The following is a 56,258-nucleotide window of genomic DNA, read 5'->3' as shown; positions in this document are numbered from 1 at the left end:
GCACACGTTGGTGACGGTGCCCGCGATCAGCAAGGTATCCACGCCCAAGCCTCGCAGCAAAGGCTCCAGCTCGGATGAGCCGGGTGCCATCGCGCTGTAGAAACGCTTGACCACGCGCAGGTCCGTGTCGTGCGCATGCAGGCCCGGGTGCAGCAGAAAGCCCGGCGAGTCACGGCGCAGGGTTTCCAGCCGGCGGGCGCTGCGTTCGGGCGTCAACATCACGCCATGATGATGCGACCAGAAGGCGTCGGCGTTGTCGGAGGCTGTTTGCACCCAGACCACGGTGCCGCCTGCCGCGCGCACGGCATCGCACAGGCGGTTCACCGGCGCGATGATCTCGCGGGCGGGGGCGCATTCGCCCTGGTAGCCGGGCAGTGTGAAGTATTGCTGCATGTCCACCACGACAACCGCCGTGCGGCTGGCCGGCAGCTCGTCATAAGGATGCAGGCAACCCTGCCGGGCCACGACGCGATCCTTCACCCATTGCGGAAATTCCATGATTCTTCCTTATCCGTAGCGCCGCGCCACGGCGGCTTCAACGCGGTAGATGATCAGGTACATCACGCTGGAGATCAGTGCCAGCATGGCGATGGCGGTCATGACGATGTTCAGCTTGAATACCTGGCTGCCGTTCATGATCAGAAAGCCAAGACCCGAATCCGCCGACTGGAACTCACCCACGATGACGCCCACCAGCGCCAGGCCGATGTTCATTTTCACGGCCGCGATCAGCGTGGGCACGCTACCGGGCAGCACGACCTTGGTCAGCACTTGCCAGCGGTTGGCGCCGAAGGTGTGGGCCAGCTTCACCTTGTTCATGTCGATGCCGCGAAAGCCCGCGTACACCACCATGATCGTGACGAACACCGCAATGGCGACGGCCATGCCGTACACGGCGTAATCCGAGCCCAGCCACAGGTAGAAGATCGGCACGAAGGCGATCTTGGGCATGGCGTTGGCCACCACCAGGAAAGGGTCCAGCACCTTGTACAGAAAGTCAGACCACCAGAGCGCGGCAGCCACCACGATGCCGATCGCCATGCTGAGCGTGAAGCCGACCAGTGTCGCCGACAGCGTGGTCATGATGTGCTTGCCCAGGTGGCCGTTGTTCCAGAGTTCGATGAACGTGGGCCACAGCGCGCTGGGGTAGCTGGTCAGCAGCGGGTTCAGGATGTGCATGCGCGGCAGGATCTCCCACGCGCACAGGAAAACCACCATCAGCAGCGCTTGCGTCAGGCGGATGTTGCGTTTGCGGGCGCGGTCGCGGCGCAGGTAGTCCAGGTATTTTTCACTGGGTGCGCGCACGGCGCGCAGGGGAATGGTGTTGGCAATGGGCGCGTTCATGGGTCAACCCTCCACGTGGACGTCCAGCTCGTCCCACAGCTGTTTGAAATAGGCGTTGAATTCCGGTCGCGAGCGCGCCTGGAAGGGCGTCGGGCGGGCGCCGTCGCCATAGTGGATGCGATATTGGCTTTTCAGCCGGCCGGGCCGGCGCGACAACACAATCACGCGATCCGTCATGGCGATGGCCTCGCCGATGTCATGCGTGACCAGCACCACGGTCTTTCCCTCGCGGCGCAGAATGTCCACCACTTCGTCCGAGATCGCCAGCCGGGTTTGGGAATCCAGCGCTGAAAAGGGCTCGTCCAGCAGGATCACGTCGGGTTCCGTCACCAGCGTGCGGGCCAGCGCGGCGCGCTGCCGCATGCCGCCCGACAACTGGCGCGGCGTGTGCGTCAGAAACGCGCCCAGCCCGCATTTTTCCAGCAGATGCACGGCGCGCGCTTCGCTGCGCGCATCGCGCCGGCCCTGGATTTCGGCGCCCAGCATCACGTTGTCCAGGATGGTGCGCCATTCAAACAGATAGTCCTGCTGCAACATGTAGCCGATGCGCGGATTGGGCTTGGTCACGCTCAGGCCGTCGATCATCACGGCGCCCGAGGTCGGCGGGATCAGGCCCGCGATCAGCGACAGCAGGGTGCTCTTGCCACAGCCGCTTTGCCCGATCAGGCTGACGAATTCGCCCGGCGCCAGCGTGAACGACACGTTCGACAGCGCTTCCGTCTCGCCTTCGGTGGTGAAGTACGACAGGCAAACATCGCGTAGTTCGATCTTCGCCGTGTCGGCGGCCGGCTTCAGGTTATGGATGGCGGCTCCCATCAGCGCACCTGCTTGGCAAAGTCGGCCACCACCACGTCCTCGTACTTCACGCGGGCGCTGTCCTTCATGACGGCGCTGGCGATCAGCATGTCTTGCAGTGTGGTCATGGCTTCGGACGTGACTAGAGGCGACGTCTTCCAGATCTGGTATTGCTTGTAGCGGTCGATCGCTTCCGTCACCGCGCCCTGATCCATGCCCGGGAAGAAGGTCATGATCTGCGGAGCCAGCGTCGTGGCGGGCGTGTCCTTCACGTACTTCTCGGCGCGCGCGACCACGTTGGTCCAGGCCTGGATGACCTTGGGGTTGTCGCGGATGTATTTGTCGGTGGCGGTGAAGACGGTGTAGTCCACCTGACCGACTTCATGGCCAACGGAGGCCACGATATAACCTTTGCCGTTGCGCACCAGTTCGCCCGCCTCGGGCTCCAGGAAGATGCCGTATTCGCCCTGGCCGGCCATCCACGCCCCGGCGCGTGCCGGGATGCCGATGTTGTTCAGCAGTTTCACGTCTTTCTGTGGGTCGACGCCGTGCTTGCGCAGCGCGGCCTCCAGGAACACGATCGGATTCGAGCCCGGCCGGAAGCCGATGACTTCCTTGCCCTTGAGCATCGACCAGTCGAATTTATCGATGGGCTTGCGGGCCAGGAGAAAAAAGCCGTCGGTCGCGGTCAGCCCGGCGAAGATTTTCGGTTTGACCGGCGATTCGCTGTTCTGCACATAGATGGACGCCTCGGGGCCGATCAGCACGATGTCGGCGCTGCCCGACAGCAGCGCGGTCATGCCTTTGTCCGTGCCCTGGGATGTCTTCATGGACACGTCCAACCCGGCGTCCTTGAAATAGCCCTGCGACAAGGCCACGTACTTGGGCACGTAGAGGATGGAGCGCACCACTTCTTCGTAGCGGACCTTCACGGGGGGATTCAGGGCTTCGGCCTGAACGGCCAACGGGGCAAGCAGCGCAAGCAGCGCCGCGCCCGCCAGGCGGGGCAGTGGCAACGATTTCACGGGACTTTCTCCTGCGTCTTGTATGACACGCCGAAACCCGGCGCGATACGGCCAATGGGATGGAATCGACAACAACAACAGGGAAGCCCGAACGCGAGTTGCCCGGGCCGGCAAGGCATGGATCGAATACTATATTCAATACAAACAGGCGACAAGCATTTTGGGATTGGCGTTTTTCTCTATGGACGAGCGCCAGCCAGCCCTGGAAAATTCAAGGCTGGAATACCACTTGGTATACAGAATGGGAGTAAAGCGTGGTGGGGCGGTTTGATCGGTTTGCGCGTTGCGGCAGTGCCGGGCGCGTGACGATCTGGACTCGCCACACCTCCCTACGGATGGCGACGAGGCTTCGCAGGATGGGTGAAGCGCACTAGATCGGGGTTTTGAACGCTGATTTCCAACGCGCGCAACCCATCATCCATTCACGCTTAGGCCAATACGTCGTTCAAGAACGCCGATATGTCGCGGACTTCTTCGGCGCAGACCGAATGCGGCATCGGGTATGTGTGCCAGCGCACGTCGTAGCCCAGCCGTTTCAGTTCAGCCAGCGATGCCTCGGCGCGCGTCAGCGACACGACCGGGTCGTACTGGCCGTGGCCCATGAAGATCGGCGTGCTGTTGTTGGCGCTGTTGCGTTCGGCTTCGGCGGTATCCACAAGCGGCAGATAACCCGACAACGCCATCATGCCCGCCAGCTTTTCCGGCAGGCGCAGACCCGTATGCAGGGTCATGGCGCTGCCTTGCGAGAACCCGGCCAGCACGATGTTCGACGTCGGGATGCCACGGGCATTTTCACGCGCGATCAGCTTGTGGATGGCGGCTTCCGACGCGCGGATGCCCTTGGCGTCTTCCACGCGCACCAGGTCCATCACCAGGATGTCGTACCAGGAACGCATCGCCATGCCGTTGTTGATCGTCACGCGCTGCACCGGCGCGTTCGGGAACACGAAACGCACGCCCAGACCCGCGGGCAAGTCCAGTTCCGGCACGATGGGGGCGAAGTCATTGCCGTCGGCACCCAAGCCGTGCAGCCAGATCACGGCGTGCGTGGGGTTGGGGGCGGTTTCGATTTCGATGCAATCGAGCAGGTCGGTCGGAGCGTTCATGGACGGCAGGCAGAGGGAATCAAGGAAAGGGGATCAGAGCGTCAGGGTCTTCAAGGCCTGGAACAGCGCACGGTAGTGCTTCTTCTGCGGTTCCTGGCCTTGCAGCAGCGCGGCGTTGCCCAGCCGTTCCTTGCGGGCGGCCCGGATCAGCGTGCGCACTTGTTGCGCATCGGCCTGCGGATTGTTCGCCAGCAGCTTGGTCAGCGCTTCGTCATCGTCCAGCAGGCGGTCGCGCAGCGTTTCCAGCCGGTGCATGGCGGCGGTTTCCTCGCGCGAGCCGTTTTCCCAGACATCAAGCTGGGCGCGGATCTCTTCGGCGGGGGCGTCGCGCATCAGCTTGCCCACGAAATGGACCTGGCGACGGCGGCCTTCGCGGCCAGTCGTGCGCTGCGCCGTGCGGATAGCCTCATAGAGGCGCTCGGCAAGCGGCAATTGCTTGAGGCGGTCGGGGGACAGTTCGATCAGCTCTTTGCCCAGGTCCAGCAAGGCGTGCATTTCACGCTTGATCTGGGACTTGCTGGGACGGTCGTAGCCGTTTTCATCGTAACCGTCGTCGACGGATTCTTCTTCAGTATGGGAATTCATGGAAAACTGCGCAATGACAGACTTGGCTATGATAACCGTCTCTGCAAATTGGACAGCAATGGTTAAATCCTCCTCATCCTTGCCGCTGGCGGCGAATCACGCGCGTTTTTCCGAACTCGTCGAACAAACCCTCGCCTATGCGCGCCAGATCGGCGCCTCGGACGCCGCGGCGGAAGTCTCGGAAAGCCTGGGCCTGTCGGTCTCAGTCCGAAAGAACGACATTGAAACCGTTGAGCAGACACGCGACCGCTCGCTGGACCTGACGGTCTACGCCGGCCAGAGCCGTGGCTCCGCCTCGACCTCCGACTTCTCGGAAGCGGCCCTGCGCCAGACGGTCGAAGCCGCCTGGCACATTGCCCGCCATACCGCCGCCGATCCGGCCGCGGGCCTGCCAGATGCCGATCAGCTGGCCACCGAATTCCCGGACCTGGACCTGCACCGCGCCTGGAGCGTGTCCACCGAGGAAGCGGCCGAACTCGCGCTGCGCGCCGAACGCGCCGCCCGCGATGTCGATCCTCGCATCACCAACACCGACGGCGCCACCGTGGGCACCTACGAAGGCCAGTTCGTGATGGGCAACACCCGGGGCTTCCTGGGCGGCTACCCGTATTCGCGTCACAGCCTGTCGGTCGCGCCCATCGCGGGCCGTGGTAACGGCATGCAGCGCGACTACTGGTACACGTCCGAGCGCGATCCGGCCAACCTGGCCTCGCCCGAAGCCATCGGCCGTTATGCCGCCGAGCGCACGCTGTCGCGCCTGTCGGCCCGCCGCATCCGCACCGGCAAGTTTCCCGTCCTGTTTGAAGCGCCGCTGGCGCTGGGGCTGGTCGGCGCACTGACCCAGGCCGTCAACGGCGGCGCGCTCTACCGCAAGGCCAGCTTCCTGGTCGATTCGCTGGGCAAGCCCATCTTCCAGAAGCACATCAACCTGACCGAAGATCCGCACATCCCCGGCGCCATGGGCAGCTCGCCTTTTGACGACGAAGGCGTGCGTACCCGCAGCCGCAACGTGGTGTCGGCCGGCGTGCTGGAAGGCTATTTCCTGTCGACCTACACGGCTCGCAAGCTGGGCATGGTCACCACCGGCAACGCCGGCGGGTCGCACAACCTGGTGTTCAGCTCCACGCTGACCAAGCGCGGCGATGACTTTGAAGCCATGCTCAAAAAGATGGGCACCGGCTTCCTGGTCACGGAATTGATCGGCCAAGGCGTCAATTACGTCACCGGCGACTATTCGCGCGGCGCATTCGGCTATTGGGTGGAAAACGGCAAGATCCAGCATGCCGTGCAAGAAATCACGATTGCCGGCAACCTGGCCGACATGTTCCAGCAGATTGTCGCCGTGGGCGCGGACACCATTTCGCGCGGCACCAAGACCACGGGTTCGATCCTGATCGAACAAATGGCCATCGCCGGGACTTGATTCCCCATCTGGCGCGGCGGCCCGGTGCGGCCGCCGCGCCGGCATGCTCCGCATCGGGCATGGCTTTCCCGCCCGCCTTCCGTCTTTGCATTCCCTTACCGGCTCGGGAATTCCTCTAGCGGTTCCGACCGCCGTCAACGTGTAATATCCGGCGGGTATTGCTCGAAGTCCCAGAGGTTGCTGTAGAGGAGCAAAGAGATGCAACGACGTTCATTCTTGAAGCACGCCGGACTCGGCGCCGTCGCAACGGGGGCCGCCGTCAGCACGCCCGCGTTCGCGCAGGACATGCCGTCACTGAGCTGGCGCCTGTCCTCCGCGTTTCCCGCCGTCCTGGATCTGCGCATTGGCGCGGGTGAGCATTTCTGCAAATTCGTCTCGGAAGCCACGGGTGGCAAGTTCAACATCCGGCATTACCCCGACGGCGAAATCGTGCCCGCATCCGACCTGCTGGAAGCCGTCTCCACCAATAAGGTGGAATGTGGCCATGCCTCGTCCCGCCTGTTGTTCGCCAAGAATCCCGCATTCTGCTTTGACGCCGCCGTGCCCTTCGGGTTGAACGCGCGCCAGATGAACGCCTGGATGAGTGAAGGCGATGGCCTGCGCCTGACCCGCGAGCTCTTCAAGCCCGAAAAGATCATCAATTTCCCGCTGGGCAATACCGGCGCCCAGATGGGCGGCTGGTACGCGAAAGAAATCAAGCGGCTGACGGATCTGAAAGACCTGAAGATGCGCGTGGACGGACTGGCCGCCGATGTCCTGACGCGCATGGCCGTCTTGCCGCAGCCGGCAGACCCCGCCAAGCCGCTGGCCGAGTCCTTCGAGAAAGACGGGCTGCAAGCGGTGGCAGGCGCAGGCGCCTATGACGACGAAAAACTGGGCCTGAATAAGGTAGCTAAGTATTACTACGCACCCGGCTGGTGGGCGGGCGGCGAACAACTGTCCCTATATATTAATGACGAGGCCTGGAACAAGCTGCCCAAGCACTATCAGGCGGTGGTTCAGGCCGCATCGCTGGCCGCGCACGTCTCGTTGACCGCCCGTTACGACGCCCGCAACCCGGCCGCGCTGGCCCAATTGACGGCAAGCGGCGCGCAAGTTCGCACATTTCCGCGCGCCATCATGGATGTGGCGTTCGAGATGACGCAACAGGTCTACAAGGACTTGGGCGCCAAAGACCCGAAGTTCAAAGCCATACACGACAGTTACATGGGCTTTCGCGACAGCGAGATGCCGTGGTTTCGTTTGACCGAAAGCGCCTACGGCCAGTACCTGGGCGTGGCGCTGTCGGGCAGGTAGAAGGGAGGTCCGCCGCAGGCCGAATGGCATTCGGTGGAGAGTAGGGTTTTTGCTAGTAATACCGCGTTTTTTACAAAAAAATGGGCGGTTTTCGGGCTTTCCTCGAACCACATTCGAGTTTCGGCCTGATACAAAGGAGTAATATCCCGGGTCTTGACGCGCAAACATGGCGCCTTTAGGCGGCATAAGACGTCAATCCGGCGGGATTACACCAGCCCGGATTACCAATATTCCGAGACAGACTTTAGGGTGGTATCAACCATGCAATCCAAGACCAAGAAGCTGCTGGCCGCGCTGATCGCCGCCGGTATCGTCCCGGCTGCGCACGCGGCTGACATCAAGCTGGGTGTGGCGGAAGCCCTGTCCGGCGGCGCCGCTCAGTACGGCGTGTCGATCCGCAATGGTTTCCAGCTTGCCGCTGATGAAATCAACGCCGCGGGCGGTATCAACGGCAACAAGCTCGTGCTGGTGGTCGAGGACGAACAAGGCAAGAAAGAAGAAGCCATCAACGTCTTCAAGAAACTGATCTTCAAGGACAACGTCCTGATGGTCTTCGGCCCGACGCTGTCGAACTCGGCCCAAGCCGCTGACCCGATCGCCCAGGCTGCCAAGACGGTTGCCTTCGGCACGTCCAACACCGCCGACGGCATCACCTCCATTGGCAACTACGTGTTCCGCAACTCGGTCACCGAAGCCGACGTGCTGCCGGCCACCATCTCCACCGTGAAGGCCAAGACCGGCCTGAAGAACGTGGCGGTGCTCTACGGCAACGACGACGTCTTCACCAAGAGCGGCTACGACAACTTCAAGAAGGCCCTGGAAGACCAGAAGATCCCGGTCACCACGACCGAAACGTTCGCCAAGGGCGACGTGGACTTCAAGGCCCAGCTGACCAAGATCAAGGGCACCAACCCCGACGCCATCGTGCTGTCCGCACTGCTGGCCGAAGGCGCTCCGATCATGGTCCAGGCTCGCCAACTGGGCCTGAACGTGCCCGTCATCGGCGGCAACGGCATGAACTCGGTCAAGATTTTCGACCTGGCCCCTGGCGGCGCATCGAACAATCTGTGGATCGGCAGCCCGTGGTCGATCGAGAACAAGGCCCCCGAGAACGTCAAGTTCATTGACGCCTACAAGGCCAAGTTCAATGGTTCGCCCGACCAGTTCGCCGCCCAGTCGTATGACGCCATGTACATCGTGGCCCAGGCGCTGAAGAACACCAAGCTGACCGGCGAACTGCCCAAGGACCGCGCTGCCCTGCGCGATGCCTTGCCCTCCGTGACCTGGAAGGGCGCCACCGGCGCGTTCAAGTTCCGTCAAGCCAACGACCGCGCCGGCAAGCCTGCCGGCTACGACGCCGACCAGGCGCCGATCGTCAGCGTGACCAAGGACGGCAAGTACGTCATCGAGAAGTAAGCAGTACGCATCCCCACGCGGGGGGATGCGCCTTGCGGACAGCGTTGCTGTCCGCAAGGCGCTTTTTATCGTAGGGCCATCCCAAGACAAAAATGGCCTCCCTCGGGAGAGCTAGACCACGCAGCGGGCGCGTGGAGGCCCTCATAGATTTGGAAAGTCCCATCATGTTCGAACAACAATTCGTCAATGCCTTGTCGCTGGGCTGTGTGTATGCACTGTTCGCGCTGGGCTTCACGCTGATCTTCGGCGTGCTCGGGGTGATCAACCTGGCGCATGGCGCTGTCTTCATGGTTGGCGCCTACGCGGCACTGTTCGTCGTCCAGCAATTCGGCCTGCCCCTTTGGGGTGCGCTGATGGTCGCGTTCTTCGTGGCCGGCTTCACCGGGGTCATCATCGACTATCTGGTGCTCAAGCCGCTGCGCAAGCGCAACGCGCCGCACTTGATCCCCATGATCGCCACGATTGGCGTGGGCATCATCCTGAATAACGGTGCCCAAAGCATTTTCGGCGCCAGCAACCTGCGCTTCCCGCACGGCACCGTGCCCGAGGAAGTGATCGAGGTCGCGGGCCTGCACCTGACCGTCATCGAGTTGGGCATCATCTTCCTGTCGTTCGCGCTGATGGCCGTGCTGATGTACGTCATGCGCCGCACGCAGTTTGGCCGCGCGCTGCGCGCCATCGCCGAATCGCCCAAGGCCGCCTGGCTGCTGGGCATCAACGTCGAGAAGCTGTTTGTCACCACCTCGTTTGCCGCTGCTGCCCTGGGTGGCGTGGCCGGCGTGTTGATCGGTCTGTATTCCAATGCGCTGTTCCCCCTGATGGGCCAACCGATGCTGCACAAGGGCATCGCGGTCATCATCCTGGGCGGCATGGGCGACATCCGCGGCGCCATGCTGGGCGGCCTGTTCCTGGGTTTCGCCGAGGTGCTGTCGGTGGCCTACATCGGCTCCACCATGCGCGATGCGGTGGCTTTCGGCCTGCTGTTCCTGATCCTGCTGGTGCGCCCGCAAGGTCTGTTCGGCAAAGTGGTTCAACGCAAGGCTTAAAGAATGAGCGGATTCGAAAATTTCTGGGCCATCTACGGCAACCTGGTGCTGACGCTGGGCACCAATGCGTTGCTGGCCCTCTCCATCTGGCTGACCCTGGCCTGCGGCATGCTGGCCATGGCCAATGCCGCCTTCATGGGCATCGGGGCGTACGCCGCCGCGCTGCTCACCATGAATTACGACGCCCCGTTCACGGTCGCCCTGGCCGGCGGCATGGCGGCGCCCGCGTTGGTGGCGGCGCTGATCGGTTTGCCAACCTTACGATTGTCAGGGGTCTATCTGGCCATGGCGACGCTGGGCTTTGGCGAAGTCGTCCGCGTGACCATCCTGAACACGGAGTCCTTGACGGGCGGCGCGCTGGGCCTGAACGGCATTCCGCAGTTGACGCAGTGGTGGCACGTGGTGTTGGCGGTCGTCATCGTCCTGTTCGTGCTGTGGCGCGTCCGTGCCTCCAAGATCGGCCGTTCGTTCGACGCCATTCGTGGCGACGAAACCGCGGCTGGCCTGATGGGCATCGACGTGCGCGCCAACAAGATGCTGGCTTTCGTGGCCGGCGCGATGATCGCGGGTCTGGCCGGCGCGCTCAACGCGCACCTGACCTTCTTCATCGGTCCCAATGAATACGGTTTCGATCGTGGCGTTGAAATTCTGACCATGGCTATCCTGGGCGGCATTGGCGGTTTGGCCGGTCCCGTGCTGGGCAGCTTCATCATTACCGTGCTGCCCGAATTGCTGCGCGGTTTTGCGGATTTGCGCCTGATCGCCAATGGAGTGATTCTGGTGGTGATTGTGTTGTTCCTGCCGCAAGGCATCTGGGATCCGGCGCGCTTCAAGCGCTGGATGCGCAAGGGCCAAGGCGGCCAGGGAGGCAAGCGCCATGCTTGAGCTTTCTTCCGTCTCCAAGAGCTTCGGCGGCCTGCATGTGCTGCATGACGTCAGCCTGTCCGTGCCCGAAGGCGCGATCTTCGGCTTGATCGGGCCCAACGGCGCCGGCAAGACGACGGTGTTCAACCTGATCACCGGCCTGTTGCCGCCCAGCGGCGGCAGCATCACGTTCAACGGCCAAAGCGTTTTGGCCAAGAAGCCGCACAGCATCACGCGCATGGGCATCGCCCGCACGTTCCAGAACATTCGTCTCTTCAAAGAGATGACGTTGCTGGAAAACGTGGTGGTGGGCGCCTATCGCCACATGAACTATGGCTTCCCCAGCCTGTTGCTGGGCCTGCCGGGTTACCGCGAGCACGAAAAGCGTGCCCGTGAGCGCGCGCACGAGCTGCTGACGTGGATGCGCCTGGACCACAAGGCCAACGACCTGGCCGACAACCTGTCCTACGGTGAGCAGCGTCGCCTGGAGCTGGCGCGCGCGCTGGCCACCGAGCCCAAGCTGCTGTTGCTGGACGAGCCCGTGGCGGGCATGAACACCGGTGAACGCGCCGAACTCATGCGCGAGATCCTGGCCATTCGCGACCGCGGCTACACCATCCTGATGATCGAACACGACATGCGTTTCGTCATGGGTTTGTGCGAACGCATCGCGGTGCTGAACTTCGGCAAGATCATCGCCTGCGGCGGCCCCGACGAGATCCGCAACAACGAGCAAGTCATCGAAGCCTATCTGGGCCGAGAGGACGACGAAGAAGACACCGAACAAGCGGAGGCCGCCAAATGAGCGCGATGCTGGAAGTCCGCGGACTCGAGGTCAATTACGGCCACATCGAAGCTGTGCGCGGCATCGATCTGGACCTGAACGCCAACGAAATCACCGCCCTGGTCGGCGCCAATGGCGCCGGCAAATCGACCACGCTGCTGGCGCTGTCGGGCCTGTTGCCCAAGGCGCGCGGCCGCATCCTGTTTGAAGGCGAGGACATCACCAACCTGGCCCCGCACCAATTGGTCGCGCGCGGCATCGTGCAGGTGCCGGAAGGCCGGGCCATTCTTACCACCATGACGGTGCTTGAGAACCTGGAGTTGGGCGCCTACCGCAGGGGCCTGAAGAATGTGGATTCCGATCTGGAATACGTGTTCAACCTGTTTCCGCGCCTGAAAGAACGGATCACGGGCATCGCGGGCAACCTGTCGGGCGGCGAACAGCAAATGTTGGCCATCGGCCGCGCCCTGATGGCCAAGCCACGCCTCTTGCTGCTGGATGAGCCGTCGATGGGCCTGGCCCCGATTGTCGTGCAGGAAATTTTCCGTTCCCTGCGCGCCATCAATGCCGACGGCCTGACCCTGTTCCTGGTCGAGCAGAACGTGCGCCAGGCGCTGAAGATTGCGCAAAGCGGTTACGTGCTGGAAAACGGCGCCATGGCGCTGACGGGTACCGGCCGCGAGCTGCTGGGCCACCCGCGGGTGCTGGAAGCCTATCTGGGCGCCTGACCCACGGGGGCGGGGGGATTTGTCCCCAAATCGCATGTGTGCCGGCTGCGCCCAAGGGCGCGGCCGGATGCCTCCTGATTTCTCTGCGCTTGCCCATTTTTTGAGCAACCGTGTTAGAATTTCAGGCTTTCCCTCATTTTGACCATTGCACGGGCGGGTAATAACGCTTAGGCGGGAATCAATAAGGGCATGAATCCAAACGAATTTCAGGCGGCCGTCGTTGACCCTCGGGTTTATGAAGCAGGGTTTTTGAAGCAGGCTTTTTGAATCGTTGGAATTTTGTCTAGTTGGGGAAAGAACACTGGTTAGATGTTCTAGCCAGAAGAAATTTTATTCTTAGGAACCATCATGAAGACCTTTGTGGCCAAGCCGCATGAAGTCCAACGTGACTGGTTTGTGATCGACGCCAAGGGCAAAGTCCTCGGTCGTGTGGCCAGCGAAGTCGCACGTCGTCTGCGTGGCAAGCACAAACCTGAATTCACGCCGCACGTTGATACTGGCGATTACATCGTCATCATCAACGCTTCCGATATCGTCGTTACCGGTACCAAGGCGAAGGACAAGAAGTACTTCCGCCACACCACGTACCCGGGCGGTATCCGCGAAACGAACTTCGAGAAAATGCAAGAGCGTTTTCCCGGTCGTGCCATTCAGAAGGCCGTCAAGGGCATGCTGCCCAAGGGTCCTCTGGGCTACGCCATGATCAAGAAGCTGAAGGTCTATGCTGGTGCCGAGCACCCGCACACCGCCCAACAGCCTAAGACGCTGGATCTCTAAGGAAACGCCATGATCGGTAACTGGAATTACGGAACCGGCCGTCGCAAAACTTCGGTGGCTCGCGTTTTCATCAAGAAGGGCACGGGTAAGATCGTTGTCAACGGCAAGCCCGTCGACGATTTCTTCGCCCGCGAAACTGGCCGCATGATTGTGCGCCAACCGCTGGAATTGACCGGCCACCTGGAATCGTTCGACATCAAAGTCAACGTCCACGGCGGCGGTGAAACCGGCCAAGCCGGCGCAATCCGTCACGGCATCACTCGTGCCCTGATCGATTACGACGCAACGCTGAAGCCGTCGCTGTCGCAAGCTGGCTTTGTGACTCGCGATGCTCGCGAAGTTGAACGTAAGAAGGTCGGCTTCCGCAAGGCACGCCGCCGGAAGCAGTTCAGCAAGCGCTAAAGTCCTGCAAAAAACCCGCTTCGGCGGGTTTTTTGTTTTTGGGCGGCAAGGCTGAGGCCTTATCCGCATCACGTGGAACTCCGCGTATTCCGTCCGGTCGGAAACTGGGTGCGTGCGCCAATTTTGGCACGCTGCCGCAAGACCCGTTTTCCGAGCGATACAATCTGTTTTCGTTCTACGAAGAGCACATCATCATGGCCCAAGCATCGAACACCCGTATCAAGGTTGGTATCGTCGGCGGCACCGGTTATACCGGCGTCGAGCTGCTGCGCTTGTTGTCGCAGCATCCCAGTGTGGAATTGACCGCCATCACGTCCCGCAAGGAAGACGGGCTGCCGGTCGCTGATATGTATCCGAACCTGCGCGGCCGCGTGGACCTGGCTTTCTCCGCGCCGGAAAAAGCCTCGCTGACGGATTGCGACGTGGTGTTCTTCGCGACGCCCCACGGCGTGGCGATGGCGCAAGCGCAGGAATTGATCGCCGCGGGCACCCGCGTCATCGACCTGGCCGCTGATTTCCGCTTGCAGGACATCCCCACCTTCGAGCGCTGGTACAAGATCCCCCACACCTGCCCGGACATCCTGGCTGAATCCCAGTATGGCCTGGTGGAGCTGAACCGCGAAGCCATCTCCAAGGCCCGCGTCATCGGCAACCCCGGCTGCTACCCCACCACCGTGCTGTTGGGCCTGGCCCCGCTGCTGGAAGGCGGTAAGGCCCTGGTCGATGCCCAAACCCTGATCGCCGACTGCAAGTCAGGGGTGTCTGGCGCTGGACGCAAGGCGGAAGTGGGTTCGCTGTTCTCGGAAGCTTCCGACAATTTCAAGGCTTACGGCGTGGCTGGCCATCGCCATCACCCGGAAATCGTTGCCCAACTGGAAAAGATCTCCGGCGGCAAGGTCGGCCTGACCTTCGTGCCGCACCTGGTGCCGATGATCCGTGGCATGTTCTCCACGATCTACGCCCGCATCCTGCCTGAGGCTCGTGACACGGACTTCCAGGCCCTGTTCGAGCAGCGCTATGCCGACGAACCCTTCGTGGACGTCATGCCGGCTGGCAGCCTGCCCGAAACTCGTTCGGTTCGCGCGTCGAATAATCTGCGCATCGCGCTGAGCCGCCCGGGCAATGGCGACCAACTGATCGTTCTGGTCGTTCAGGACAACCTGGTCAAGGGTGCGGCCGGTCAAGCCGTCCAGAACATGAACCTGATGTTTGGCGTGCCGGAATCGACGGGGCTGGATCAGGTCGCGATTCTGCCTTGATGCCTTGATGGGCTGGCGGCTATCGGCCGCCGCCTTTCTGCATTCCATGCCAGTTGATTCCTCCGCTACATCGCAGCCCCGCCCCGCAGGCGGGCTGCTGCGCCTGCTTGCCGGCCTGTTGGTCGGCGTGCTGCTGGGCGGTTCGCTGGGCTATTTTTATGCCCAGCGGCAAGCCCGCCCGCAGGACGTCGTCGTGATCAGCACGGCGCAGGCCGAGGCGCAGCAAGAAGCCGTGCGCCAGCAAGCCACGCAGCTGCGCTACACGCAAGGCCAGTTGGATACCGCTGATGGCGAGCTCGTCATCGAGCGCGCCGCCCGCGAGGAACTTGAAACCCAGCTGCGCGCCGCGCAGGCCGATGTCGGCCGGGTGCGGGACCAGTTGGCGTTCTACGAACAGTTGCTGCCGCCCGGGCCGGAAGGGTCGGTCGATATTCGTGGCGTACAGATTGACCGCGAAGGCGGCGGGTTGCGCTACAAGGTGCTGCTGATGCGCAGCGGGCGCAATGGCGGATCGCCCTTTGCGGGTGCGCTGCGGTTCCAGGCCACGGGCATCCTGAAGGGCGAGACCGTGACCGTGGACCTGGCGCCCATGCAGGTCAAGGCCGAAACGGGGCCGGTGACGGCGACGGGCGAGACCACCACGGCCGCGTCGTTGGCCCTGCAATTCGACCAATATCAGCGTAGCCAGGGCATCCTGGCCGTGCCCGAGGGATTCGTCCCCGAAAGCGTCACCGTCAGTGTATTGGAAGGGGATACCGTCCGCGCTTCCCGCAGTATCAAACTGGAACTTTGAGTCTAGTCAAGCCCTGCGCTATAGTGATGCTATGCGAGCGCCGTTGCCGCTCACCGAAATATGGCCGATCCGGCCAGGAGTGAACCATGAATGCAGTAACCGAAACCGTCGACCTTCAGGCTGCCCCGCCTGTGCCCTTGGTATTTACTGACTCGGCTGCCGCCAAAGTGAAGGACTTGTTGGCCGAAGAAGGCAACCCCGAGCTGAAGCTGCGCGTGTTCGTCCAGGGTGGCGGCTGTTCGGGCTTCCAGTACGGCTTCACGTTCGACGAAGTCGTGAACGAAGACGACACCGTGCTGGATAAGGCTGGCGTTCAACTGCTGGTTGATCCGATGAGCTTCCAATACCTGGTCGGTGCTGAAATCGACTACAAGGAAGACCTGGAAGGCGCGCAATTCGTCATCCGCAATCCCAACGCCAGCACCACCTGCGGCTGCGGTTCCTCGTTCTCGGTGTAATCGTTCAAGCACCCAGGCAGGAAACAAAAGCCCTTCGGCATGCCGAAGGGCTTTTTGCATTGGGACACGCATTGCCGCACCCGTGTCAGGCCGGATACAGCGCGCCTAGGATCCGGGCGCCGCGGGCGCCCGTGACGGCCGGCAGGCCGGCCGGCGTGCGCTCCACAAAGGCTTGCGCCAGCCAGGCAAAGGCCAACGCCTCGACTTGCTGCGCGGGTACGCCCAGCGCGTCGGTTGGTTGCACCGGGCGTTGCAGGCAATACGCCAGTTCTCGCGTCAGGCCGGCGTTGTAGGCGCCGCCACCGCATACGAAGACCTCTTGCGTGCCTGGCGCCGCCGCGTCGATGGCATTGGCGACCGTTCTGGCAGTCAGCCGTTGCAGCGTCGCCTGCACGTCTTCTGGCGCCAGCTTGGGGCCGTCAAACGAGGCTAGCCGGTCGTCTAGCCATTGCAGGTTGAACAGATCACGCCCGGTGGATTTGGGAGGCGGCAACGCAAACCAGGGTTCACTGGCGATCAGTTGCTCCAGCAGGGGCGCCACCACTTGACCCGTGGCGGCCCAGCGGCCATCGGCATCATAGGGCTGTCCCAGATGGCGTTGGCACCAGGCGTCCAGGAAGACGTTGGCCGGCCCCGTGTCGAAACCGCGCGCCGGTTGGTCGGGTGCCAGCAAGGTGATATTGGCGATGCCGCCCAGGTTGAGCACGGCGCGGCCGTGCGACGTACCGAAGATCGCGGCATGGAAAGGAGGCACCAGCGGGGCGCCTTGGCCGCCAGCGGCCACGTCACGGCTGCGGAAATCCGCCACGACATCGATGCCGCTGAGTTCCGCCAGCAGGGCCGGGGCATTGAGCTGCACGGTATAGCCGCTGTCCGGCCGATGGCGGACGGTTTGGCCATGTGCGCCAATGGCGGTCACGTCGCTGGCCGGGACGCTGGCGTCCTGGAGCAGGGCGGCCACGGCTTGGGCATACAGCCGGGCCAGCGCATTCGCGGCCAGCGCGCCGCGCGCCAGCTCATCGTCGCCAGACAGGTTCAACGCCAGCAGTTCGCGGCGCAGGTTCTCGGGCATGGGCAGGCTGGCGCTGGCAAGCACGTGCGGCGCCTGGCCAGCTTGCAAGCGGACGAGCACCCCATCAACGCCGTCGACGCTGGTGCCGGACATCAAGCCGATATACAGCGCTGGCTTGCCCTGCGGGTCGGATGTGGAGGAATTCACAGGCGCCTCTAAAAGAAGAAAGGCGGCCGGCAGAGTCTGCGCGGGCCGCCTTCTTGGGACGTTTTTTTCAAGCGGGCCGGCTAGCGGCTGGCCACGTTGGTCAGGGCGTCAGGCAGGGTCTGCTGGAACTCGGTCAGCAGTTGAATCTGCTGCTTGTACGGCGCCACGGCCTGGTTGAACGCGCGGACTTCCGCGGGTTCCAGGGCACGGGCGACCGGCAGGTCCACCGACAGCGGGTCGATCGGCTGATTATCCACGCGGAATTCGTAGTGCAGGTGCGGGCCGGTGGCCCAGCCAGTGGCGCCGACATAACCCAGCAACTGGCCTTGCGAGATCTTCGAACCCTTGGTGATGCCTTCGGCGATGCGGCTCTGATGAGCATACAGCGTCGAATACTTGCCGTGGTGCTTCACGATGACCACGTTGCCGTAGCCGTTCTGCCAGCCCGAGAACTCGACCGTGCCATCCGCGGTGGAGTGGATCGGCGTGCCCGACGGCGCGGCGTAGTCCACGCCCTTGTGGCCGGTCCAGGTCTTGTGGATGGGGTGCATCCGCATGCCGAACGTCGAGCTGATGCGGCTGAACTTCAAGGCGGTGCGCAGGAACGCGCCGCGCAGGCTGGTGCCGTCGAAGTCGTAGTACGAACCGCTCTTTTCGTCGGGGCTGAACCAGACGGCGCTATAGGTCTTGCCGCCGTTGATGAACTCCAGGGCCAGCACGCGGCCCGCGCCGGCGTAGCGGCCGTCGTGCGAACGCACTTCGTAGACCACGCGGAACTGATCGCCCTGGCGCAAATCGCGCAGGAAGTCGATCTTGGCGCTCAGGATGTCGGCCATCTGCATGGTGACCGAATCCGGAATGCCGGCGGAATCCGTGGCGCCGAACAGCGACGACTTGATCGTGCCCACGGCAACGCGGGTTTGGCGATCGGTGCTTTCGGTGACTTCCTCGGCCTTGTAGCTATCGCCGGACGGGGCAACGTGCAGCATGCGCGTCACGACCTGACCGTCGGCTTCGTTGCCGGGGGTGTGGATGTAACGCAGCCAGATCAGGTTGCCCTGGTCGTCCGTCGCGGCTTGCACGGAGCGGCCCGGATACAGCTTGTAGATGCTGCGGGCGCTGGCTTCGTGCGTCAGGAAGGTTTGCAGGTTGGGGGCGTCCAGCTCCAGGCGCTGCAATACGGCAGCCAGCGTATCCCCGGCACGGATGCGGGTTTCGCTGATGTACGGCGCGGCGCTGGGGCTGCTGACTTCGACTTGCTCGGCGGTCAGCGGCAGAACGCTCTGGATGATGCGGGACGGGGGGAGTTCGGTGCGGTCGGGTTGCTGCACCATGCCCAAGGCGGCGGCGCCGGCAAACAGACCGATAGCGGTGACGAGAAGAGTGCGACGGAAAAGACCCGAGCGATGGGGCTTGGGTTCTACAGGCGCAAACAGGGCAGCAACTTTGCGCTTGATGCTACTCGCCAGTTCGTGGAGGCCACGATTCATCGTGAAGATACCCTCTCAGGTGGCATGAGCTCGCAGGGTGCGTGACACGAACGGCCCCCGCGCGCCACGGAATCCGGGGCAGGGGCTGGCGCGGGGCGCATCTTGTGAACAACAGGTGGTAAGCCGAACCGCAACTGCGTATATGACAGTTGCGTATGATTGGGCGGTATCCTAGCTGATTCGGCTAGAATTTTCGATAGTTTTCGTCACTTTTTACACCTTTTTGTCGGCTGAAGCCGCGTTGGTCCCCCTGCCATGTCACCCTCTGAAGCCCCTATCACTCCCGAAGTTGAAGCCGATCTGCGTATAGCCAAACGCGGCTGCGATGAGCTGTTGGTCGAATCCGAGTTTGCCCGCAAGCTGGCCAAGAGCCGCGCCACTGGCGTGCCTCTGCGCATCAAGCTGGGGCTCGATCCCACCGCGCCAGACATCCACCTGGGCCACACCGTGGTCCTGAACAAGATGCGCCAGTTGCAGGATCTGGGCCATAACGTCATCTTTCTGATTGGCGATTTCACCTCGACCATCGGGGACCCCAGCGGCCGCAACAGCACCCGTCCGCCGCTGACCCGCGAGCAGATCGAGTCCAACGCCAAGACCTACTATGCGCAGGCCAGCCTGGTGCTGGATCCGGCTCGCACCGAGATCCGTTACAACTCCGAGTGGTGCGATCCGCTGGGCGCGCGCGGCATGATTCAGCTGGCGTCGCGTTACACGGTGGCCCGCATGATGGAGCGCGAGGACTTCACCAAGCGTTTCAAGGGCGGCATCCCGATTTCGGTGCACGAATTCCTGTATCCGCTGATGCAGGGCTATGACTCGGTGGCGCTGAAGTCCGATCTGGAGCTGGGGGGCACCGATCAGAAGTTCAACCTGCTGGTCGGGCGCGAGCTGCAAAAGGAATATGGCCAGGAGCCCCAGTGCATCTTGACGATGCCGCTGCTGGTGGGCACGGACGGCGTAGAGAAAATGTCCAAGTCCAAGGGCAACTACATCGGTATTTCGGAGTCGCCTGATTCGATGTTCGGCAAGCTGATGTCGATTTCCGACACGCTGATGTGGCGTTACTTTGAATTGCTGTCGTTCCGTTCGCTGGAAGACATCGCCGCCCTCAAGCAAGAGATCGATGGCGGCCGCAACCCGCGGGATGCGAAAGTCATGCTGGCTCAGGAAATCATCACGCGCTTCCACTCCGCCCGCGCGGCCGAGGACGCGCTGGCCTCCTTCGAGGCACGCTTCCGCGATGGCGCCATTCCGGAAGACATGCCCGAGGTGAACATCGGTGGTGCGCCGGTGGGCATTCTGAAGTTGCTGCGCGAAGCGGGCCTGGTCGCCTCGGGTTCGGAAGCGCAGCGCAATGTGGAGCAGGGTGGCGTGCGCGTGAACGGCGATCGGGTTGAAGATAAATCGTTGCAATTGCCCGCGGGGACTTACGTCGTTCAGGTGGGCAAGCGCAAGTTTGCGCGTGTTAACTTGAACCCATAATTGCGAAGTTTTGATACGCTGAGGGTACAGGCAGGGGCGGGATGTCTTTGCGGCACTTCAAGGAGCACGACATGAAACTTTCGAGTTTGTCTTTTTCCGATCACGAGTCGATTCCCGAACGCTACGCTTTCGGCAAGATCGATGCGCAATCGCACGTCGCGCTGGCAGACAACTACAACCCGCAGTTTTCGTGGGACGATGTGCCGCCGGGAACTCAGTCGTTTGCGTTGATCTGCCACGATCCGGACGTGCCCTCGCGGCCCGACGACGTCAACCAGGAAGGCCGCGAAGTTCCGGCCGATCTCCCCCGCGTGGATTTCTTCCATTGGGTGCTGGTGGATTTGGCGGCCGACATGCGCGACATCGATGAAGGCGCCTTTTCCAACGGCATCACGCCGCGCGGCAAAGGCGGCCCCTTGGCGCCGATGGATGCACGCCAGGGCATCAACTCGTATTCCTCGTGGTTCGCCAACGACCATGACATGAGCGGCGATTACTTCGGCTATGACGGCCCATGCCCGCCCTGGAACGATTCGATCGTGCACCGCTACGTGTTCACGCTCTACGCGCTGGATGTGCACAGCCTGAACTTGAACGGTTCCTTCACCGGCGAGGACGCGCTGCGCGCCATGCAGAAGCATGTGCTGGCCCAGGCCTCGGTAACGGGCACCTACACCCTGAATCCGAAGCTGGCACCCAAGCAGATCGGGGCCACCGAGACTTGAAGCCTCCGCCAGGATGCAAAAAGGCCGCGATTGCGGCCTTTTCTTACTTTCCCGGTTTGCCGTCCATCAGGTGGTCGAGCGTTTCAGGCGCAGTAGCGCCAATCCGAACGCGACGAAGATCGAGCCGACCAGGCGATTCAGCCAGACCACGATGCGCGGTTGGCGCAGCAGGCGGCGGGCGCGGTGGGCCAGGGTGCCGTAGGTCAGCAGAGACACCATCGACATGGCCATGAAGATGCCGGTCAGCGCGAAGAACTGCGGCAGCAGCGACTCGTGCGCGTTCAGGAATTGCGGGAACAGCGCGGTGAAGAACAGGATGGGCTTGGGGTTCATGGCGGCCACAAAGGTGGCTTCCAGGTACAACTGACCGCCTCGCCGCGTAACGCCGGTGGACGCTGTTTCGGGTGGCGCGATGTGGGCGCGTCCCAGCAGATGGCGCAAGCCCATGTAGATCAGATAGGCGGCGCCCGCCACTTTCAACACCATGAACAGCATCGCCGATGATTGCAGGACCATGCCCAGGCCCAGCATGGCGGCTGCCGAAAGCAGGAACAGGCCCGTCATGTTGCCCAGCGTGGACGGCAGTACGGCGCGGACGCCGCCGGCTGCGCCATTGCGGATGGCGAGCATGGTGGCGGGGCCGGGAATGACAACGCTGGTGGCAGCTACTAGCGAGTAGGTTATGAGAGTGGCACTTTGCATGAAAGTTTCTCAAGTCGGGTTGAGAGCGGTTTCCGTGCACGGCGCGTTAGCGTGGTTTTCGTGCCCGTCGTCGGTATTTTGCCCAGCTTCGGCGCATTTTGGCGGCAATTGAAGCCGCCCGACGGGGTAAACTATTCAGCATTCTTCGGGTTTACCCACCCGACACCGCTTTCTCTTCTCATACCGCCTCAGGAATCCCCCGTCATGTTTGACCGCAACCTCACCTTGTCCAAGGCTGACCCGGACGTTTGGGCCGCCATCCAGAAGGAAGACGTTCGCCAAGAGCAGCACATTGAGCTGATCGCTTCGGAGAACTACGCCAGCCCCGCCGTCATGGAAGCGCAGGGCACGCAGCTCACGAACAAATATGCCGAAGGCTATCCGGGCAAGCGTTACTACGGTGGTTGCGAATACGTCGACGTGGTTGAGCAACTGGCCATCGACCGCCTGAAGGAAATCTTCGGTGCTGAAGCCGCCAACGTGCAGCCCAATTCGGGTTCGCAGGCCAACCAGGGCGTGTACATGGCCGTGCTGAAGCCGGGCGACACCGTGCTGGGCATGAGCCTGGCCGAAGGCGGCCACCTGACGCACGGCGCGTCGGTCAACGCATCGGGCAAGCTGTACAACTTCATCTCGTACGGCCTGGATCAAAACGAAGTCCTGAACTACGACCAAGTTGAACAGCTGGCCCGCGAACACAAGCCCAAGCTGATCGTCGCAGGCGCTTCGGCCTACGCCCTGCACATCGACTTCGAGCGCATGGCTCGCATCGCCCGTGAAAACGGCGCGCTGTTCATGGTCGACATCGCCCACTACGCAGGCCTCGTCGCCGGCGGCGCCTACCCCAATCCGGTCCCGCACGCCGACTTCGTCACGTCGACGACGCACAAGTCGCTGCGCGGCCCGCGCGGTGGCGTGATCATGATGAAGGCCGAACATGAGAAGATCATCAACTCGGCGATCTTCCCCGGCATCCAGGGTGGTCCGCTGATGCACGTCATCGCCGGCAAGGCCGTGGCGTTCAAGGAAGCACTGGAACCGCAGTTCAAGGACTACGCGCAACAAGTGGTCAAGAACGCCAAGGTGCTGGCGGACACGCTGGTCAAGCGCGGTCTGCGCATTGTTTCCGGCCGCACTGAAAGCCACGTCATGCTGGTGGACCTGCGTTCCAAGGGCATCACGGGCAAGGAAGCGGAAGCCGTGCTGGGCCAAGCCCACATCACGGTCAACAAGAACGCCATCCCGAATGATCCGGAAAAGCCTTTCGTGACCAGCGGCATCCGCCTGGGCACGCCGGCCATGACCACGCGCGGTTTCACGGAAGCCGACGCCGAGCTGACCGCCAACCTGATCGCCGACGTGTTGGACAATCCGCGTGACGAAGCCAACATCGCCGCCGTGCGCGCTCGCGTCAACGAACTGACGTCGCGCCTGCCGGTCTACGGCAAGAAGTAAGCAGCATTCCTCAAAGGCCCTGAGGCTATCCGCCGCAGGGGCCAGACCAAAGGGACGGCCCCGCAAGGCGCCGTCCCTTTGCTTTCCAGGGCGCAGGCGCTATCCTCAACCGGGCTCGTCCAGGTTATTGGGGACGAATTAGTCATGTTGGCGCCTCCCCTGGGGCGCGTCGTTACAATATGCTCAATTATTGCTATCCGTGCCTTTAGGGAACACACATGCGGTGTCCATTTTGCGGCCATGCCGAAACACAGGTCGTCGACAGCCGGGTCTCGGAAGAGGGCGACGCGATTCGTCGCCGCCGTCGCTGCCTATCCTGTGACAAGCGCTTCACCACCTATGAGCGGGTGGAACTTGCCCTGCCTTCCGTCGTCAAGCGCAACGGCAGCCGTAGCGAGTACGATCCCGCCAAATTGCGCGCCAGCCTGAGCCTGGCGCTGCGCAAGCGTCCTGTCAGCACCGAGGATGTGGATGCGGCCGTGGCGCGCATCGAAGAGAAACTGCTGGCAAGCGGGCTGCGCGAAGTGCCCACCGAACACATCGGTGAACTGGTGATGACCGAACTGCGCAAGCTCGACAAGGTGGCCTATGTGCGCTTTGCATCGGTCTACAAGAGCTTCGAGGACATCGGCGAATTCGTCGAAGCGATCCGTGAGATGCAGGGTCCGTTGCTGCCGGGCAAGCTACGCAAGGAATGACGTCTTGCGTTTGGCAGGAAGGATGACGGCGCTTCGGCGCCGTTATTGCATGGGCGCCAAGCGCGCCACGCTTGGCGTCTGTGGTTCAAATTTGCGCCATACGCGGCGCATGTGCTGCGCTGAGCCAAACCCCGATTTTTCCGCCACGCGCTCCAGATCCAACCGGGTTTCACGCAGCAAGTCGCGCGCCAGCGCGACACGTATCTGATACAGGTAGTCCATTGGCGTGCAACCCGCATGCTCGCGGAACAGGCGCGTCAGGTGGCGGGCGCTGGTATGCGCCTGGTCCGCCAGAGACTGCGCGGACCAGGGCGCGGCAGGGTTGCGAATGACGGCATCCTGGACGCGATGCACGCCAGGATGCAAGTGGCTGCGATGCTCCAGCCACGGTGACAGCGCGGAATCCGTGCCGGCTCGACGCTGGTAGACCACCATGTCGCGCGCCACCTCGCTGGCGACGCGCGGCCCGCAGTGGCGCGACACCATGTGCAACGCCAGGTCGATGCCCGCCGTGATGCCGGCGCTGCTGACCAGGTTGCCGTCTTCGACAAAGATCCGATTGTCGTGCACGCGGGCGGTCGGATCGATGCCCGACAGTTGCGCCAGGCATGAATGATGCGTGGTGCAGTCGCGCTGCCGGGTCAGGCCCGCCGACGCGGCGAACAGCGCACCCGCGCAGACGGTCATCAGTGTGAAGCCGTCCACGGGGTGGCGTGCCGCCAGCCATTGGATGATGGCGTGGGCGTCTGGGCCTTCCAGGCGGGTGGGCTGGCCCACCACGCCGGAAATGATGACGAGCGCGTGGTCGGGCAAGCCGGTCGGCAGCGGCTGGATGTTGGCCAGGTGTAGCCCCGCCAGACCACTTTCCACGGCTTCCGACGGGCCGCAAAAATGCAGCGCGAAGGTGTCGGGGCACAGCTTGTTGGCCACGCGGAAGGCCTCTGCCGGACCCGCCAGATCCAGCAGGACGATGCCTCGCGACAAGACGAAGTACACCGGAATCATGGCGTTTTCCAGATCGGTGTCAGTCCGCCAGCGCGTCGGCGGCGCGCGAAATGCGGGCAAAACGTCCGTGCAGCACCAGCTCGGTGCGATCCCGGATCTCGGCCGGCGTGTAGTGCTTGCCCGAAGGGCTTTGCATGGCGAAGGTCAGCGTGGCGTCGGTCGGGAAGACCACCTTGAAGCCTGCGTCGCTGGCATGGCGTGACGTGGTTTCGCAGCACTGTTCGGTGCGGATGCCGCTGACGATGACGCCTTCGATGCCGTTTTCCCACAGCCAATCGTGCAGCGACAGGCCGTCCGCGTTCTCGGCATACAGCGAGGAATGGACGGTTTTGTGAAAGACGGCATGGGGGGAAACGCGCAATTCCTTTAGCGTCTTCACGTGACCGGAGGCCAGCGAGAACGGATTGGCGGGGTCGGTGGACTTGCTGGTGTGGAACACCTGAAGCACGGGGATTCCCTGGGCGGCCGCCGAATCGATCAGCCCCTGGATGTGCTCCAGAAACGCCGGATATTCAGTTTCATCCCAAAACGGACGGTGCCGGAAAGACTCTTGCACGTCGATGACGATCAGCGCTTTTTTCATGTTCCAGGCTCCAGGCCAAGGATTTAAAGGGGTACGGCGTCATTCTGGAGCGAAATCAGGCCGTGCGCGAGATCGTCAAAAGACGTCGAGCAGCCCAAAACGGACATGCTGCAAGCATACCCCTCCTGGCGCTGGCGGGTTGTGCCCAGCGGGGTGCCGTCGGACATACAATTCCTGCCATGACGACCGTAAGCCTCCCCGACGATATCTTCTGGATGCGACGCGCCCTGGCGCTGGCAGAGCGCGTGCTGTATTCCACCGCACCGAACCCTCGGGTCGGATGCGTCATCGTGCGCGATGGACAGGTGCTGGGCGAGGGTGCGACCCAGCCGCCGGGCGGCCCGCATGCTGAAATCTGCGCGTTGCGCGATGCCCAGGCTCGCCAGGCGGCGGTGGCAGGCGCCACGATGTACGTCACGCTGGAGCCATGCAGCCATTTTGGCCGTACGCCACCCTGCGTGGATGCCGTGCTGGCGGCAAGGCCCGCGCGGGTGGTTGTAGCCATTGGCGATCCGAATCCCTTGGTCAACGGGCAGGGCCTGGCGCGCTTGCGCGAGGCCGGCATCGCGGTCACGACTGGCGTGTGCGCCGAAGAAGCGCTGGCGATCAACGCGGGTTTTATTTCCCGCATGAGCCGGGGCCTGCCTTGGGTGTGGATGAAGATGGCCGCCTCGCTGGATGGCCGCAGCGCGCTGCATAACGGCATGTCGCAATGGATCACCGGCGCCGAGGCCCGCGCCGATGGGCACCACTGGCGCGCGCGCAGCTGCGTGGTGCTGACCGGCATGGGCACCGTCTTGAAAGACGATCCGCAGCTGAATGTGCGCGGTGTGGATACGCCGCGCCAACCCCGCAAGGCGGTGGTTGATGGCCGCTTGAGCATTCCCGAGGATGCCCGCCTGTTCGATGGCGGCGAAGTGATTATCTTCACCGCCCGTGACGATGCCGCGAAGGCCGCGCGTCTGGCCGACCAGAACGCGCGCGTGGTGGTCCTGCCGGGCCCTGTGCCGGATCGCGTCGATTTGCAGGCCATGATGCGCTGGTTCGCTCAGGAACAATTCAACGAAGTTCACGTGGAAGCGGGGGCCGGCCTGTCCGGCGCGTTGGTCTCCGCGGGGTGTGTGGACGAGCTGCTGCTGTATGTGGCGCCGGTACTGCTGGGCGATGCGGCGGGGATGGTGCGCCTGCCGATGCTGGAGCATCTGGATGCTGCCCAGCGGTACGAATTCATCGATACCGCGCTGCTGGGCGCGGATGTGCGCTTGCGCGCCCGGGTGGCCCAGACGTGGCGCGAACTGATGCAGCGCGTGGCCTTGAGTGCGCCGAATTGAATCTGCCTGTCTGTTGCACGGTGCGGGCTGCAAGCGACGCAACATGACGCAGCGTGGGAGCGTATGCGCGTTCGGAACATGCCGCGCGCGGTGAGATGCGAGCTTTCCTTCATTCAAGACAACGCGCGTTTTGTTCGCGACACGGGTCGTCGCAGAGAGTATCCGCGTCAAGGAAAGGGGTACTAGCACTCGGCCTGATCGGCTGCTAATTCGTGGGCTGAAACCGCGCGAAACTCCTGTTTTAAGGGGTTTTCGGCGTTGGTGGGCGTGACGATGGCAGCAAGTTTGCGAGCGATTCACGCATGTGCATTTTCATGGCGAAAACCCTCATCATTATTTTGGGCGATGCGTCAAATGAATTGCCACAAAACGGTCAATTGGCTTTAGCATAGAGCCATGACTTGGCGCTACGTGCTCACGGCCTTCACCGCACAGTGCTACGCGCCCACGTCACCACGGATTCCCGTGCTGCGATATCGGCGCTTTTTACGACCGAACCGGCACGCTGCTGAACAAGACGCCACGGCGCTGTTCAGACCGTCCGCTGCCATCGCATAGCGGGCGCATCGGGTTTACACCCGAATCATAAGAATCCACCGGGATATCTCATCCCTTCAAATCATTGCTGACCATTTCATGTGCAGCCGCATGATGCGTGCGTGCCATAGCAATATGCTGAAGGCGTGCGAGATAACTTATTCACGTAAGTTGCATTCCCTGACGGAACTTGTATCCGATGGGAGCAGCCTAAATGGAAAGGGCCCGATCGTGCTTCATGGTTGATGTGTGGCGAAAGCAACATAACACCAGGCCGACAATGCTTATCGCGAGTTTGTCTAGTAAAGCGTAGGCGCTGAGGCACAATGGGGACACGTAGGGACGTGCTGCATTTTTCGCGTGTTGTATGTAGGAGGTTTCCGTGCAAAACATCGTCGAAGGCTTCAAGTCGCAGTATGCAAGAGAGCAGGAGTCAGAGCTTTCCCTTGAGGAATATCTGAACCTCGCCAAACGTGATCCCATGGCGTACGCCAGCCCCGCTGAGCGCATGCTGGCGGCGATCGGCGAACCCGAAATCGTGGATACGCGCAACGACCCACGTCTTTCCCGTTTGTTTTCCAACCGGACCATCCGGCGCTATCCGGCGTTCCAGGAGTTCTACGGCATGGAGGACGTGATCGGTCAGATCGTCGCGTTCTTCAAGCATGCGGCTCAGGGGCTGGAAGAGCGCAAGCAAATCCTGTATCTGCTGGGACCTGTGGGCGGCGGCAAGTCGTCCATCGCGGAACGGCTCAAGGCCTTGATGGAAAGCTATCCTATCTATGCTTTGAAGGGTTCGCCCGTCAACGAAACGCCGTTGGGCCTGTTCCATCCGGAACGCTTTGGCGACACGCTTGAAAAGGAATACGGCATTCCGCGGCGCTACCTGAGCGGCATCATGTCGCCTTGGGCAGTCAAGCGCTTGAAGGAATTCGACGGCGACATCTCGCAGTTCCGTGTGGTGCGCCTGAATCCGTCGGTGCTGCGCCAGGTTGCCATCGCCAAGACCGAGCCGGGCGACGAGAACAACCAGGATATTTCGTCGCTGGTCGGCAAGGTGGACATCCGCAAGCTGGACCGCCATTCGCAGGACGACCCGGACGCCTACAGCTATTCCGGTGGACTGTGCCTGGCAAACCAGGGCCTGCTTGAGTTCGTGGAGATGTTCAAAGCCCCGATCAAGATGCTGCATCCGCTGCTGACGGCAACCCAGGAAGGCAACTTCAAGGGCACGGAGGGTTTCTCCGCGATTCCGTTCAACGGCGCGATCCTGGCTCACTCGAACGAGTCCGAATGGCAGACCTTCCGCAACAACAAGCACAACGAGGCGTTCCTTGACCGTATCTATATCGTCAAGGTGCCTTACTGCTTGCAGGTGTCCGAGGAAGTCCGCATCTACGAAAAACTGCTGCATCACAGCTCGTTGTCGGCCGCCCCGTGCGCGCCGGGAACCCTGGACATGATGGCGCAGTTCTCGGTGCTGACCCGTCTGAAGGAACCCGAAAACTCCAGCATTTATTCCAAGCTGCGCGTCTACGACGGTGAAAGCCTGAAGGACGTGGACCCGAAGGCCAAGGCCTTGCAGGAATACAAGGACTACGCCGGCACGGACGAAGGCATGAACGGGGTGTCCACGCGATTCGCGTACAAGATCCTGTCCAGCGTCTTCAACTACGACCAGACGGAAGTGGCCGCGAACCCCGTGCATCTGATGTATGTGCTGGAGCAACGGATCGGCCGCGAGGACTACCCCGAGGAAATCCGCCGGCGCTACCTGGAGTTCATCAAGGGCTTCCTGGCGCCGCGCTATGCGGAGTTCATCGGCAAGGAAATCCAGACGGCATACCTGGAGTCGTACTCGGAATATGGCCAGAACATCTTCGACCGCTACGTGACGTTTGCCGACTGCTGGATTCAGGACGAGGAATTCCGCGATCCTGAAACTGGCGAAAGCTTCGATCGCAGCGCGCTGAACGATGAACTGGAGAAGATCGAAAAGCCGGCAGGCATTGCGAACCCGAAGGACTTCCGCAACGAGATCGTGAACTTCGTGCTGCGGGCGCGCGCCAACAACAACGGCCGCAACCCGACCTGGACCAGCTATGAAAAGCTGCGCGAAGTGATCGAGAAGAAGATGTTCTCGAACACGGAAGATCTGCTGCCGGTGATTTCATTCAACGCCAAGGCCTCGGCCGAGGACAAGTCGAAACACCAGAGCTTCGTGGATCGCATGGTTGAAAAGGGCTACACGGAAAAGCAAGTCCGACTGCTGTGCGAGTGGTATCTCCGTGTGAGGAAGTCTTCCTGAGCGAGGTGAATCATGAATTCACTGATCGATCGCCGTCTTAACGGGCGCAATAAAAGCGCCGTCAACCGCGAGCGTTTCTTGCGGCGCTACAAGGACCAGATCCGCAAGGCGGTTCACGGGATGATCCGTGACCGCTCGATTCAGGATATGGATCAAGGCGGAGAGATCAACCTGCCCGCCCGGGATATTTCCGAGCCGACGTTCCGGCACGGCTCGGGCGGTGACCGCGAGATGGTGCACCCTGGCAATCGTGAATTCGCCAAGGGCGACACCATCGACCGGCCGCAGGGCGGGCAAGGCGAGGGCGGATCCGAACCCGGTGAAGGTGAGGCGGTAGACCAATTCACCTTCAGCCTGTCTCGGGCCGAATTCCTGAACCTGTTCTTCGAGGATCTGGAACTGCCGCACCTGGCACGCAACCAGCTGGGTGAAGTCAGCCAGAAGAAATGGCAGCGCGCGGGCTACACCACGACCGGGTCGCCCAGCATGTTGAGCATCAGCCGCACGCTCAAGTCGTCCTTGGCGCGGCGGGTGGCGCTGAACGTGAAGGCGCGTGCGGATCTGGAAGACGCCGAGGCCGCGCTGGCGAAAGCCGTCGCGGCAGGGGCGCCCGCCGCCGAGATCCGCACCTTGGAACAGGATGTCGAGGACTGCCGCGAGCGCCTTGCCCGGGTGCCGTTCCTGGATGACCTGGATCTGCGCTATCGCAACCGGGTATCGGTCGCCATTCCGATGGCGCGCGCGGTCATGTTCTGCCTGATGGACGTGTCGGGCTCCATGGATGAAGGCAAGAAGGATCTGGCCAAGCGCTTCTTCACCTTGCTGTATCTGTTCTTGTCGCGCAAATACGAGCACGTGGATCTGGTCTTCATCCGCCACACGGACAACGCCGAGGAAGTGGATGAGCAGACGTTCTTCTACGACCCCAAGAGCGGCGGCACCATCGTGCTGTCCGCCTTGGAGCTGATGCGCGAGATTCTTGAAAAGCGCTATCCGCCGTCGGCGTGGAACGTCTATGCGGCGCAGGCCAGCGACGGCGATTCGTTTGGCGCCGACGCAGGCAAGAGCGCACGCTTCCTGGCAGAGCATCTGCTGCCGTCGACACGCTATTTCGCCTATATCGAAATTCCCGACTCGCAAGAGGCTCGCAAGAGCAGCCTGTGGGCGGAGTATGAACAGAAGCTGGAGCCGCATTTCGTCATGCGGCGCATCTGCGATCGCGGCGAGATCTTCCCCGTGTTCCATGACCTGTTCAAGAAGGAAACCGCATGAATGCCATCGTGGGTGCTCTCGTGGAGCCGGAATTGGCCGGTGGTGGCGCCAGGCCGATTTCCCAGGGTTCCGAATGGACGTTCGAACTGATCCAGTCCTATGACGAAGCGATCTCAAAGGTCGCGGCGGAGTACGGGCTGGATACGTACCCGAACCAGATCGAGGTCATTACCTCGGAACAGATGCTGGACGCCTATGCGTCGGCGGGCCTGCCGATTGGCTATCCGCACTGGTCGTACGGCAAGGAATTCATCCGCAACGAGCAGTACTACCGTCGCGGCATGCAGGGGCTGGCGTACGAAATCGTCATCAACTCCAACCCCTGCATTGCGTATCTCATGGAAGAGAATTCCATGACGATGCAGGCGCTGGTGATTGCGCATGCATGCTATGGGCACAACTCATTCTTCAAGGGCAACTACCTGTTCCGGCAATGGACGGATGCGGACGGCGTGCTGGATTACCTGGTGTTCGCGCGCAAGTACGTGATGTCTTGCGAAGACCGCTACGGCATCGACGCGGTGGAAGCGTTGCTGGACTCCTGCCATGCGCTGTCGCATCACGGCGTGGACCGCTACAAGCGGCCGACGCCGATGTCATTCAAGGAAGAGGCCGCGCGCCAGGCCGAGCGCCAGGAACACGCCCGCCTGCAATACAACGACTTGTGGCGCACCTTGCCACGCCTGGAGGCTGATCGGGACACGCACACCGACGCCGGCGTGTTTCCGCCTGAGCCCGAGGAAAATCTGCTGTACTTCATCGAGAAGTACTCGCCCAAGCTGGCGCCGTGGCAGAAGGAGCTGGTGCGTATCGTGCGCAAGATCGCCCAGTACTTCTATCCGCAGACGCAGACCAAGGTCATGAACGAAGGCTGGGCCACGTTCTGGCACTACACCATCTTGAATCGCCTGCACGAAAAGGGCCTGGTGAACGACGGCTTCATGATGGAGTTCCTGCAAAGCCATACCAACGTCGTCAGCCAGCGCGGCTTTGACGAGCGTGGCTACGGCGGCATCAACCCCTATGCGCTGGGCTTTGCGATGATGACGGACATCCGCCGCATCTGCGAGGCGCCCACGCCGGAAGACCGCAAGTGGTTCCCGGACATCGCGGGTAGCGACTGGGGCAAGACGCTGGACTTCGCCATGCGCAACTTCAAGGACGAGTCCTTCATCTCGCAGTACCTGTCGCCGCGCCTGATCCGGGAATTCCGCTTCTTCGCGATTTCGGACCACCAGGCGAACCCGAAGCTGGAAGTGGCCGCCATCCACAATGACGAAGGCTATCGCGACATCCGCCGCCTGTTGGCCGCGCAACACAACCGCGACAATCAGGTGCCGGATATCCAGGTGGTGCGCTTCAACCGCGATTCGGATCGTTCGCTGGTGTTGCGGCACTTGAAGAGCCGAGGCCGGCCGCTGGCGGGTGACGATGCCGAACAAGTGATGAAGCATCTGGCCCGCCTGTGGGGCTTCAAGGTGCGGTTGGAAGAGACCGAGCCGGATGGCACGGTCAGTTCCTATCGCGAGCAAGAGGCCCCCGCCATGACTTCATGACGTATTGAGGTATGGCGGCGCTGCGATGCGCAGGAAGAGGGACGCCCAGTGCGTCCCTTTTTCCTTGTCGACTTGTGGTGGTCGGCCGAATTCTGCTAGAATCGCGGATTCGCAAATTTCGTAGTGGTGTTTTCCCCACGTCGACGTTAGCAATTAGGACAGGTGGCCGAGCGGTTGAAGGCGCACGCCTGGAAAGCGTGTATACGTCAAAAGCGTATCGGGGGTTCGAATCCCCCTCTGTCCGCCACGAATGCATCAAAGCCCCTGATTTCGAAAGAAATCAGGGGCTTTTTGTTTTCTGTCACGCCGGGACAAGAAGGCCGCGAGGGGCGCCAATAGCCACAGCACGAGCCACCCCCACGGCCCATTTCTATGTGCGTGAATTCATCTAAGCGTCTCTCGTCTGTCACATCGGCCTCGTAATCTCTCAGCCTTCCGTCAGCAGTCTTTCAATCAGCTGACAAATTGCTTGCTGTTTAGTCCACAAACCTAGAGATCCAGATGTCCTACCTGACAGATAAATTGCGTGCGCCCTCCCGTGAAGCTCGAGGGGAAGTGACTGTTCCCGGCCAGATGTTCGACGAGATCATTGCCGCCAATCCTGCGCGACGGACGTTGTTGAGGAACAGCTTTGGCTTGTCCGTCCTGTCGGTGTTCGGCGTGTCCGCACTGGCCGGCTGTAGCAGCGATGACGATGATGACGATACGGCAGCGCCGCCGGAGCAACCCACGCCCGAGACGCCCACGCCGACGCCCGAGCCGGGTCCGGACTATTCCGTCACGTTCAAGCCGTTGGGAGACAAGATCGTGGCCGACACGGTCACGGTGCCGGAAGGCTATGTGGCAGAGGTGCTGTATTCGGCCGGTGACAAGTGCGTGATCGGTTCGGCGGGCTATCTGGGCGTGCCGCAGTCTTATCCCGCCACCGAGACCCAGGCCGGCGGCCAGCACGACGGCATGCATTTCTATCCGCTGGAGGGCGTTGACCCGAACCAGGGCGGCCTGTTGGTGCTGAACCACGAAAACGTCGACGCCAATACGCTGGATCGTTCCGTCGAGGCCGTGAAGACCAACCTGTCCAACGTGGGCGTGTCGGTCGTCGAGATCGCGCGCGACAAGGACGGCAAGTGGGCGGTCAAGGCCGATTCCCGCTACAACAAGCGCTACACCGGCAACACGGTCTACAACGTGAGCGGCCCGGCCGCCTCGGTGGTGGGCGCCACCGTTGTGGGCACGCTGAACAATTGCGCCAGCGGCAACACGCCCTGGGGCACCTACCTGACTTGCGAAGAGACGACCGACAACTACTGGGATCCGACGCAACCTGAAAACGGCTACGGCTGGGTGGTTGAGATCGACCCGAGCACTCCGGGTTCGACGGCGGTCAAGCGCACGGCGATGGGCCGGTTCGACCACGAGAACACGGCGTTCATGGTCGGCGAGAACAACCGGGTGGCGTTCTACATGGGCGACGATGGCACGCCCGGTTGCATCTACAAGTTCGTGCCCAGCAAGCCTTACGATCCGGCCAATCGCGCCAACAACAGCACGCTGCTCGACGAGGGTACGCTGTATGCGGCGCGCTTCAATGATGACGGCAGCGGCAACTGGGTAGAGCTGGCGGTGGGCAAGAACAACCTGATCGTGGGCGCCATCGATCCGGGCAACTACACGCAAGTGCGGCCGACCGACGTGCCCACCAATACGCTGATCGACTTCAACAGCCAGGCCGACGTGTTGATCAACACCAAGGCGGCTGCCCGGGTGGCGGGCGCGACGTTGATGGACCGCCCCGAATGGATCACGGTGGGCGTGGACAAGACGGTCTATTGCACGCTGACCAACAACAGCAGCCGCCGTCGCACCAGCGCCGCCAATCCGCGCGTGACCAACCGCCACGGCCATATCGTGCGCTGGAAAGAGCGCGGCGACTCGCCGCTGGCCACCACGTTCGAATGGGAGCTGCTGCTCTTGGCCGGGCAGGATGCCGCCGACGGCGCGGCGTCGAACATCACGGGCAATATCAAGGGCGACGAGTTCTCCAGTCCCGACGGCATCCGCGTGGATCCCCAGGGGCGCTTGTGGGTGCAGACGGACTCGGGAACCGGCACGGACATCACCGATATCTTCGGCAATAACTCGATGTACTACATCGACCAGAAGACGGGCGAGTCCAAGCGCTTCCTGGTGGGGCCGCTGGGTTGCGAGATCACCGGCATCGCCTATACGCCGGATCTGACGACGTTCTTCATCAACATCCAGCACCCCAACAGGGCCTGGAATACGCTGCGGGCTGGTGGCGGCGATGCCCGTTCGGCGACCGTGGTGGTGCGCCGGCAGGATGGCAAACCGGTCGGTGCTTGACCGGAGGCGGTCTGGCCGCCAGGTTTGATTTACTCTCTGGGATATCGATCAATATTCCCCTGACCGATACGGCAGTGCATGGCGCTGCCGTATCGGTCAGACATTCCGGAGAAGGCCATGGCCAAGATCAACATCGATTTCGTGTCCGACGTCGCCTGCCCCTGGTGTGCGGTGGGCTTGGGCGGATTGCTGGAGGCGATGCGCCGGCTGGAAGGCGTGGCTGAAGTCGACCTGCACTTCAAGCCGTTTGAACTGAACCCCGACATGCCGCGTGGCGGGCAGAACACCATCGAACGTCTGATGGAGAAGTACGGGTACGACCGCGAGCGCGTACAGGCGAACCGCAAGGTCATCAGCGAACGAGCCGCCGCCGTCGACATGCCGATGCGCATGGACGACGACAACCGATCCTTCAACACCTTTGACGCGCACCGCCTGATTCATTGGGCCGGACTGCAAGGGCAGGCGCAGCAGACCGCGCTGAAGAAAAGCCTGCTGCGCACCTATCACTACCTGAACCAGGATACGAGCGACGCGGACGTGCTGGCGCAATCCGTGCGCGAGGCGGGTCTGGACGAGGCCGCCGCGCGCGAGGTGCTGGCCTCTGGCCGCTACACCGATGAGGTGCGTGCGGAAGAGGAAGAATGGCGCAAGCTGGGCATCACGTCAGTGCCGTCGGTGATCATCAATGGCCAATATCTGGTGTCGGGCGGGCAGCCGCCGGAAGCGTTTGAACAAGCCTTGCGCCAGATCGCGGAAGAAGGCTAGCCCGCACGGGCGGCCGCGTCAGGCGCGCACGATCTCGCCGACGTCCAGCACATACATCTGCCGTTCGCCTTCGTGCACGGAATCGATGCAGACCTGCATGCCGTCGCGGCTCCAGCGCGGATGCAGGTCGCAGCGGTTCTCCTTGGACAAGCCCGGGTCGGCGTAGAAGCTGCCCAACGCATGGCGCTGGCCGGTCTGCATGTCGTAGATGAACAGAATGCGTTCGTGCGTGGCGGCGTCCGGATAGGTGTCGCTGAGCAGCCAGCGCGAATCGGTGGGTGAGAAACTCATGTGCCCGTTTTCGGTCAGGACGCCATCGCCCACGACTTGCACCTTGCCGTCCGGCGCGTCTTCATACAGGTGGTAGTGGATGCTGCCGGCATGAGGCCCCCAAACAATGATGGAGCGGTCATCGCGCCAAAGCGGATGCGAAATCTGATATTCGGATTTTTCGTAATCGAACGTGCCGACGGCAGAGGGGTCGAAATTGTCCGCCAGCTGCGGCAGCGGGTGATCGGAACACTCCAGCAGGCGCATGTCGCTGCCATCTGCGTTCATTGTGATCAGGCGGTGCAAGAAGCAGGTTTCGTCTTCCACCCGTTCGGTCCAGCGGTGCAGGAACAGGATGCGGGAAGACGACGGGTTCACTTCGATGTGGCTGACCCAGTGGATTGCGCGTTCCATCGAGGCGCGCGGATGAAAGTTGCGCAAGCCGTCGTAGCTGACCAGGAGCCGATGCGCGCCGGTGGCCAGATCCAGCGTGTGGATCCCGTCATCGGCGGGCGCATTGGCGACGTTGGCTGGCGCCGCGTCGCTATAGCCAATGGTTTCGTGGGTGATGTAGAGCCTGCGGTAGTCCACGCACAGGGCGTATCGGCTGTTCGGCGCGGCGACGTAGATGGGCAGGGGCAGATAGCGCGTTTGGCCGGTGGCGATGTCGTGGATGGCTGAACGCAGGCCAGGATAGAAGCCGGTGCCTTCGGTGTCGCGGCAGTTGTAGATCATCTGCGGCGACGTCGCGCCATCCAGCCATTGCAGTTGGCAACCCATCTGCCAATTCCACGCGGTGGTCGCGCCCACTGCGTGATAGCGGTCGCTGTCCTGGCGGTCGAAATAGCCGACTTCAGCGGGTAGCTCCGGCGTCAGCACCGCATCCATGACCGGGGTGCGGTTGCCCAGCACGTAGCGGCCATTGCGATGCCAAACGGTCTTGTTGTAGTAGCCGAAAAAGTGGTGGTTGGGGCGCTCGCCCAGGCGGCGGCACGGGACTGGCGTGGCGATGATGCGGTTCATGGTTGGAATGCTTGGAAGTGGGCGGTGCCCGGGGTTGGAGCGCGCGGCGGCGGTGTGGCCGGCCGCGCGGGCCGGTGTCAGCCGGCAGTGATGTGTTCGGCTTCGATGACCTGGTTCCAGCGGGTGCGTTCGCGCTCCACGAAGTCGCGGGCTTCAGCGGGGCTATTACCCACGGGCGTCATGCCCAGCCTTTCCAGCCCGGCGCGGAATGCCGGATCGGCATAGACGCGGCGCAGGTCGGCGCTGATCTTCTCGATCAGCGCGTCGGGAACGTCCTTGCTGGCTGCCAGCGTGGTCCAGGAGGTGACCGTCAGGCCCGGCAACCCGGCTTCCGCGGCGGTGGGCACGTTGGGCAAGGCGGGTGAGCGGGTGGTGCCGGTGATCGCCAGCGCCTTGAGCTTGTTGGCCTGGATGTAGCCGATGGTGGTGGGGATGTTCTCAAACAGCAATTCGATCTGTCCACCGAGCAGATCGTTGGTCGCGGCGGAGCTTCCGCGATACGGGATATGGACGATGGGGGCTTGGGCCGCCATTTTGTAGAGCTCGCCCACCATGTGCACGGATGAACCGACACCGGCCGAGCCGAAATGCAGGGTCTCGGGCTTGGCCTTGGCCAGTGCGGTCAATTCGGCAAGCGTATTGGCTGGCAGGCTGGGAGTGGCCACCACGACGTGCGGCATCTCGGCCACGATGGTGATCACTTTCAGGTCTTGCGCCGGGCGGTAGTTCAGCGTCTTGAACACGCCATAGGTGGCGTGCAGTCCGATCGAGCCCAGCAGCAGCGTGTAGCCGTCCGGCCCGGAGTCCGCGACGAATTTGCCGCCGATATGTCCGCCGGCGCCGGGGCGGTTCTCCACCACCACGGACTGTCCATACAGTTTTCCCAGGTGTTCGGCCAACAGGCGGCCCTGGATGTCGGAGCTACCTCCGGCCGTGAAGGGCACCACGATGCGCAGCGGGCGATCGGGGTAGTTGGCTTGTGCGTGGGCGGCCAGCGGCAGTGCCGCGCCGGCCAGGGTCAGGAAGAGGCTGCGCAGCATGCGGCGCCAGGGATGGAGTGGGCTCATGGTATTTCCCCTATCGGATGAAGCTCGTGGCGGGCGCGTCTGATGGCGACCTTGGAAAACCGAGTGTAGGAGGGGCCAAGTATTTGGAAAAATTCTCTTTTAGTCATAGGCTATGCAATATTGCTATACCTAGCGCTTCATAGAATTCCCATGAGCCGGCCCCTGAACTTTCGCCAGATAGAAGCCTTTCGCGCCGTGATGCTGACAGGCACCACCACGGGCGCCGCGCACATGCTGCGCACCACGCAACCTTCCGTAAGCCGTCTGCTGGGACAGGCCCAGCAGGCCTGCGGCGTGAAGCTGTTCGATCTGGAGCGGGGGCGGCTGCGCCCCACGCGCGAAGCGAAAGACCTGTTCGACACGGTCAAGCGCCATTTCGCCGGGTTGGAGCGCATTGAAGACCGCGTGGCCGCGATGCGGCGCAGCGGCACGGGCGTGTTGCGGCTGGCTTGCACGCCGGCGCTTGGGCTGGGCGTGATGCCCGAAGCGTTGGAGTCGTTCTTGCAGCGCTATCCGGATGTGCACATCAACATGCAGACGGTTGGCAGCCAGTACCTGCGCGAAGGCCTGCTGCATGGCACCTACGACGTCGTGATCACGACGGCCGAGCTGGACGACGCGAACTTGTCGCTACGCCGGCTGCACCGAAGTTCAGCGGTGTGCGTGATGCGGCCGGATCATCCGCTGGCGCGGCAAGAGTCCGTTGATATCGGGGATTTGAACGCGCGCCGGCTGCTGGTGCTCAATGCCGACGACGATGTGCATCAGCAGTTGCGTGGCGCCATGCTGGCACGATCGGTGCAGCCTCAAGGCGAAATCGAAACCACGTATTCGTCGACGATATGCGCGCTGGCCGCGGCAGGCAGCGGGGTCGGCGTGGTTAACGCCTACATCGCGCGCGTGTTCTCCGGGCAGCTGGCGATTCGCCCGTTCACCCCCCGCTTGCCAGTACAGGTCAGCATGGCGTATCCGGCCCAGATCGCTCCGTCAGTAGTGACCGAGGCGTTCGTCGATATCCTGGAACAGCGTTTTGGCGCGTTCGATGCCTAGGGCGGCAGCACGGCAGCCCCTGCCATGGCTGGCAGCGGCTGCCGTGGACGGCTCATCCCTTGCGGTTCTCGTAAGACGTATCCAACACGTCGTCTTCGGGCGTGATGACGCCGGGGTCACCGGGTTCTTCAATGGCGCGTCCGCGCCGGGGCATACCGGCTACCATCTTGCTCTGGTCGGGCATGGGCATGATGCCGGTGCCTTTGCGGGGATCGACGGGCTGCGTTTTTTCCTCGCCGGCGGCCGGCTTTTCGGCGGGGGTTTCTGGGGCGGTTTTCAACATGTTGACGACTCCGCTAGCGGGCGTCCCAGGATGGCGACGCGCCTGGATTCAAGTTCCATCTTAGGCCGTTGAGCCGTCTCCGTGGCGGCTGGGCCTGTCACGTTTGCAAGGGGCTGTTGCAGGGACAGAACCTTATAATTCGGTTCGCCTTGCGCGCGCGGCGATCCCGCGTGCCCATCTTCTTCCATCCCTTCTTTGCAGAGCCAAGCCAAACTTGACCGAATCCGTTGAACGCTCCGTCCATGCTGAACTCGTTGCGGTGCTTGTCGCCGTGACCAACGGCGAGCCGCGCGTGCTGACGACGGATGATGCCAGGGCGTTGCCGGCGGGGCCGTTCGAGTTGTCGCACCGGTCCTTGCAAGCCGGTTTGCGCGCCTGGGTTGAAACGCAGACGCATCATCCGCTGGGTTATGTCGAACAGCTCTACACCTTCGCGGATGGTGACCGTTCCGACGAATCGGGCGCGCGCGTCATGTCGGTCAGTTATCTGGGCCTGACCCGCGAAGCCGGCGAGACCGGTGTGGCGCAGGTGGGCTGGCAGGACTGGTATCGCTATTTCCCCTGGGAAGACCGGCGTGCCGACTCATCGGCCATGGTCGAGGAACTGATCGTGCCGCGACTGGTGTCGTGGTGCGACGACAGCGCCGACCCAGCCGTGCGCGCACGCCGCCATCAGCGCGCGGCCATCACCTTCGGGCTGGAGGGATCCGCCTGGAACGAAGACATGGTGTTGCAACGCTACGAATTGCTGTTCGAGGCCGGGCTGGTACCCGAGGCCGAGCGGCGGGGCGGCACCCATCGTGCGGGGTTGCCGGGCGAGCCGATGCGTCATGACCATCGCCGCATCCTGGCCACGGGCATTGCCCGGTTGCGCGCCAAGATCAAGTATCGGCCCGTTGTCTTTGAATTGATGCCTGCGCAATTCACTTTGCTGCAATTGCAGCTGGCGGTGGAAGCGCTGGCGGGGCGAGGGCTGCACAAGCAGAATTTCCGCCGCCTGATTGAACAGCAGGCACTGGTGGAAGAAACAGGCGAGATGGCCACGGGCACTGCCGGCCGGCCGGCCAAACTGTTCCGCTTCCGCCGTGATGTGCTGCTGGAGCGCGCGATAGCGGGTAGCAAATTGCCGCTGTCGCGTGCACTTTGACGCTTGACAAGGCTTATGCTCGTCTTTAGCATAAATGGTGCGCAATCTCTGCGCGCCTTTTTTTAACTCATAAATACTCAAAATGAGCATTAAAGCCGAAGCGCCTACGACAGCCTCCCGCCTGGCCATCCCCCCCTTGCCCGACGTCATGCTGGAGCCGCTGGTGCGCGCGGCTTTGCTGGAAGACCTGGGCCGTGCGGGCGATCTCACCACCGATGCCATCGTGCCGGCGGACGCCATCGCCGAAACCCGTCTGGTCTCGCGCCAAGAAGGCGTGCTGGCCGGTTTGGATCTGGCACGCCTGGCGTTTCGTGCACTGGATCCGGCCATCGAATTCGCTGTCTCGCAGCGCGACGGTAGCGATTTGCGGCCGGGCATGGAGATCGCCCGGCTCCGCGGCAACGCCCGCGCCATGCTCACCGCCGAGCGCGTGGCGTTGAACTTCTTGTGCCACCTGAGCGGTGTGGCTAGCGCCACGGCGTCCATCGCGCGGGCCATCTCGGCCTATGGCGCCCAGGTCACCTGCACCCGCAAGACCATGCCGGGCTTGCGGGCTGTGCAGAAGTACGCCGTGCGGGTGGGGGGCGGCAGCAATCATCGCTTCGGCCTGGACGACGCGGTGCTGATCAAGGACAACCACATCGCGCTGGCGGGCGACGTGGCGACGGCGGTGCAGCGTGCGCGCGCCGGCGTCGGCCATATGGTCAAGATTGAGTTGGAAGTGGACACCCTGGCGCAACTGGATGTGGCGCTTTCGCTGGGCGTGGATGTGGTGCTGCTGGACAACATGAGCCTGGAAGATCTGCGCCGCGCCGTTGCCATGGCGCGGGGGCGTGCCATTACCGAAGCCTCGGGCCGCATCACCCCGGAGACGGCGGCCGACGTGGCGACCACGGGTGTCGATCAGATTGCCGTGGGTTGGTTGACCCACAGTGCCAAGGTGCTGGATATCGGCCTGGATGCATCATGAAATGCCTGCTTCGTGCTTGCGCTGCGCTACTGGTCCTGCCGCTGGCGGGCTGCGGCAATTCGCCTTCCGGCGAAGCCGTGGCTGACACCACGTATCCCACGCACCCGATCACCATCGTCGTGACGTTTCCGCCGGGTGGCGGCACCGACCTGCTGGCCCGCCGCATCGGCGCCAGCCTGCAAGAGCAGTTGGGGCAACCGGTGGTGGTCGAAAACCGGCCTGGCGCCAGCGGCAACATCGGCGCGCGCATCGTGGCGGAGGCACAACCCGATGGCTACACGCTGTTGATGGTGAACAGCTCGTTCGCGATCAACCCTGGGGTCTACCGGAATTTGGGCTTTGCGCCCAAGCGGGATTTTGCGGCGGTGATCAATGTGGCGTTTGTGCCATCTGTGTTCGTGGTGCCGGCCGCGTCGCCGTTGCACACGCTGGATGACGCGCTGGCCGCCGCCCAGCCGGGCAAGCCCCTGCCGTTCGCGTCTTGCGGCAACGGCACGCCACAACATTTGGCGGGCGAAATGTTGGCCCGCGCGACGGGTGCGATCTTGCAGCACGTGCCGTACAAGGGCTGCGGGCCTGCGTTGACCGATGTGACGGCGGGGCAGGTGGGCATGGGCGTGGTGACGGCTTCCAGCGCCGCGCCGTTGATCGCCGCCGGCAAGTTGCGCGCGCTGGCGGTGACGTCGCCGGCGCGTTCGCCGCTGATGCCAACCGTGCCTACGGTGGCCGAGCAGGGCATTGCCGGCTATGCCTTGGACCAGTGGCATGGTTTGCTGGTGCCAGCCGCTACGCCGCCTGCCGTGGTCGATAAGCTGAATGCCGCGGTGACGAAGATCGTGCGGCGTCCAGAGGTGCAGGCGTCGCTGCGTGAGCAGGGTTTCACGCCGGCGAGCAGCACGCCGCGCGAATTTCAGAAGATGATCAACGCCGACATCGACCGCTATACGGCGCTGACCGAATCGATCGGCCTGCGGGCGGATTGATCCCAGGGGCGGGACGCCGATTCGGCCCCGCCCGCCTCGTCGTTCAGGCGACGGCTGTCTTGGCGTGTTGCTCCAGCTGTTCCTTCAACCCCGGCTGAAGCTTGAGCTGACGCGCCAGTTCATCCAGGTAGGCGCGTTCCATATAGCTTTCCTCGTCCACGACGAGCAGGCTGGCCAGGTACATCTCAGCGGCCATTTCCGGCGTCTTGGCCGATTGCGCCACGGCGGCCGGGTCCAGCGGACGCGACAACTCGGTTTCCAGCCAACGGCGGTCCTGGGCGTCGGACGACAGCTTGGCCAATTCCGTTTCCAGCAGCGTGCGTTCTTCAGGCCCGATGTGTCCGTCGGCCTTGGCCGCGCCGATCATGGCGGTCAGCACGGCGGTGCTGTGCTGTTCGGCCTCGGGGGCGGGCAGGCGGTCGAGCGTTTGCGGCGGCGTGGCGGGTGCGCCACCTGCCTGATTGCGCTGCCAGTCGCCATAGGCGCGGAAGGCCAACGCGCCCAGCGCCGCCATGCCCCCGTACATGGCGACCTTGCCGCCAATCTTGCGAGCCTTTTTGCTGCCCATCAGCAGCCCCAGGGCGCCCGCGCCCAGCGCGCCGCCTCCCAGCCCGGTCAGGAACGAGCCCTTGCCGCCGCTGCCGGCGCCGCCCGTTGCGCTTTGCACGCGGTTGGTGGCGTCCGAAAGCAGGCCTTGGCCGGATTGCAGTAGTTGATCAAGAAGTTGTCTGGCGCTCATGCGGCCCCCTTTATCTGTGCGTGAATGGCGGATAGGGATATCCGACCGGCCGTGTCGCAATAAGTTCAGGTTTCCGTCAGTAAGCAAATGGCGCCACGAGTGCTACAACGTGGCATGGGGCGCCCGCGACGGACGCCCATGTCCAGGAGATTCGATCCATGAGCATCCGCATCCGTCAGAATGCGCCGAACACGCTGCAATTCACCGCCACGGCCGAAGGCCATGATTTGCCGTTGGCGATGCCGCAACCGCAGGGCGAGGGCCCCGATCCGCACGATTATTTTGACACCGCGCTGGGCGGCTGCAAGGCGATGACGCTGATGGTGTATGCGCAACGCAAGGAGTTGCCGCTGGAGTCGGTGGGTGTGGAAGTGGTGCGTGATGCCGGCGAGGAACGCAAAGGCATCTACCGTCTGACAGCCAAGCTGACCTTGCACGGCGCGTTGTCCGATGCCCAGATCGATGAATTGCTGGCGGTGGCCGAGAAATGCCCGATCCACAAGCTGATGACGGCGGTGGACGTGCAGGTGTCCACGCTGGTGGTGCGGCCGGCGTAAGCGGCCGGCCGGGCGGGGCGCGCGGCCCCGCCTGCGGGACTGGTCAGTCTTCCATGCCCGGAACGACGGTCGAGAAACCGGCGTCCACGTGCGTGATTTCGCCGGTGACGCCGGCAGCCAGATCGGACAGCATGAAGGCGGCAACGTTGCCCACGTCGTCGATGGTGACGTTGCGGCGCAGCGGGGCCTGGGCTTCCACGAATTTCAGGATGGCCGAAAAGTCCTTGATGCCGCTGGCAGCCAGGGTCTTGATGGGGCCGGCCGAAATGCCGTTGGCACGGATGCCGCGCGGGCCCAGCGCCGTGGCCAGGTAGCGCACGCTGGCTTCCAGCGACGCTTTGGCCAGACCCATCGTGTTGTAGTTGGGCACCACACGTTCGGCGCCCAGATAGGTCAGCGTCAGTACCGATGCGTTGCGGCCTTCCATCAGCGGCAGCGCGGCCTTGGCCATGGCGGCAAAGCTGTAGGCGGAGATGTCGTGGGCGATGCGGAAGCCTTCGCGCGACAGGCCGTCCAGGAAGTTGCCGGCGATCGCTTCGCGCGGGGCGAAGCCGATGGAGTGGACCAGGCCGTCCAGACCGTCCCAATGTTGGGCGAGCTCGGTGAAGGCGCCTTCGATCTGGCTGTCTTCGGCAACGTCGCAGGGCAGCACGATCTTGCTGCCGAATTCGGCGGCAAATTCGCTCACACGTTCTTTGAAACGGTCGCCCACATAGGTGAACGCCAGTTCGGCGCCTTGCTGGTGACAGGCGCGCGCAATGCCGTAGGCGATGGATCGGTTGGAAAGCACCCCGGTGACGAGAATGCGCTTGCCGGCGAGAAAGCCCATGTTATTTCCTTTGATTTTTTACCTGCTGAGACCGCCTATTTTAAGGATTTTGGCGGTTTCGCGTGGGGGTAAAAAAACGGCGCCCGAGTGGGGCGCCGTTCCATTGGGTCTGACGATGCAGGTCAGCCGCGGGCGTTGGTGCCCGGTACACGCAAGGGGGTACCCACCTTCAGGGCGCTGCCCTTCAGGTTGTTCAGCGCGCGCAGCGCGTCGATCGAGGTGCCGTATTGCTTGGCCAGCGAGAACAGGGTGTCGCCCTGGCGGACCTTGTGGGTGCGCACGTTGGGGCGGGCGCTGGCCACGCGGGCAGCCGGCGCGGGCGTGGCACGGCCACGCGGGGCGGCGGCCTTGTTGTCGGACGGGGCCGACTCCAGCGCGCCCACGGGGGCGGCCAGCGACGCCAGTTGCACGCCGCCAGGGCCCGGGTCTCCGGGCACCAGCAGCGCCTGGCCCGAAGCCGACTTCTGGCGCGAGCCGATGTCGTTGGTCTGGCGCAGCTTGGATTCGGTCACGCCAAACCGCTTGGCGATCGACGCATACGATTCGCCGCGGCGGGAATGGTAGACCTTCCAGGCGCTCAGGTCGCCCTTGTAGTTGGTCAGGTTGGCGTTGAAGATTTCAACGCGATCGGCCGGCAGCAGCAGGGTCGGGCCGTGGTCGCCACGGATGACGGGGCGGTTGAACGACGGGTTCAGGGCCTTGAATTCATCCAGCGGCATTTCGGCCAGCTTGGCGGCGATTTCCAGGTCGATGTCGCTATTTTTCTGGACCGTCACGAAGTAGGGCGTGTTGCCCACGGGCGGCAGCGCCACGGCATAGCGCTGCGGGTCGGCGATGATGTTCTTGATGGCCTGCAACTTGGGCACGTAGTTGCGGGTTTCGTCCGGCATGTTCAGGGACAGGTAATCGGTGTTCTGGCCGGCCGCTTCGTTCTTGGCCATGGCGCGTTGCACCGAGCCTTCGCCCCAGTTGTAGGACGCCAGCGCCAGGTACCAGTCGCCCTGCATCTCGAACAGCTTTTCCAGGTAGTCCAGCGCCGCATTGGTCGAGGCGATGGGGTCGCGGCGTTCGTCGCGCCACCAGTCCTGCTTCAGGTTGAAGTGCGTGCCGGTGGCCGGCACGAACTGCCACAGGCCAGAAGCCTGCGAGCGCGACAGGGCGGTCGGGTTGTAGGCGCTTTCCACGAACGGCAGCAACGCCAGTTCGGTGGGCAGGCCACGACGGTTGATTTCGTCAACGATGAAATACAGATACTTGCCGGCGCGTTCTGCCATGCGCTGAACGGCCTCGGGGTGGGCCGCGTAATAGTCGGTCCACTGCTGCGAGAGGTCGGTGTTCAGGTTGGGGATGGCGAAACCGCGGCGGATGCGGTCCCAGGCGTCGGACGGCGGGTTGGTCAGGTCAACCGTGCGGGACGTGTCCCGGGCGATGTAACGCCCTTGGGAATTGGTGGTGAGGTTCTTGCTATCGGGGGCTTTGGTTCCTGCGCAACCGGCGAGGACTGCCAACATGAGTGGCAGAAGGAGTCGGGATAGATTCATCAGGCGATCACTTGAAATCGTTCTTCCATTCACGCAGGGAGGCAAAGACCTCTACCGGCGTAGATTGATTGCGTCCGGCCCAGCTGGCTGCGGCGCGGATGATGTCGACTTGCTGCGTACGCAAAAACGGGTTCGTCGCGCATTCCTGACCAATCGTCGACGGAAGCGTGGGAAGACCTTCTGCTCGTAGTTGCTGGGCTCGCTGATACCACTGCTGGAGGGTGCGATTGGCGGGTTCCACAGCCAATGCCCAGCGCAAGTTCGCTAGAGTGTACTCGTGCGCGCAAAAAACCTGTGTATCCGCCGGTAAAACAGAAAATTTTCCCAAGGAATCATGCATTTGCGCGGGAGTTCCCTCGAAAAGCCGGCCACAGCCTCCCGCAAACAGGGTATCTCCACAGAACAGCACGGGTTCCATTCCGGCCGCCCGGCCCGTGTAGGCGATGTGGCCGGCGGTGTGGCCGGGCACGTCCAATACATGCAAATCCAGGTCCAATTCCGGCAAGGTGACGCGATCGCCCTGCGTCAGCGGGACGTCGCAGCGCGGCAGGGTTTCCCGCGCTGGACCGTATACGGTAATGTCCGCGATGCGTGACAATTCAAGAACGCCACCCACATGGTCGCCGTGATGGTGCGTGAGTAGAATGGCGCGCAGCCTCAAGCCTTCCTGCTCCAGCCATCGCAGCACCGGGTCGGCTTCGCCCGGGTCCACCACGGCGGCGTTTTCACCGTGGACGATGGCCCAGATGTAGTTGTCGGAAAAGGCGGGTAGAGGCAAGACCGCGGCATTGCGTTCGCGGCCGCCTGCGGGGGCGGTCAAGGCTTGCATAAGACTCGAAGGAATAGAACGTGGCAGAAGATACTCCGCCGATTGTAGAACTGGCCGAATGGTTCCAGACGCCGCCGGGGCAGTACGCCCTGGCCTGGGAGCGTGCCCAGTTCGATGCGGCTGTCGCGGACGTGTTCGGATATTACGCCTGGCAGGTGGGGCTGGCCGACATGAATCTGCTGCGCGCCAACCGCATGCCCTTCAAGGGCTATGTGGGCACTGAAACGCCGTCGGCGGAAAGCATCGCTGGCTGGCAGTCCCGCGTGGTGCTTGCCGAACCGGAAGCGCTGCCGTTTGAATCCCAGAGCGTGGACCTGCTGATCCTGCCGCACGCCTTTGAATGCACGCAGGACCCGCATAACGTCTTGCGCGAGGTAGAGCGCGTGCTGGTGCCGGAAGGACGGGTCGTGATCTCTGGATTCAACCCCTGGAGCATGTGGGGCGCACGCACCCGCATGCCCGGCATGGAGCCCTGGCTGCCGCAACCACCGTCGTCCCAGGTATCGCTGCCGCGTCTGAAAGACTGGTTCAAGTTGCTGTCCTTGGAAGTCAAAGAGAGCCAATTTGGCTGCTACGCACCCGCCTGCCGCAGCGAGAAGTGGCTCCAGCGCTGGGGGTTCATGGAATCTGCCGGCGCCCGGTGGTGGAGCCTGGGCGGGGCGATCTATATGGTGTCGGCCGTCAAGCGCGTGGCCAGCATGCGTATCATCGGGCCGGCCTGGAAAAGCAAACCCAAGCGGGCGCGCGCTGCGTCGGTGGTGGTGAACCGCCAGGCCGACGACGGTTTCGACCGGTCTTGAACGGGTCCGCGCCCGGATTCACTTTGCACGAACAAGGATTACCAAGCAGCACCATGCAGGACAACAAACCGAACGATCAGAAAGTGGAAATGTGGACCGACGGCGCCTGCAAGGGCAATCCGGGTCCTGGCGGCTGGGGCGTGCTGATGCGCGCGGGCGGCCACGAGAAAACCATGCATGGCGGAGAGCTCCAGACCACCAACAATCGCATGGAGCTGCTGGCGGTCATCGAGGGCCTGCGGGCGCTCAAGCGCGCCTGCGTCGTCACCATCCACACCGATTCGCAGTACGTGATGAAGGGCATGACCGAGTGGCTGGCGAACTGGAAGCGCCGCGGCTGGATGACGGCGGACAAGAAGCCCGTCAAAAACGTCGAGCTGTGGCAGGCCCTGGACGAACAGGTCCAGCGCCACCAGGTGTCCTGGCGCTGGGTCCGCGGGCATGCCGGCGACCCCGGCAACGAACGCGCCGACCAGTTGGCCAATATGGGCGTGGAATCGGCTCGAAGGGGCTGAAGACATCGGGATATACCCTGAAATCCGCCTTTTGGGGCGGATTTAGTTCTTTCATCCGGCTTCTGGATTGTTCCAGTATGTAAATTCGGGTGCTACAGTGCCATCCCCCATTCCAGTTCCTGCGGCGCTGTCCTAGTGGGGAATACGGTCCGCGCCGCATCACCGCCACATTCGCGCATGAAAAAAGCTGTACTGCTGACCGCTGTCGCGGCCGGGTTGGTCGCGGGGGCCGCGCTTGGCGTTTTTGTGCCGCGCTGGCTCGCACCCGGGGCGACACTCACCCAGACCGTCGCCAAGTCGCCGGTGGCGCCTGCCAGTCCGGTTCGCGTCGAAGTGGCCGCCGTCCAGGAAATTCCGTTCGCGCGCGGCCTGTCGGCCGTGGGCAGCCTGCGTTCGGACGAATCCGTCGTGCTGCGGCCGGAAGTGGCCGGGCGCATCCAGACCATCGAATTCAAGGAAGGCCAGCCCGTTGCGCGCGGCCAGACGCTGATCCGGCTGGACGATTCCGTGCCGCGTGCCGAACTGGCGCAGGCGCGCGCCAACCTGACTCTGGCCCAGAGCCACTATCGGCGTGCCGTGGAATTGCAGGGCAAGGGATTCGTCAGCCAGCAGGCGCGGGACGAGTCCGCCAGCACGCTGAAGGTACAGGAAGCCGCCGTGGCGCTGGCGCAGGCGCGGCTGGACAAAATGACGATTACCGCGCCGTTCGGCGGGATCGTGGGGCTGCGCAGCGTGTCAGTGGGCGACTACGTCAACCAGGGGCAGGACCTGGCGCCGCTAGAGGCGATCGACCCCCTGAAAGTGGATTTCCGCGTGCCGGAAATGTATCTGAGCAAGGTCGGCGTGGGCCAGCAACTGACGCTGCGCCTGGACGCGCTGCCGGGCCAGGAACGCCAGGGGCTGGTGTATGCCGTCAGTCCGCTGGTGGATGCGGGCGGCCGGTCCATTCTGTTGCGCGCTACCGTCGCCAACAAGGACGCGGTGTTGCGGCCGGGCATGTTCGCCCGCGTGCAGTTGCTGTTCAACCAGGACAAGGCGCTGGTCGCGCCGGAGGCGGTGCTGTCGCCCTCGGGTGAAACGCAGTACGTTTACCGGATCAAGAATGGCACGGCGGAACGGCGCGAGGTCACCATCGGCGAACGCCGCGAAGGCCGCGTCGAAATCCTGACGGGCGTGGCGGCCGGCGACCATCTGGTGGTGGCGGGCATGCAGCGCGTGACGGACGGTGCGGTTGTGAATGTCGTCGGCGGCGGCTCGTGACGCCGGCTCTTCTTCTTTCTTGGCGATAGCGCAATGCGTATCTCGGAAACCTGCATCAAGCGGCCAGTGTTTGCGTCGGTCCTGTCGCTGATCATTGTGCTGATCGGCCTGATTTCCTATTCGCGGCTGACCGTGCGCGAATATCCCAAGATCGACGAACCCATCGTATCGGTGGACACCACCTACAAGGGCGCCTCGCCCGAGGTGATCGAATCGCAGGTGACCAAGCCGCTGGAAGACCAGTTGGCGGGTATCGAAGGCGTGGACGTGATGACGTCGCGCAGCCGATCAGAACGCAGCCTGATCAACATCAAATTCAACCTGTCCCGCAACCCGGATGCCGCGGCGGCCGAAGTGCGTGACAAGGTATCGCGCGCCCGGCGCTTCCTGCCGGACGAGATCGACGAGCCCATCATCGGCAAGGTCGAAGCCGATTCCCAGCCCATCATCTACATCGCCGTCGAATCCGGAACCTACTCCGCGATCCAGACCTCCGACTACATCAACCGCTACATCAAGACCCGCCTGTCCGTGCTGCCGGGGGCGGCCGAAGTCCGCGTCTTCGGCGAGCGCCTGCCGTCCATGCGCATCTACGTGGACCGCGACAAGCTGGCTGCCTACGGCCTGACCGTGCAGGACGTCGAAGCCGCGCTGCGCAGCCAGAACGTCGAGATCCCGGCGGGACGCATCGAATCGCGCGCCCGCGAGTTTTCCGTGGTGTCGTCCACCGACCTGCAAACGCCCGCGCAGTTCGAAGACGTGATCGTGGCCAACGTGAAGGGCTATCCCGTCCGCCTGCGTGATGTGTCCAAGGTAGAGATCGCGGCCGCCAGCGACCGCGTGCTGTCGCGGTTCAATGGCAAGCCCGCGATCAATATCGGCGTGACGCGGCAATCGACCGCCAACCCGTTGGAATTGTCCAAGGCGGCGCGCGTGGAAGTGGAGCGCTTGAACGAGACCCTGCCCGCGGGCATGAAGCTGAACATCGCCTACGACTCGTCGGTGTTCATTGAACGCTCCATCGATTCCGTCTTCCACACCATCGGCGAAGCCATCATCCTGGTGGTGCTGGTGATCTTTTTCTTCCTGCGCAACCTGCGCGCCAGCATCATCCCCATCGTCACCATCCCCGTGTCGCTGGTGGGCGCCTGCGCGCTGATGTATTTCTTCGGCTTCTCGATCAATACGCTGACCTTGCTGGCGATGGTGCTGGCCATCGGCCTGGTGGTGGACGACGCTATCGTGGTGCTGGAGAACATCTACCGCCACATCGAAGAGGGCATGCCACGCAAGGAAGCCGCGCTGCGCGGCTCGAAGGAAATCGGCTTCGCGGTGGTCGCCATGACCATGACGCTGGTCACGGTGTACGCGCCGCTGGCGTTTGCCACGGGCCGCACGGGGCGCCTGTTCATCGAGTTTGCGCTGGCGCTGGCCGGCGCGGTGCTGGTGTCGGGCTTTGTGGCGCTGACGTTGACGCCCATGATGTGCTCGGTGTTGCTGCGCCATCAGAGCAGCCACAGCCGCTGGTACAACCTGATCGAAGGCTGGCTGAACGCCATGAGCAATGGCTACCGCCGCTTGCTGGGCGCGTCCTTGCGCCACCGCTGGCTGGTGGTGGTGATCGGCGTGGCCGTGGCGGCCGGCAGCGGCGTGCTGTTCAAGGTGGTCAAGAGCGAACTGGCGCCGATTGAAGACCGGGGCGTGGTGTTCGGCATCGTGAGTTCGCCGGAAGGCGCCACGCTGAACTACACGCTGGACAGCATGCTGGGTATCGAAAAATTCTATTCCGAGATCCCCGAGGCCAGCGGCAGCCAGGTCACGGTGGGCTTTCCGACCGTGACCGATGGCACCGCCATCCTGCGGCTGAAGCCGTGGGAAGAGCGCTCCCGCAAGCAGCAGGCCATCACCCAGCAGTTGCAGCCGCTGTTTTCATCGCTGCCGGGCGTGCGGGCGTTCCCGACCAACCCGCCATCGCTGGGCCAGTCCGCGCGTTCCAAGCCGGTGGAATTCATCATCATGAGCCAGGCCTCCTACGCGGAGCTGGCGCGGCTGACGGAAGTCTTCCTGACCGAGCTGCGCAAATATCCTGGCCTGCTCAACCTGGACACCGACCTGCGCTTGAATACCCCTGAACTGCGGGTGCGGGTGGATCGCGACAAGATGGCCGACGTGGGCGCCAACGTCGATACCGTGGGCCGCACGCTGGAATCGATGCTGGGCGGACGCCAGGTCACCCGCTACAAGGACGAAGGCGAGCAGTACGACGTGATCGTGCAGGTGACACCGCGCGACCGTGCCAATCCTACCGACATTTCGGGCATCTACGTGCGGGCGCGCGATGGCAGCATGGTGCAACTGGATAACCTGCTGGGGGTGCACGAGGGCGTGTCGCCGCAGTCGTTGAATCACTTCAACCGCCTGCGCGCGGTGAAGATCGACGCCGCGGTCGCGCCCGGCTATGCGCTGGGCGAAGTGCTGACGCACATGCACCAGGTGGCGCGCGACGTATTGCCCAACACCATCGTGACCGATCTGGACGGGCAGTCGCGCGAGTTCCGGGATTCGTCGGGCAGCATCTATCTGGTCTTCGGCATGGCGCTGGCCTTCATCTACCTGGTGCTGGCCGCGCAGTTCGAGAGCTGGCGCAATCCCTTCATCATCATGTTGTCCGTGCCGCTGTCCATGACGGGCGCGTTGCTGGCCCTGTGGCTGACGGGCGGCACCTTGTCCATCTATAGCCAGATCGGCCTGATTACGCTGGTGGGCCTGATCACCAAGCACGGCATTCTGATCGTGGAGTTCACCAACCAGCTGCGCGACGAAGGCCGAGAATTGTTCGCCGCCGTGACCGAGGCCAGCGTGCTGCGGCTGCGCCCGATTCTGATGACGACGGGGGCGATGGTGCTGGGTACCGTGCCGCTGGCGCTATCCACGGGCGCCGGGGCCGAATCACGCCAGCAGATCGGCTGGGTTCTGGTCGGCGGGCTGATGCTGGGTACACTACTGACCTTGTTCGTCGTGCCGGTGGCCTATACGCTGATTGCCACCGCGCGCCAGAAACCCGGCCATGCCGGTAGCGCAGAGCATCCTCCGGCCCACCCGCCGGACGCCCATGCGCCGCCAGCTTCGGCCAATGCAGCGTCGGAATAAGTTATGCGCCAGATCATCTTTGACACGGAAACCACCGGACTGGACCCTGGCCAGGGTCACCGCATCGTTGAGATCGGCTGTGTGGAAATGGTCAATCGGATGTCCACGGGCAATAACCTGCACATCTACCTGAACCCGGATCGCGACAGCGACCCCGAGGCCTTGGCGGTGCACGGGCTGACGACGGAGTTCCTGTCCGACAAGCCCCGCTTTGCCGACGTCGCGGACGAATTCATCAAGTTCATCCAAGGCGCGGAACTGATCGCGCACAACGCCGCGTTCGACGTGAAGTTCTTCAACGCCGAATTGGCGAAGACGGGCCGTGGCCCGATCACCGAATACTGCGAGACGGTCACCGATTCGCTACTGCACGCGCGGTCGCTGTTCCCTGGCAAGCGCAATTCGCTGGACGCCCTGTGCGACCGCTTCGGCATTTCCAATGCGCACCGGACGTTGCACGGCGCATTGCTTGACTCGCAGTTGCTGGCGGAAGTCTGGCTGGCCATGACCCGCGGGCAGGATGCGCTGCTGATCGACGTGGACGACAACGACGGCGCCGGCAGCGATGGCATCGTGTTGGCCAAGTTCGACGCATCGGGCCTGCCCGTGCTGAAGGCCAGCGACGATGAACTCGCCGAGCACGAAACCTACCTCGCCGCGCTGGATAAATCCGTGGGGGGCGAGTGCGTATGGCGCAAGATGGATGCGCCGGTGGCGGCGGCTTGAATGATTTTCCCAGGCGACTTGCACACGTTTTAAAAAACATGCTATTATTTCGCCTCTTTCGGGGTGGTTAGCTCAGTGGTAGAGCACTGCCTTCACACGGCAGGGGTCACAAGTTCGAAACTTGTACCACCCACCAAAGACCCTTGAAAGACAACGCAGGCTGATGCTTTCAAAGTATTGATCGACCGTTGTCCACAAGATGCACTGCGCTAGACGCACCGTGATTCACATTGCGGGTGCAACGCAAACAAGCCAACCTTCATCGGTTGGCTTTTTTGTTTTCTGCGGCAGCAGTATCTCTGCTATCCCCGCTTTCGTACCCCCGCTAGCGTCCCCCTGCCTTGCATTTCGTCTTGCGGCATGGCGTTCAGCCGCAGCATTCACTATTCTATTGATCAGACGCAACCGCGCGGTTGGCCGTTGCGTCCTGTCGGGTTCTTGCGTGTCTATCATTGTTGTGCGGCCTGTCCCAGAGGAAACCTCGAGGGCGTGCGCTGAAGCGAACAGGAGATATGTCCATGCATGCCAACACCAATACCATGTTGATCATCATCGTCACGGGCGTGGCGATGATGCTGATCGGTTTCGGGCTGCGTGACCGCAATATCGGGATGGGGTTGATGGGCCTGGGCCTGATCACGGCCATCTGCTCCATCTTGTACAAGGCCTACATCACGTTCTATTGATGCGGGCCGGGCGGCGGCAAGCGGCCCTTAACCTTTCGGTGCTGCCTGGCGCGCGATGCGCGCCAGCAAGGTGTCCAGCTGGTTCGCGAAGGCCTTGCGGTCGGCTTGGCTGAAAGAGGGTGGGCCACCCGTGTCCACGCCGCTTGCGCGCAGTTCTTCCATCATGTCCCGCACCGCCAGCCGTTCCCGGATGGTCTCCGGCGAATAGCGTTCGCCGCGCGGGTTGAGCGCCATCGCGCCTTTTTCCAGCACTTCCGCAGCCAGTGGGATATCCGCCGTGATGACCAGGTCACCCGGTTCTGCGCGTTCGACGATGTGCGCATCGGCCACATCGAAGCCGCGCGGCACCTGCACCGCGCGGATCAGCGGCGAAGGGGGCGTGGACAGGGGCTGGTTGGCCACCAGGGTCACCGGCACCTGCCAGCGCTGCGCGGCGCGAAACAGGATGTCTTTGATGACCACGGGACACGCATCCGCATCGACCCAGATGTGCATAAGCGCTTATTCGCTCAGCGCTTTCTGCAACACGTCGGCCACGATGTCGTTGGTGGACACGCCGCGTTCGGCCGCCAGGGCGCGCAGCTTGTCGGCGTGCGCCTGCGACAGCTTCAGCGGAAACGGCACCAGGCCGGCGGCCTGATCCATCTTGCGCTGTTCGCGGCGATCGGGCGCCTGCGAGGCCACGCCAAAGCGGTCGGGCGTGGCGGACTGCTTGAGCTGGCCAGCCAACTTCAGGGCCTGGGTCTTTTGGAGATCGAATTTATTCATGGGAATTCCTGATTAGGAGCGCAATCATAAGCGCAACCGGGATCAACGCGGTTTGGCGTGTTCAAGCGCCGCCAGTCCTTCCTCGGCGCCGTCGTGCAGCGGCACGGTCAGGCCGCGCCGGGCGTTGGCCACCGATACCTGGGCGCCTTGGGGCGAACCGGCAGCCAGCAGGTCCTGGCCGGTCTGGTAGACAGCGCGCACGACCAGCGCCGCTTCGTCTCGGGTCAGGTCGGCCGTGGTGAGCAGCAACGCCGCCGTGCCAACGGTGGGAATCCGATCCGCTTGGTTGGGATAGGTGCCCGCCGCGATTTCCAACGGCATCAGATCCGGTGAGCCGGCCGTCAGCTTCTCGATGGCGGCAGGATCCAGCGGCAGCAGTTTCAGCTGGGCCTGGGTCAGCGCGTCGCGCAGCGGGGTGGCGGGCACGCCGATCACCTGGGCGGCGGCATCCACCGTCCCGGCGTTCAGGGCGGGCAGCGACGCTGCCAGAGGCGTGTCGGCCACCTTGTAGTCGCGGCCCGCCTGCAAGCCGTGCGCGGCCAGCACGGCTTCCAATGTGGCCCGCACTGCGGAGCCCTCGGGGCCCAGCGCGATCGTCTTGCCCTTCAGGTCACGCACGCCGCGTAGTTTCGGATCGTCACGCACCACGATGTGAACCAGTTCGGGGTACAGGCTGCCCAGTGCGCGCAGCCCGGTGAAGGGGCCTTGCGAGGCGAACGGGCCGCGGCCTTCATAGGCCAGACGGGCAGTGTCGGCCTGAGCCAGACCCACCACGGCGTCACCGCTGCGCAGCAAGGCGATGTTCTCGGCGCCGCCGCCGGTGATCAGCGGCGTCACACGGATTTGGTGGGAACGTGCCACGGCGCTCAGGGCACGGGCAAAGGCCACGTACTCTCCACGATCGGGACCGCCTGCCAGCGGATAGCCCTGTTGCAACCGCGCCAGCCGGCCATTGATGCGCGACACCGAGCGCTCCAGCTCTTGCTGCACGACATGCTGCGCCGTGCTGGATGCGCTATAGGCGACGGAATGGGTGATCTGGTCCAGCGCGTCCAGCAGCTGCCGCGTGACCGGGGGCGGTGCGCCGGTATCCAGCGACGGCGCTTCGGCCGCTTTGAAGCCCGCCGGGGTGATCAGCTTCCAGGCGTCGCCTTCCTGGCGGTAGATGGCACTGGCATGCGCCACGATGCGATCGCCCGCCTGGTTGCCGCTGGACTTCACGCCGCTGATGCTGCGCGGACCCGCGCCCAGCAAGGTCACCAGCGAGGCCGCGCCCGGCTGGTCCCAGGCGCCCAGCGCGATATCGCGGCTCAAGTCCAGTTCGACGTCGTAATAGACCACGCGGCGGGTTTCGCCGGCGGGCGCGCTGCTGTCCGCGGCGGAGCCCATGCGCTTGAGTTCAGCGATGCGGAACAGGCCTTCGCCATAGGTGGCGGTCAGGCCGCGCTCGACGTCGGCGCGCAGGG

54 protein-coding genes and 2 tRNA genes (2 of these 56 cut by a window edge) are annotated in these 56,258 nt (G+C 63.1%); 35 read left to right on the top strand and 21 right to left on the bottom strand.

From position 1 onward, the window contains the following. The 6 genes from HV753_RS26940 to yjgA all read right to left on the bottom strand — a co-directional run. On the bottom strand, positions 1–498 hold the 5' portion of the coding sequence (locus HV753_RS26940; protein WP_175177636.1) for a cysteine hydrolase family protein. Its footprint begins 195 nt before the window's first position; the window shows 498 of its 693 coding nt (coding positions 1–498); it begins with the start codon at positions 496–498; its stop codon lies beyond the left edge, outside the window. A gap of 9 nt (positions 499–507) precedes the next feature. Further along, positions 508–1,344, bottom strand: coding sequence for an ABC transporter permease (locus HV753_RS26935; RefSeq protein WP_175177635.1), 837 nt, complete (start codon positions 1,342–1,344; stop codon positions 508–510). Between the two features lie 3 nt (positions 1,345–1,347). Beyond that, complete coding sequence (locus HV753_RS26930) at positions 1,348–2,160, bottom strand: ABC transporter ATP-binding protein (RefSeq protein ID WP_175177634.1); 813 nt, start codon at positions 2,158–2,160, stop codon at positions 1,348–1,350. After that, positions 2,160–3,164, bottom strand: coding sequence for an ABC transporter substrate-binding protein (locus tag HV753_RS26925; RefSeq protein ID WP_175177633.1), 1,005 nt, complete (start codon positions 3,162–3,164; stop codon positions 2,160–2,162). Before HV753_RS26925 ends, HV753_RS26930 begins: the two co-directional genes overlap by 1 nt. A gap of 428 nt (positions 3,165–3,592) precedes the next feature. Then, positions 3,593–4,270, bottom strand: coding sequence for an alpha/beta hydrolase (locus HV753_RS26920; protein ID WP_175177632.1), 678 nt, complete (start codon positions 4,268–4,270; stop codon positions 3,593–3,595). Between the two features lie 33 nt (positions 4,271–4,303). Continuing rightward, positions 4,304–4,855, bottom strand: a complete 552-nt coding sequence (yjgA, locus tag HV753_RS26915) for a ribosome biogenesis factor YjgA (protein WP_175177631.1) — start codon at positions 4,853–4,855, stop codon at positions 4,304–4,306. Positions 4,856–4,913: 58 nt separating this feature from the next. Here yjgA and pmbA point away from each other — a divergent pair, with 58 nt between their 5' ends. From pmbA to erpA, 12 genes are all read left to right on the top strand, one after another. Beyond that, positions 4,914–6,278: a metalloprotease PmbA gene (pmbA, locus tag HV753_RS26910; protein WP_175177630.1), complete on the top strand. Its 1,365-nt coding sequence runs from the start codon at positions 4,914–4,916 to the stop codon at positions 6,276–6,278. A 198-nt stretch (positions 6,279–6,476) separates the two neighbouring features. Then, positions 6,477–7,574: a TRAP transporter substrate-binding protein gene (locus HV753_RS26905; RefSeq protein ID WP_175177629.1), complete on the top strand. Its 1,098-nt coding sequence runs from the start codon at positions 6,477–6,479 to the stop codon at positions 7,572–7,574. Positions 7,575–7,835: 261 nt separating this feature from the next. Continuing rightward, positions 7,836–8,990 carry an ABC transporter substrate-binding protein gene (locus HV753_RS26900; protein WP_175177628.1) on the top strand — a complete coding sequence of 385 codons (1,155 nt, stop codon included), beginning with the start codon at positions 7,836–7,838 and terminating at the stop codon, positions 8,988–8,990. A gap of 164 nt (positions 8,991–9,154) precedes the next feature. Then, positions 9,155–10,036 carry a branched-chain amino acid ABC transporter permease gene (locus HV753_RS26895; protein WP_175177627.1) on the top strand — a complete coding sequence of 294 codons (882 nt, stop codon included), beginning with the start codon at positions 9,155–9,157 and terminating at the stop codon, positions 10,034–10,036. Between the two features lie 3 nt (positions 10,037–10,039). After that, complete coding sequence (locus HV753_RS26890) at positions 10,040–10,921, top strand: branched-chain amino acid ABC transporter permease (protein WP_175177626.1); 882 nt, start codon at positions 10,040–10,042, stop codon at positions 10,919–10,921. Further along, positions 10,914–11,705, top strand: a complete 792-nt coding sequence (locus tag HV753_RS26885; protein ID WP_175177625.1) for an ABC transporter ATP-binding protein — start codon at positions 10,914–10,916, stop codon at positions 11,703–11,705. Before HV753_RS26890 ends, HV753_RS26885 begins: the two co-directional genes overlap by 8 nt. Further along, positions 11,702–12,412 (top strand): ABC transporter ATP-binding protein, encoded by a 711-nt coding sequence (locus HV753_RS26880; RefSeq protein WP_175177624.1) that lies wholly within the window; start codon positions 11,702–11,704, stop codon positions 12,410–12,412. Before HV753_RS26885 ends, HV753_RS26880 begins: the two co-directional genes overlap by 4 nt. A gap of 348 nt (positions 12,413–12,760) precedes the next feature. Next, entirely contained in the window at positions 12,761–13,189 is a 429-nt protein-coding gene (rplM, locus tag HV753_RS26875) for a 50S ribosomal protein L13 (protein WP_169271842.1), read from the top strand. Between the two features lie 9 nt (positions 13,190–13,198). Continuing rightward, positions 13,199–13,591, top strand: a complete 393-nt coding sequence (rpsI, locus tag HV753_RS26870; protein ID WP_175177623.1) for a 30S ribosomal protein S9 — start codon at positions 13,199–13,201, stop codon at positions 13,589–13,591. Between the two features lie 194 nt (positions 13,592–13,785). Then, on the top strand, positions 13,786–14,850 hold the full coding sequence (gene argC / locus HV753_RS26865) for an N-acetyl-gamma-glutamyl-phosphate reductase (protein ID WP_175177622.1): 1,065 nt from the start codon (positions 13,786–13,788) through the stop codon (positions 14,848–14,850). A gap of 46 nt (positions 14,851–14,896) precedes the next feature. Then, positions 14,897–15,643 carry a DUF6776 family protein gene (locus HV753_RS26860; protein ID WP_175177621.1) on the top strand — a complete coding sequence of 249 codons (747 nt, stop codon included), beginning with the start codon at positions 14,897–14,899 and terminating at the stop codon, positions 15,641–15,643. Between the two features lie 86 nt (positions 15,644–15,729). Beyond that, on the top strand, positions 15,730–16,101 hold the full coding sequence (gene erpA / locus HV753_RS26855) for an iron-sulfur cluster insertion protein ErpA (protein WP_006226695.1): 372 nt from the start codon (positions 15,730–15,732) through the stop codon (positions 16,099–16,101). Between the two features lie 85 nt (positions 16,102–16,186). On the opposite strand, the gene HV753_RS26850 is transcribed toward erpA, so the two are convergent. Next, on the bottom strand, positions 16,187–17,320 hold the full coding sequence (locus HV753_RS26850) for an anhydro-N-acetylmuramic acid kinase (RefSeq protein WP_281370988.1): 1,134 nt from the start codon (positions 17,318–17,320) through the stop codon (positions 16,187–16,189). Between the two features lie 80 nt (positions 17,321–17,400). Beyond that, positions 17,401–18,810, bottom strand: a complete 1,410-nt coding sequence (locus HV753_RS26845) for a M23 family metallopeptidase (protein WP_175177620.1) — start codon at positions 18,808–18,810, stop codon at positions 17,401–17,403. A 255-nt stretch (positions 18,811–19,065) separates the two neighbouring features. Between HV753_RS26845 and tyrS the strand changes: the two genes are divergently transcribed. Further along, the gene (gene tyrS, locus HV753_RS26840) at positions 19,066–20,295 is read left to right on the top strand and encodes a tyrosine--tRNA ligase (RefSeq protein WP_175177619.1); all 1,230 of its coding nucleotides are present in this window, start codon (positions 19,066–19,068) and stop codon (positions 20,293–20,295) included. A 71-nt stretch (positions 20,296–20,366) separates the two neighbouring features. Then, positions 20,367–21,020, top strand: coding sequence for a YbhB/YbcL family Raf kinase inhibitor-like protein (locus HV753_RS26835; RefSeq protein WP_175177618.1), 654 nt, complete (start codon positions 20,367–20,369; stop codon positions 21,018–21,020). Between the two features lie 66 nt (positions 21,021–21,086). On the opposite strand, the gene HV753_RS26830 is transcribed toward HV753_RS26835, so the two are convergent. Next, positions 21,087–21,722 carry a LysE family translocator gene (locus HV753_RS26830; protein ID WP_175177617.1) on the bottom strand — a complete coding sequence of 212 codons (636 nt, stop codon included), beginning with the start codon at positions 21,720–21,722 and terminating at the stop codon, positions 21,087–21,089. Between the two features lie 204 nt (positions 21,723–21,926). Between HV753_RS26830 and glyA the strand changes: the two genes are divergently transcribed. Together glyA and nrdR are read left to right on the top strand one after the other, a co-directional pair. After that, positions 21,927–23,177 (top strand): serine hydroxymethyltransferase, encoded by a 1,251-nt coding sequence (glyA, locus tag HV753_RS26825; RefSeq protein ID WP_175177616.1) that lies wholly within the window; start codon positions 21,927–21,929, stop codon positions 23,175–23,177. 218 nt (positions 23,178–23,395) lie between these two features. Then, positions 23,396–23,875 carry a transcriptional regulator NrdR gene (gene nrdR / locus HV753_RS26820; RefSeq protein WP_175177615.1) on the top strand — a complete coding sequence of 160 codons (480 nt, stop codon included), beginning with the start codon at positions 23,396–23,398 and terminating at the stop codon, positions 23,873–23,875. Between the two features lie 42 nt (positions 23,876–23,917). Here nrdR and HV753_RS26815 read toward each other — a convergent pair whose 3' ends face one another. Together HV753_RS26815 and HV753_RS26810 are read right to left on the bottom strand one after the other, a co-directional pair. Beyond that, complete coding sequence (locus tag HV753_RS26815; protein ID WP_175177614.1) at positions 23,918–24,880, bottom strand: GlxA family transcriptional regulator; 963 nt, start codon at positions 24,878–24,880, stop codon at positions 23,918–23,920. Positions 24,881–24,899: 19 nt separating this feature from the next. Beyond that, positions 24,900–25,463, bottom strand: a complete 564-nt coding sequence (locus HV753_RS26810) for a cysteine hydrolase family protein (protein ID WP_175177613.1) — start codon at positions 25,461–25,463, stop codon at positions 24,900–24,902. 215 nt (positions 25,464–25,678) lie between these two features. Between HV753_RS26810 and ribD the strand changes: the two genes are divergently transcribed. The 7 genes from ribD to HV753_RS26775 all read left to right on the top strand — a co-directional run bounded on the left by ribD (position 25,679) and on the right by HV753_RS26775 (position 35,599). Further along, entirely contained in the window at positions 25,679–26,794 is a 1,116-nt protein-coding gene (ribD, locus tag HV753_RS26805) for a bifunctional diaminohydroxyphosphoribosylaminopyrimidine deaminase/5-amino-6-(5-phosphoribosylamino)uracil reductase RibD (RefSeq protein WP_175177669.1), read from the top strand. Positions 26,795–27,722: 928 nt separating this feature from the next. Continuing rightward, positions 27,723–29,639 carry a PrkA family serine protein kinase gene (locus tag HV753_RS26800; RefSeq protein ID WP_425485940.1) on the top strand — a complete coding sequence of 639 codons (1,917 nt, stop codon included), beginning with the start codon at positions 27,723–27,725 and terminating at the stop codon, positions 29,637–29,639. A 12-nt stretch (positions 29,640–29,651) separates the two neighbouring features. Further along, on the top strand, positions 29,652–30,911 hold the full coding sequence (locus tag HV753_RS26795) for a YeaH/YhbH family protein (protein ID WP_175177611.1): 1,260 nt from the start codon (positions 29,652–29,654) through the stop codon (positions 30,909–30,911). Beyond that, a complete protein-coding gene (locus HV753_RS26790) occupies positions 30,908–32,467 on the top strand; it encodes a SpoVR family protein (RefSeq protein ID WP_175177610.1) in 1,560 nt (519 codons plus the stop codon). The genes HV753_RS26795 and HV753_RS26790 overlap by 4 nt, the downstream gene beginning before the upstream one ends. A gap of 156 nt (positions 32,468–32,623) precedes the next feature. Further along, positions 32,624–32,714 (top strand) — tRNA-Ser (locus HV753_RS26785). A gap of 254 nt (positions 32,715–32,968) precedes the next feature. After that, positions 32,969–34,831 (top strand): PhoX family protein, encoded by a 1,863-nt coding sequence (locus HV753_RS26780; protein ID WP_175177609.1) that lies wholly within the window; start codon positions 32,969–32,971, stop codon positions 34,829–34,831. Between the two features lie 117 nt (positions 34,832–34,948). After that, a complete protein-coding gene (locus HV753_RS26775; RefSeq protein ID WP_175177608.1) occupies positions 34,949–35,599 on the top strand; it encodes a DsbA family oxidoreductase in 651 nt (216 codons plus the stop codon). A gap of 18 nt (positions 35,600–35,617) precedes the next feature. On the opposite strand, the gene HV753_RS26770 is transcribed toward HV753_RS26775, so the two are convergent. After that, entirely contained in the window at positions 35,618–36,892 is a 1,275-nt protein-coding gene (locus tag HV753_RS26770; RefSeq protein ID WP_175177607.1) for a hypothetical protein, read from the bottom strand. A 77-nt stretch (positions 36,893–36,969) separates the two neighbouring features. Continuing rightward, positions 36,970–37,959, bottom strand: coding sequence for a Bug family tripartite tricarboxylate transporter substrate binding protein (locus HV753_RS26765; RefSeq protein ID WP_175177606.1), 990 nt, complete (start codon positions 37,957–37,959; stop codon positions 36,970–36,972). Positions 37,960–38,109: 150 nt separating this feature from the next. On the opposite strand from HV753_RS26765, the gene HV753_RS26760 reads away from it, so the two are divergent. Then, positions 38,110–39,009 carry a LysR family transcriptional regulator gene (locus tag HV753_RS26760; RefSeq protein WP_175177605.1) on the top strand — a complete coding sequence of 300 codons (900 nt, stop codon included), beginning with the start codon at positions 38,110–38,112 and terminating at the stop codon, positions 39,007–39,009. A 52-nt stretch (positions 39,010–39,061) separates the two neighbouring features. On the opposite strand, the gene HV753_RS26755 is transcribed toward HV753_RS26760, so the two are convergent. After that, a complete protein-coding gene (locus HV753_RS26755) occupies positions 39,062–39,292 on the bottom strand; it encodes a hypothetical protein (RefSeq protein WP_175177604.1) in 231 nt (76 codons plus the stop codon). 214 nt (positions 39,293–39,506) lie between these two features. Here HV753_RS26755 and HV753_RS26750 point away from each other — a divergent pair, with 214 nt between their 5' ends. The 3 genes from HV753_RS26750 to HV753_RS26740 all read left to right on the top strand — a co-directional run bounded on the left by HV753_RS26750 (position 39,507) and on the right by HV753_RS26740 (position 42,392). Then, the gene (locus HV753_RS26750; RefSeq protein ID WP_175177603.1) at positions 39,507–40,439 is read left to right on the top strand and encodes an NUDIX hydrolase; all 933 of its coding nucleotides are present in this window, start codon (positions 39,507–39,509) and stop codon (positions 40,437–40,439) included. A gap of 82 nt (positions 40,440–40,521) precedes the next feature. Then, positions 40,522–41,409 carry a carboxylating nicotinate-nucleotide diphosphorylase gene (nadC, locus tag HV753_RS26745; RefSeq protein ID WP_175177602.1) on the top strand — a complete coding sequence of 296 codons (888 nt, stop codon included), beginning with the start codon at positions 40,522–40,524 and terminating at the stop codon, positions 41,407–41,409. Further along, positions 41,406–42,392: a tripartite tricarboxylate transporter substrate binding protein gene (locus tag HV753_RS26740; RefSeq protein ID WP_175177601.1), complete on the top strand. Its 987-nt coding sequence runs from the start codon at positions 41,406–41,408 to the stop codon at positions 42,390–42,392. The genes nadC and HV753_RS26740 overlap by 4 nt, the downstream gene beginning before the upstream one ends. Positions 42,393–42,435: 43 nt before the next feature. On the opposite strand, the gene HV753_RS26735 is transcribed toward HV753_RS26740, so the two are convergent. Next, positions 42,436–43,131 carry a tellurite resistance TerB family protein gene (locus HV753_RS26735; protein WP_175177600.1) on the bottom strand — a complete coding sequence of 232 codons (696 nt, stop codon included), beginning with the start codon at positions 43,129–43,131 and terminating at the stop codon, positions 42,436–42,438. A gap of 158 nt (positions 43,132–43,289) precedes the next feature. On the opposite strand from HV753_RS26735, the gene HV753_RS26730 reads away from it, so the two are divergent. After that, positions 43,290–43,688 carry an OsmC family protein gene (locus HV753_RS26730; protein ID WP_175177599.1) on the top strand — a complete coding sequence of 133 codons (399 nt, stop codon included), beginning with the start codon at positions 43,290–43,292 and terminating at the stop codon, positions 43,686–43,688. Between the two features lie 43 nt (positions 43,689–43,731). Here HV753_RS26730 and fabI read toward each other — a convergent pair whose 3' ends face one another. From fabI to gloB, 3 genes are all read right to left on the bottom strand, one after another. Then, a complete protein-coding gene (gene fabI / locus HV753_RS26725) occupies positions 43,732–44,517 on the bottom strand; it encodes an enoyl-ACP reductase FabI (protein ID WP_175177598.1) in 786 nt (261 codons plus the stop codon). A 122-nt stretch (positions 44,518–44,639) separates the two neighbouring features. Continuing rightward, positions 44,640–46,058, bottom strand: a complete 1,419-nt coding sequence (locus HV753_RS26720; RefSeq protein WP_175177597.1) for a transglycosylase SLT domain-containing protein — start codon at positions 46,056–46,058, stop codon at positions 44,640–44,642. Between the two features lie 7 nt (positions 46,059–46,065). Beyond that, positions 46,066–46,887 (bottom strand): hydroxyacylglutathione hydrolase, encoded by an 822-nt coding sequence (gloB, locus tag HV753_RS26715; RefSeq protein ID WP_175177596.1) that lies wholly within the window; start codon positions 46,885–46,887, stop codon positions 46,066–46,068. Between the two features lie 20 nt (positions 46,888–46,907). Between gloB and HV753_RS26710 the strand changes: the two genes are divergently transcribed. The 7 genes from HV753_RS26710 to HV753_RS26680 all read left to right on the top strand — a co-directional run bounded on the left by HV753_RS26710 (position 46,908) and on the right by HV753_RS26680 (position 54,024). Beyond that, complete coding sequence (locus tag HV753_RS26710; protein ID WP_175177595.1) at positions 46,908–47,687, top strand: class I SAM-dependent methyltransferase; 780 nt, start codon at positions 46,908–46,910, stop codon at positions 47,685–47,687. Positions 47,688–47,740: 53 nt separating this feature from the next. Then, positions 47,741–48,202, top strand: a complete 462-nt coding sequence (gene rnhA / locus HV753_RS26705) for a ribonuclease HI (protein WP_175177594.1) — start codon at positions 47,741–47,743, stop codon at positions 48,200–48,202. A gap of 177 nt (positions 48,203–48,379) precedes the next feature. Beyond that, the gene (locus HV753_RS26700; protein ID WP_175177593.1) at positions 48,380–49,462 is read left to right on the top strand and encodes an efflux RND transporter periplasmic adaptor subunit; all 1,083 of its coding nucleotides are present in this window, start codon (positions 48,380–48,382) and stop codon (positions 49,460–49,462) included. A 33-nt stretch (positions 49,463–49,495) separates the two neighbouring features. Further along, the gene (locus HV753_RS26695) at positions 49,496–52,612 is read left to right on the top strand and encodes an efflux RND transporter permease subunit (protein WP_175177592.1); all 3,117 of its coding nucleotides are present in this window, start codon (positions 49,496–49,498) and stop codon (positions 52,610–52,612) included. Positions 52,613–52,615: 3 nt separating this feature from the next. Then, the gene (gene dnaQ, locus HV753_RS26690; RefSeq protein ID WP_175177591.1) at positions 52,616–53,338 is read left to right on the top strand and encodes a DNA polymerase III subunit epsilon; all 723 of its coding nucleotides are present in this window, start codon (positions 52,616–52,618) and stop codon (positions 53,336–53,338) included. Positions 53,339–53,399: 61 nt separating this feature from the next. Continuing rightward, positions 53,400–53,474, top strand: a tRNA-Val gene (locus tag HV753_RS26685). A 382-nt stretch (positions 53,475–53,856) separates the two neighbouring features. Continuing rightward, positions 53,857–54,024 carry a hypothetical protein gene (locus HV753_RS26680; RefSeq protein ID WP_175177590.1) on the top strand — a complete coding sequence of 56 codons (168 nt, stop codon included), beginning with the start codon at positions 53,857–53,859 and terminating at the stop codon, positions 54,022–54,024. 27 nt (positions 54,025–54,051) lie between these two features. Here HV753_RS26680 and HV753_RS26675 read toward each other — a convergent pair whose 3' ends face one another. The 3 genes in view from HV753_RS26675 to HV753_RS26665 are tightly spaced (at most 42 nt apart) and all read right to left on the bottom strand, a layout consistent with a single transcriptional unit that may run on beyond the window. Further along, entirely contained in the window at positions 54,052–54,519 is a 468-nt protein-coding gene (locus HV753_RS26675) for a YaiI/YqxD family protein (RefSeq protein ID WP_006225945.1), read from the bottom strand. Positions 54,520–54,525: 6 nt separating this feature from the next. Continuing rightward, entirely contained in the window at positions 54,526–54,792 is a 267-nt protein-coding gene (locus tag HV753_RS26670) for a hypothetical protein (protein WP_175177589.1), read from the bottom strand. 42 nt (positions 54,793–54,834) lie between these two features. Further along, a protein-coding gene (locus tag HV753_RS26665; RefSeq protein WP_175177588.1) for a TAXI family TRAP transporter solute-binding subunit crosses the window boundary here: on the bottom strand, positions 54,835–56,258 show its 3' portion. 79 nt of this gene lie beyond the right edge of the window; 1,424 of the gene's 1,503 nt are visible here — the last part of the coding sequence; the start codon falls outside the window, past its right edge — the gene reads right to left on this strand; it ends in the stop codon at positions 54,835–54,837.

This window comes from Achromobacter pestifer (assembly GCF_902859625.1).
Lineage (GTDB): Bacteria > Pseudomonadota > Gammaproteobacteria > Burkholderiales > Burkholderiaceae_B > Achromobacter > Achromobacter pestifer.
This window is presented reverse-complemented; position numbering and strand designations above follow the sequence as displayed.

Excerpts from the sequence above, each read along its gene's own strand:
- HV753_RS26935 (WP_175177635.1), bottom strand. The coding sequence starts at position 1,344 with ATGAACGCGCCCATTGCCAACACCATTCCCCTGCGCGCCGTGCGCGCA.
- HV753_RS26930 (WP_175177634.1), bottom strand. The coding sequence starts at position 2,160 with ATGGGAGCCGCCATCCATAACCTGAAGCCGGCCGCCGACACGGCGAAG.
- HV753_RS26920 (WP_175177632.1), bottom strand. The coding sequence starts at position 4,270 with ATGAACGCTCCGACCGACCTGCTCGATTGCATCGAAATCGAAACCGCC.
- yjgA (WP_175177631.1), bottom strand. The coding sequence starts at position 4,855 with ATGAATTCCCATACTGAAGAAGAATCCGTCGACGACGGTTACGATGAA.
- pmbA (WP_175177630.1), top strand. The coding sequence starts at position 4,914 with ATGGTTAAATCCTCCTCATCCTTGCCGCTGGCGGCGAATCACGCGCGT.
- HV753_RS26905 (WP_175177629.1), top strand. The coding sequence starts at position 6,477 with ATGCAACGACGTTCATTCTTGAAGCACGCCGGACTCGGCGCCGTCGCA.
- HV753_RS26900 (WP_175177628.1), top strand. The coding sequence starts at position 7,836 with ATGCAATCCAAGACCAAGAAGCTGCTGGCCGCGCTGATCGCCGCCGGT.
- HV753_RS26895 (WP_175177627.1), top strand. The coding sequence starts at position 9,155 with ATGTTCGAACAACAATTCGTCAATGCCTTGTCGCTGGGCTGTGTGTAT.
- HV753_RS26890 (WP_175177626.1), top strand. The coding sequence starts at position 10,040 with ATGAGCGGATTCGAAAATTTCTGGGCCATCTACGGCAACCTGGTGCTG.
- HV753_RS26885 (WP_175177625.1), top strand. The coding sequence starts at position 10,914 with ATGCTTGAGCTTTCTTCCGTCTCCAAGAGCTTCGGCGGCCTGCATGTG.
- HV753_RS26880 (WP_175177624.1), top strand. The coding sequence starts at position 11,702 with ATGAGCGCGATGCTGGAAGTCCGCGGACTCGAGGTCAATTACGGCCAC.
- rplM (WP_169271842.1), top strand. The coding sequence starts at position 12,761 with ATGAAGACCTTTGTGGCCAAGCCGCATGAAGTCCAACGTGACTGGTTT.
- rpsI (WP_175177623.1), top strand. The coding sequence starts at position 13,199 with ATGATCGGTAACTGGAATTACGGAACCGGCCGTCGCAAAACTTCGGTG.
- argC (WP_175177622.1), top strand. The coding sequence starts at position 13,786 with ATGGCCCAAGCATCGAACACCCGTATCAAGGTTGGTATCGTCGGCGGC.
- HV753_RS26860 (WP_175177621.1), top strand. The coding sequence starts at position 14,897 with ATGCCAGTTGATTCCTCCGCTACATCGCAGCCCCGCCCCGCAGGCGGG.
- erpA (WP_006226695.1), top strand. The coding sequence starts at position 15,730 with ATGAATGCAGTAACCGAAACCGTCGACCTTCAGGCTGCCCCGCCTGTG.
- HV753_RS26845 (WP_175177620.1), bottom strand. The coding sequence starts at position 18,810 with ATGAATCGTGGCCTCCACGAACTGGCGAGTAGCATCAAGCGCAAAGTT.
- tyrS (WP_175177619.1), top strand. The coding sequence starts at position 19,066 with ATGTCACCCTCTGAAGCCCCTATCACTCCCGAAGTTGAAGCCGATCTG.
- HV753_RS26835 (WP_175177618.1), top strand. The coding sequence starts at position 20,367 with ATGAAACTTTCGAGTTTGTCTTTTTCCGATCACGAGTCGATTCCCGAA.
- HV753_RS26830 (WP_175177617.1), bottom strand. The coding sequence starts at position 21,722 with ATGCAAAGTGCCACTCTCATAACCTACTCGCTAGTAGCTGCCACCAGC.
- glyA (WP_175177616.1), top strand. The coding sequence starts at position 21,927 with ATGTTTGACCGCAACCTCACCTTGTCCAAGGCTGACCCGGACGTTTGG.
- nrdR (WP_175177615.1), top strand. The coding sequence starts at position 23,396 with ATGCGGTGTCCATTTTGCGGCCATGCCGAAACACAGGTCGTCGACAGC.
- HV753_RS26815 (WP_175177614.1), bottom strand. The coding sequence starts at position 24,880 with ATGATTCCGGTGTACTTCGTCTTGTCGCGAGGCATCGTCCTGCTGGAT.
- HV753_RS26810 (WP_175177613.1), bottom strand. The coding sequence starts at position 25,463 with ATGAAAAAAGCGCTGATCGTCATCGACGTGCAAGAGTCTTTCCGGCAC.
- ribD (WP_175177669.1), top strand. The coding sequence starts at position 25,679 with ATGCGACGCGCCCTGGCGCTGGCAGAGCGCGTGCTGTATTCCACCGCA.
- HV753_RS26795 (WP_175177611.1), top strand. The coding sequence starts at position 29,652 with ATGAATTCACTGATCGATCGCCGTCTTAACGGGCGCAATAAAAGCGCC.
- HV753_RS26790 (WP_175177610.1), top strand. The coding sequence starts at position 30,908 with ATGAATGCCATCGTGGGTGCTCTCGTGGAGCCGGAATTGGCCGGTGGT.
- HV753_RS26780 (WP_175177609.1), top strand. The coding sequence starts at position 32,969 with ATGTCCTACCTGACAGATAAATTGCGTGCGCCCTCCCGTGAAGCTCGA.
- HV753_RS26775 (WP_175177608.1), top strand. The coding sequence starts at position 34,949 with ATGGCCAAGATCAACATCGATTTCGTGTCCGACGTCGCCTGCCCCTGG.
- HV753_RS26770 (WP_175177607.1), bottom strand. The coding sequence starts at position 36,892 with ATGAACCGCATCATCGCCACGCCAGTCCCGTGCCGCCGCCTGGGCGAG.
- HV753_RS26765 (WP_175177606.1), bottom strand. The coding sequence starts at position 37,959 with ATGAGCCCACTCCATCCCTGGCGCCGCATGCTGCGCAGCCTCTTCCTG.
- HV753_RS26760 (WP_175177605.1), top strand. The coding sequence starts at position 38,110 with ATGAGCCGGCCCCTGAACTTTCGCCAGATAGAAGCCTTTCGCGCCGTG.
- HV753_RS26755 (WP_175177604.1), bottom strand. The coding sequence starts at position 39,292 with ATGTTGAAAACCGCCCCAGAAACCCCCGCCGAAAAGCCGGCCGCCGGC.
- nadC (WP_175177602.1), top strand. The coding sequence starts at position 40,522 with ATGAGCATTAAAGCCGAAGCGCCTACGACAGCCTCCCGCCTGGCCATC.
- HV753_RS26740 (WP_175177601.1), top strand. The coding sequence starts at position 41,406 with ATGAAATGCCTGCTTCGTGCTTGCGCTGCGCTACTGGTCCTGCCGCTG.
- HV753_RS26735 (WP_175177600.1), bottom strand. The coding sequence starts at position 43,131 with ATGAGCGCCAGACAACTTCTTGATCAACTACTGCAATCCGGCCAAGGC.
- HV753_RS26730 (WP_175177599.1), top strand. The coding sequence starts at position 43,290 with ATGAGCATCCGCATCCGTCAGAATGCGCCGAACACGCTGCAATTCACC.
- fabI (WP_175177598.1), bottom strand. The coding sequence starts at position 44,517 with ATGGGCTTTCTCGCCGGCAAGCGCATTCTCGTCACCGGGGTGCTTTCC.
- HV753_RS26720 (WP_175177597.1), bottom strand. The coding sequence starts at position 46,058 with ATGAATCTATCCCGACTCCTTCTGCCACTCATGTTGGCAGTCCTCGCC.
- gloB (WP_175177596.1), bottom strand. The coding sequence starts at position 46,887 with ATGCAAGCCTTGACCGCCCCCGCAGGCGGCCGCGAACGCAATGCCGCG.
- rnhA (WP_175177594.1), top strand. The coding sequence starts at position 47,741 with ATGCAGGACAACAAACCGAACGATCAGAAAGTGGAAATGTGGACCGAC.
- HV753_RS26700 (WP_175177593.1), top strand. The coding sequence starts at position 48,380 with ATGAAAAAAGCTGTACTGCTGACCGCTGTCGCGGCCGGGTTGGTCGCG.
- HV753_RS26695 (WP_175177592.1), top strand. The coding sequence starts at position 49,496 with ATGCGTATCTCGGAAACCTGCATCAAGCGGCCAGTGTTTGCGTCGGTC.
- dnaQ (WP_175177591.1), top strand. The coding sequence starts at position 52,616 with ATGCGCCAGATCATCTTTGACACGGAAACCACCGGACTGGACCCTGGC.
- HV753_RS26680 (WP_175177590.1), top strand. The coding sequence starts at position 53,857 with ATGCATGCCAACACCAATACCATGTTGATCATCATCGTCACGGGCGTG.
- HV753_RS26675 (WP_006225945.1), bottom strand. The coding sequence starts at position 54,519 with ATGCACATCTGGGTCGATGCGGATGCGTGTCCCGTGGTCATCAAAGAC.
- HV753_RS26670 (WP_175177589.1), bottom strand. The coding sequence starts at position 54,792 with ATGAATAAATTCGATCTCCAAAAGACCCAGGCCCTGAAGTTGGCTGGC.